Raw genomic sequence first — 46,142 nt, forward strand, 5'->3', positions numbered from 1 at the left:
GCGGCACCAGCCAGCCCCGTCCGTCCGTCGTGGTGGCCTGGCACCGGCAGGGCAAGAAGATCGGCTCCTGATCTCCCCGGTGCCGCCCGCGCCGGGCGCGGGCGGCACCCTCCGGCCTGTCTCACGCCACCGGTACGGCGGGGCGCTCGACGGCGGTCTCCGGGCTCTCCTGGATCTCCTGGCTCTTGGGGGTCCGGGGGGCCCGCAGGGAGAACAGGCTGACCGGCACGCCCACCAGCACGATGGCCGCCGCGATGACCAGGGTGGACTGGTAGGCGGAGAGGAAGGCCGCCAGCGGCCTGGCTCCGTCCTGGAGGAAGGAAGTCTGCCGGCCGCTGAGGATCGCCCCGAGAACGGTGATCCCGAGCAGGCCGAAGATCTCCCGCGAGACGTTCAGGACGCCCGCGGCCACCCCGGCGCGGCCGGTGGGCAGCGTGCCCAGGACGGCCGTGGTGAGCGGCACCAGCAGCCCGCCGCCCAGCCCGTAGACCAGGAACCACGGCAGCAGGTCCCCGAACGTGCCGCCCTCACCGACGAAGGAGATCCCGAACACCGCCACGGCCATCAGCAGGAGCCCGGCGGCCACGGTCCGCGCGGTCCCGAGCGCGGCGCTGATCCGCGGGGCCAGGGCCGCGGTCACGGCCATCACCAGCGCCATGGGCACGAACGAGATCCCGGCCTCCATCGGTGAGAAGCCCAGCGCGTTCTGCAGGTACAGCGCGGTGAAGAAGTAGATCCCGAACACCCCGAACGACCACAGCCCCATCGACAGCGCGCCCCCGCTGAAGACCCGGGACCGGAACAGCGACAGGTCGATCATCGGCTCCCGGCTCCTGATCTCGATCACCGCGAACGTCGCCGCCGAGGCCACCGCGAGGCCGAAGGCGCCCAGGATCTCCGGCGAGGTCCAGCCCGCGCCGTCGCCCTCGATGAGCGCGTACGTCAGCGCGGACAGCGCCAGGCTGGACGTCACCAGGCCCGGGACGTCCAGGCCGTGCCGTACCCGGTCCTGCGGGGTCACCCTGATCGCCCACAGCCCGAGCGCGAAGGTCAGGGCCCCGAGCGGCACGTTGATCAGGTAGATCCAGCCCCAGTCCCACCGCTCGCTGATGAACCCGCCGGTCAGCGGGCCGAGGGCCAGGGCCAGCGCGCCGACCGCGCTCCACAGCCCGACCGCCGTCGCGCGCTCCCGGGGGTCGGGGAAGACCGAGGTGAGCAGGGCGAGCGCGGTGGGCGTCAGGAAGGCGGCGCCGACGCCCTGCGCCGCCCGGGCGGCGATCAGGGCGGTGCCGTCCGTGGCCAGCCCGGCGGCGAGCGACGCCACCGTGAACACCCCGAGGCCGATCATGAAGATCCGCCGCCGTCCGAAGACGTCCGCCAGGCGCCCGCCGACCAGCATCAGCCCGGCGAAGACCAGGATGTAGCCGCTCACGATCCATTCCAGCCCCGAGATGCTCAGCCCCAGGTCCCGCTGGATCGTGGGCAGCGCGACGTTGACCACGTTGTTGTCCAGATAGGTCATGAAAGTGGCCAGCGAGATCGCTCCCAGCGCCCACCACTTGCGGTTATCCGTCACTCCGACTCCCTCTACGGCGTACTTGTACGGCGTACATGTACGGTGGATAGTGGAACGTGTACGGCGTATAGTTGTCAAGCGTGATGGGAAAACTGACCCGTGAGGCCGTCGTCGAGCAGGCACTGGAGATCGGCTCGGCCGAAGGTCTCCAGGCCGTGACCATCAGGCGGCTCGCCCAGGAGCTCGGGGTGACCCCGATGGCGCTCTACTGGCACTTCAAGAACAAGGAACAGCTGATCATCGGGATGGCCGACCACCTGATCGAGGGGTTCGTGGTCACCGGGGACCCCGCCAGACCGTGGCAGGAGCAGCTCCGCGAGCTGGTCACCGGCCTGATCAAGGTGCTGCGGCGCTACCCGTGCGCGGCGCCCGTGCTGGAGGAGGTGGACCACATGGCCGTGCCGAGTTTCCTGCGGGTGTGGGACACCGCCCTCGGCCTGTGCGAGCGGGCGAGGTTCTCCCCCCAGGAGAGCTGCCTGATCTCCAAATACCTGCTCCAGGGCGCGATCGCCCTGGCCGCCGGCCCGATGAACCGCCGTCCCGGCATGTCGGAGCCGGAAGCGGCCGAGCGCCTGCGCCTCAAGCGCGTCACCCTCCAGTCGCTGCCACCGGACACCTACCCGCACATCGTGAAGATGGCCGCCCCCCTCGCCGAGGGCGGCCCGGCCGAGCTCTACGACACCTTCGGCGTCGACGTCCTGGCGGCCGGCGTCGAGGCCATGGCGGCCCGCCTCCTCGCCGCCCGGACCCCGAGGTGACCGGGCCGTACGGCGGGCGGGCCGTACGGTGACCGGACTCCTCGCCGCCCGGGCCGGACGCTGACCGGAGCGCACGGCGGGCCGGGCGGGTGACGCCCGGCCCCGGGCAACGGAGCAATCAGGCGGCTGGCAGACGGGGACCCGGCCCCGTAACTTGATCGGCATGACTGATCGTCCGTTTGAACTCGTCTGCGAGGTCGAGCCGCCGACCCGCCCCGACCTCAAGCATGTCCGGCACCAGATCGGCACGCTCAGCAAGATCGCGCACTCGTTCCTGATCCCGGACAACCACATCGGCCGGGCCACGGTCTCCAGCGTCGCCGTCGCGCACGAGGTCCAGGCGATGGGCGGGCGCAGCATCGCGTGCCTCAACTCCCGTGACCGCAACCTGCTGGGCTTCCGCCGCGATCTGCTCACCGCCGCCGCCTACGGGGTCGACCAGTTCCTGTTCATCTACGGGGACAAGCCCGGCTCGGGCAACCGGACCAGTGACCTCACCGTGCGCTCGATGATCGACGAGGTGCGCTCCCTCGGCGAGGATCCCGCCTTCGCCCGGACGCCCGCCTTCCGGGTCGGCACCGCCGCCGCGCTGCGCCCGCTGCCCGCCTGGAAGCGCGCGGCCGACTTCATGTTCGTCCAGGTCAGCTTCTCGGTCGAGGCGCTGCTCCGGTGGCGCGAGGCCAACCCCGTGGACGTGCCGGTCTATGCGGGGGTGATGGTCATCGCCAGCGAGAACCACGCCCGCCGCCTGGCCGCCGCGATCCCCGACATCGACATCCCCGCCGACCTGGTGGAGCGGGTCGCGGCCGACCGCCTCGCCGGCGTCGAGGCCGCCTGCGAGCAGGTGCTGCGCATCCGCGACTCGGGCGCCTTCGACGGCGTCCACCTGATCCCGGTGGCCCGCTACCGCGAGGTCGAGTCCCGGCTGAGCGGCGCCCTCTGAGCACGGCCCCGGTCAGTCGAAGAACTGGGCGATGTCGAACCTGCGGACCTGGAGGGGGACGGAGTAACGGCTGATCACCCGGATCCTCCTGATGCGGGTCTGCTCGTTGATGGTGACCTTCACGCACTTCATGCAGACCTCGTGACGTCCCGGGAGGGCGTAGTAGGAGATGGAGACGGCGCGGCGTCCGAGGCCCCTGTCGGACAGCCCCAGCCCCACCTCCCGGTAGATCCGCCTCGAACCCTTGAGGGTGAACGCGGTGGAGCCGATGATCGCGTGGTTCGCGGTAGGGGGGCAGTGCACGAATATCCGGACGTTGTTGTTCTGGCGGGGCCACTCCGGCAGGACCCGGAGCGACGTGCGGTTCTTCAGCTCGGCGGGGATGTGGTCGCCGGTGACCGCCCCGACGCCCGCCGGTGGCGGAGGGGAGGCCGTGGCCGGGAGGACCGGGCCCATCACGAGAGCGGCGGTCACTCCCAACCCGATGACGGAACGCACGTGCTCCTCCTGCCGGACGGACGCCCGGGCGCCGGCGGCAGCTGCCCGCCGGGCGACGGAGCGCGGGTGACGGGGGAGGAGATGGTCAGAGCCGTCCCGATGGGACCGCTCTGACCAGGTTGTCGATCTCATTATGCCGACCGCGTCGTGCCGGGCGGGACGCCACGCTGAGGCGGACGCCCGCCCCGCCGGGCCGGAGGACGGGGCGGCGCGCCGGTGCCGGGAGTCCACCCCGCCGGGCCCGCTACCGCGGAGCCGGGTCCTGCCCGGGCGGCGCGGCCCGCGCCCGGGCCAGCGCGGACATCAGGGCGCCCACGAGGGCGACGGCGAACAGGACGGCGTAGGTCTTCCGGAAGCCGTCCATGAGCTGGTCCACCGCGACGGGGGACATGCGCGACAGCGTGCCCTCGTAGACCTGGCCGCGCAGCCCGGCGCTGACCGAGCTGGTCAGGACGCTCAGGGTGAGGGCGACGCTGAGCACGATCCCGACATTCATGATCATCAGCCGGAAGCCGTTCACCAGGCCGAGGCTCCCGGCCGGCAGGGCGGTCATGACCTGGGTGGTGTTGCCGGTGAGGAAGGTGCCGCTGCCGCAGCCGCACAGGAACAGGCCCACCCCGATGATCCAGTACGGCGTGGCGGGGTCGGTGTTCAGGGCCAGGACGCCGAGCCCCGCCGCGCTCAGCAGCGAGCCCCCGACCGACAGCGCGTAGGGGGCGACGCGGCGGCCGAGGGAGCCCGCGGACGGGGAGGCCAGGGCCATGCCGACCGGGACCGGGAGCACGCCCAGGGCGGCCGTGACGGCGTCGACGCCCCTGGCCGCCTGGAAGTAGAGGGCGGCGAGCAGGATCAGCGCCGCGCGGGCCAGCGCGTTGCAGAACGAGGCGAGGTTGGCGAAGGCCAACATGCGCTCACCGAAGAGCCGGACGTTGAGCACGGGGTGCGACGCCCGGCGCTCCACGATGATCAGGGCCGGGACGAGAGCCGCCGAGACGGCGGCGCCGACGATCACGGTCGGGCTGGACAGGCCCCGCGAGCCCGCCTCGGAGAGGGCGATGAGCGCGGCCGACAGCATGGCGAAGACGATCAGGTTGCCGGCGGCGTCCACCGGCTCGCGCGGCCCCCGGGCGACCCGGCGGAGGGTGAAGGAGCCCCAGACGAAAGCGGTCAGGCCGGCGGGCACGTTCACCCAGAAGATCCACTGCCAGCCGGCGGTCTCGGCGATCAGACCGCCCAGGGTCGGGCCGGCGAGCTGGGCGACCGAGAGGGTGCCGATGTAGACGCCCATGCCCTGGCTGAGGCGGTCGGGCGGGAAGGCGTCGGTGATCATCACGGTCCCGTTGGCCAGGATCATGGCGGCTCCGACGGCCTGCACCGCCCGCATCGCGATCAGGAACCAGACGCCGGGCGACAGCCCCGCCAGCAGCGATCCCACCGTGAAAAGGGCGAACCCCGCGAGGTAGACCTCCCTGCGGCCGAGCAGGTCGGCCACCCGGCCGAAGAACACCAGGGTCGCGGTGTTGACGAGCAGGAACGCCAGCAGGATCCATCCCGCGGCGAACGCGTCGGCGTGGAAGTGCCTGACCACGGCGGGGAGCGCGACGTTCAGGGTGCTCCCGGAGATGCCGATCAGCACCAGGCCGAGGCTGGTGACCGAGCAGACCCGCCACGCGTAACGGAGCCTGGAGACGTATTCGGGGGAGCCGGGCAGGTCCTGGGGGATGGAGACCATGCGCCCCAGTCTGACGCACGCGGCGCCCCGGCCCCGAGGGAGATCGGCGCCCGGCCCTGGGGGAGATCGGCCGCCGCCGGGCACACGCCCCGGTGGCCGGACGGTCTCAGCGGGCCCTTCTGCGGAGGCCCTCCATGTCATGGATGATCACTCGGCGGCGGCCGGTCTCGATCAGGCCGCGGTCCCGCAGCGAGCGCAGCGCCTTGCTGACCGCCTCGCGGGAGGCCCCGGTCCAGCCGGCCAGCTCGTCCTGGGAGAGCGGCAGCGTCACCCGCACCCCGCCGTTGACCGGCTCGCCGTACCGCTCGGCCAGCTCGACCAGCCGGGTCGCCACCCGGCCCGTGGTGTCGAACGCGCCGTACTCGATCCGCTTGCGGTCGGAGTCGCGCATCTTGCCGATCAGCGTCCGCATGAGCAGTACGGCCACCCGGCCGTGCTCCTGCAGGTAACCGGAGAAGTCGTGGACCGCGATCCCCTCGACCGGCTCCAGCGCGGTGACCGTGGCCGACCTCGGCAGGCCGTCCAGGGCGGCGAACTCGCCGAGCAGCGCGCCCGGCCCGCGTACGGCCAGGATCACCTCGGTCCCGCCGGCGGTGTGCGAGGAGACCTTGACCCGGCCGGATGTCAGCAGGAGCACCCAGTCGGCGACGTCGCCCTCGGTGCACACCACCGCACCCCGGTCCCAGCGCCGGGGACGGCCGGCCGCGTGCAGCGCGGTGACCTCGTCGGCTGTGAGCAGGGTGGCGAACTCGCCCGGCTCGGGGGTAGGACTCACGGGCACCTCCTGGCGATGTCGGTTGCGGCTGTGCGGGGTGTGCGGGTTGTGCGGAGCGGGGTGTGCGGGGCGGGCCGTACGGCTGTCGCGGACGACGGACCGCTACGGCAGGCCGGACAGCACGTACGCGTGGACGGGCTGTCGCTTGCCCTTGAGGGAGAGCTCGCCCAGGGAGCGGACCCTGGGACGGGGGTCGATCTGGTCGAGGGTGCTCTGGCCGATCACGACGGTACCGGGTTCGGCGATGCTCTCCAGCCGGGCGGCCACGTTCACGCAGTCGCCCATCGCGTTGAACCCGCGCAGTTCGGGGCTGCCGATGTTGCCGACCAGCGCGAGGCCGGTGTTGATCCCGATCCTGAACCGGGGGTAGCCCGCCGTCCCGGCGGCGATCTCCTCGGCCGCCTCCTGCATGGCCAGGGCCGCCCTGGCCGCGGCGGTGGCGTGCCCCGGCTGCGGGGCGGGCGCGTTGAACAGCGCCAGCAGCGCGTCTCCCACGAACTGCACGATCGTGCCCCCGTGGCTGAGGATGATGGGCACGGCCGCCGTGTGATAGCGGTTCAGCATCTCGACGATCTCCCCCGGCGCGGACCGCTCGGAGAAGCTCGTGAAGCCCTTCAGGTCGGCGAAGAGCGCGGTCAGCTCGACCAGCTCGCCGCCGAGCGCCGCCGTCCGGGGGTCGGCCAGCAGGGAGTTGGCCACGTCCGGGGACATGTACTGCCGGAACAGGGTGGACAGCTCCTGGTAGAGCCGGGCGTTCTCCAGGGAGATGGACAGCTGGCCCGCCAGCGTGGCGGCGAGCGCCTCGTCCTGCGGGGTCCTGCCCACCGGCACCTCCAGCGCGCCGGCGAGCTGTCCCTTCACGGTCAGCGGATGGACGACCGCGCCGTCGAGCCGGACGGGCTCGCCGCCGGGGAAGTCCGCCGGGCCGTACTCCCTGGACCCCATGGCGACCCGCCCGTCCGCCACCAGCGTCATGCGCACGTCGCCGTAGGCCTGCCGTACCCGGTCCAGGGCCTGGGTCAGCAGCTCCCGCTCGGGCAGTCCCACGCGGGCCTGCCTGCCCGTGTCGACCAGGGCGGCCAGCCGTTCGGACAGCTCACGCTCGTTGGCCAGCGCCTCGCCGGCCCGGTCGAGCACCGCCGCCTGCCCCTCGGTGAGCCCGAACTTGCCCGCCAACCTCGTCGCGACCGGGACCCTGGTCTCGGCCCGGCGCCGGAGGTGGCCGACGAGCTCCTCCAGGGCGTCTTCGTACTCGGCCCTGATCCTCAGAACGGTCGCCGACAGGGCCACCGAGTCGAACAGTCCCGCGCTGGTGCCCTCCCGCCGGAACTGCAGGTGGGCGCTGTAGGCGACGAACACGAAGGCCAGGGTCAGCAGCAGGTGCCACAGCCACCACGACATGTGCCAGTTGTGGCGGAACATCCCGGCGACCATCGCCTCGGCGAGTAGCGTGTAGGCGGTGATGAGGCTGACCAGCATGGCGGCCGGGCGCCTGCGGTGGAGCCGGAACATCATCACGGTCGCCACCGAGTAGAGGGCGACCCCGGCCAGCTCGGCCCCCCCGAGACCGGCGCCGGCCCCGGGAGCCGGGGCGCTCAGCGCGGTGAGGCCCGGCACCAGCGAGGCGGCACCCCACAGAGCGAGCAGCACGCCGAGCCCGCCGCGCAGCCAGGCCTGCGCTCCCAGTACGGCCCGGGCCGCCCGCTCGCTGAGCGGCAGGGCCGAGGCGGCCGCGAAGACCGAGGCGACGAGGAGGCCGACCGGCTGGGAGAGGTCGAAGCCGTAGGTCCCCTTCCCAAGGATGATCTTCGGCGTGGCCAGGCCGTGCATCAGGAAGAAGCCCGCGCTGCTCAGGAAGACCAGCGAGACCAGCAGCAGCCGGGCGTCGGCCCGCCGGGCCGACGCCTGACCGATCATGACGCCCAGGACCACGTTGATCCCCGCCACGGCGATGATCAGCCAGAAATGGCTGAGGTTGTCGTGCCATTCGCCGTTCAGGTCGTCGTGGTTGGCCAGCAGCAGCCAGAGCCCGAGCATGGGCAGTGCCAGGTGGATCACCCAGACCACCGCGCGGACCGGCTGGGTCGCCGGGGGGAGATACGGCTCGGACCTGGGGCGCTCCTCGGTCGAGGTGCTCATGAGATCGTTCGTCGGCACGGGTGGCCTCCGTGTCTGGGGATCCCGGCGGGTTCCCTGTCGCGTCCGTCCACACCCATCGGGCGGGATTCCCCCGAACGGTCCGATTATCGCGCACCCGGCTGCCGCGATCAGGAAATCGTTCGTTCCCGAACCGTTATGTTTGCCGCGACAACCGTTGGAACGGTCTAACCGTGCAACTGGTGAATCACTGAACACACCAGGATCTGGTGTTGCAGAAAGGAAGCCCAGTGGCTTTCAAGTTGCCGGGCGGGCGCACGATCGGCGTCGTGACCGTCGGAGTGCTGGCCGGGACCCTCTTCGCGACGGGCGGCAGCGCCGTCGCGTCGGCCGGCACCGAGGTGCACGCATGTGTCAACAAGAAGACGCGCTACGCGCGGATCGTCAACGCGACGGCCGCGTGCAGGGCCACCGAGATCCGCGTGACCTGGGGTGACGGCGGTTCCCAGTCCCAGGGCGTGAACACCCAGGGCCCGCAGGGTCCCGCGGGCCGCAACGGCGCCCAGGGCCCCGCCGGCCCCCAGGGGATCCCGGGTAGGCAGGGCCTGCCCGGCAAGGACGGCGCCCCCGGCAAGGACGGCCAGGACGGCAAGGACGGCGCCCCCGGCAAGCAGGGCGAGCAGGGCCTGCCCGGCAAGAACGGCCAGGACGGCGCCCCGGGCAAGCAGGGCGAGCCCGGCCGCAACGGCGCCCCCGGCGCCAAGGGCGACACCGGCCCGCAGGGCCCCCGGGGCGAGAGCGGCTCCAACGGCCGGCCCGGCCGGGACGGCGAGGACGGCCGGGACGGGGAGGACGGCCGGGACGGCAAGAGCGCCTACGAGGTCTGGCTCGAACTGCCAGGCAACAGGGGCAAGTCCAAGGCGGACTTCATCGCGTCGCTGAAGGGCCCCAAGGGCGACAAGGGTGACCCCGGTACGCCGGGTTCGGGCGGCGGCTCGGGCGGCGCTCCCAGCGTCACCACCCTCACCCAGCCGTTCACTTTCGGCGGTCATGGCGGGACCCAGAGCGTGAGCTGCGGCGCGGGCAAGGTCGCCACGGGCGGTGGCTACAGCAGCGGCGACGGCAGCGCCTCCGGCCAGATCTACACGAGCGCCCCCAACGCCACCGCCGGCGCGCCGACCGCCTGGACCGTGAGCGGCAAGAACTCCAGCGGTCTCGTCTACGTGATCTGCATGTCCTCCTGATCCCGGGCGGAGCGCGACATCGGCGGGAGGCCTCCCGGACGGCTGCCGGGAGGCCTTCCCACGTCGGAGGACGGCCCTGAGATACGGGGGCGTCCGCCAACGTCGAAGGGGTACGGCCCGCCCATGGACCCTCCTCGAGGTTCTCACCTCAAGAAGGGTTCTGGCGCGGGCCGTACCCCTTCGACGTTCGGTGGATCAGCCGAAGATGCCCGGCAGGGTGGCCGTGTGTGTCTCCCGGAGCTCGGCGACCGGGATGTCCAGGACGCCCTCGACGGTCAGCGAGGCGCCGCCGGTGGTGCCCAGGGCCTGGCAGGGGACCTCGTGGGCGGCACAGAGCTCGGCGAAGGCCGCGAAGGACTCCGGTGCCACGGTCACCAGCGCGCGGGCCGACGACTCGCTGAACAGGTCGACGAACGCGTCCTCGCCCGGCAGGGAGACCGTGCAGCCGACCCCCTGGGCGAGGCAGGCCTCGGCCAGGGCGATCGCCAGGCCACCGTCGGACAGGTCGTGGGAGCCGGTCAGCAGGCCGCGGGAGGCGGCCTCGGCCAGGACGAGCGCCATGGCGCCTTCGGCCTCCAGGTCCGCCTGGGGCGGCAGGCCGCCGAGGTGGCCGTGGACCACGTGGGCCCACTCGGAGCCGCCGAACTCCTCGGCCGTCTCGCCGAGCAGGATGACCTTCTCGTCCGGGCCGGTGAAGCCGCTGCGCACCCGCCCGGCCACGTCGTCGATCACGCCCAGCACGCCCACGACCGGGGTCGGGTGGATCGGGGTGGACCCCGTCTGGTTGTAGAAGGAGACGTTTCCGCCGGTCACCGGCACGCCGAGGATCTTGCAGGCGTCGGCCAGGCCACGGGTGGCCTCGGCGAACTGCCACATGACCTCGGGGTCCTCGGGGGAGCCGAAGTTGAGGCAGTTGGTCACCGCGAGCGGCCTGGCGCCGGTCACCGCCACGTTCCGGTAGGCCTCGGCCAGCGCGAGCTGCGCGCCCGCGTACGGGTCGAGCCGGGCGTAGCGGCCGTTGCCGTCCGTCGACAGCGCGATGCCCCGGGTCGTCTCCTCGGCGCCCGGCATGACCTCGCTGATCCGCAGCACGCCGGCGTCGGCGGGCTGGGCCAGCACGGTGTTGCCGCGGACGTAGCGGTCGTACTGGGAGGTCACCCACTCCTTGGACGCCAGGTTCGGCGAGCCGAGGAGCTCCAGCAGCGTCGCCCGCAGGTCGTCGGGGCGGGCCAGCCGTGCCGGGGTGTCGGCGTTGAGCGCCGTCTGGCCGGCCGGCTCGTGGAACGGCCGCTCGTAGACCGGGCCGTCGTCGGCCGCGGTGCCCGGCGGGATGTCCACGATGGTCTCGCCGTACCAGGTCATCACCAGACGGCCGGAGTCGGTGACCTCACCGATCACGGTCGCCGGGATGTCCCACTTGGTGCAGATCGCCATGAAGGCATCGATGTCGTCGGGGGTGACGACGGCCATCATGCGTTCCTGCGACTCGCTCATCAGGATCTCTTCGGGCCGCAGCGACGGATCGCGCAGCGGGACCAGCTCCAGCTTGACGTCCATGCCGCCGGTGCCCTTGGCCGCGAGCTCGGTGGTCGCGCAGGAGACGCCGGCCGCGCCGAGGTCCTGGATGCCGACGACCACGTCCGCCTGGTAGAGCTCCAGGCAGCACTCGATCAGCAGCTTCTCCATGAACGGGTCGCCCACCTGGACGCTGGGGCGCTTGGCGTGCGACTCGTCCTCGAACGTGGCCGAGGCCAGGACGGACGCGCCGCCGATGCCGTCGGGGCCGGTCAGCGCGCCGAACAGCACGACCTTGTTGCCCGGCCCGGGGGCGGTCGCCAGCTTGATCTGGTCCTTGCGGAGCAGGCCCACGCAGAGCGCGTTGACCAGCGGGTTGCCGATGTAGCAGGGGTCGAAGACGACCTCGCCGCCGATGTTGGGCAGGCCCAGGCAGTTGCCGTAGTGGCTGATGCCCTCGACCACGCCGGGCAGCACCCGCCGGGTGTCGTGGGCGTCGGCCGCGCCCAACCGCAGCGCGTCCATCACCGCGATCGGCCGCGCGCCCATCGACATGATGTCGCGGACGATGCCGCCGACGCCCGTCGCCGCGCCCTGGTGCGGCTCGACGTAGGACGGGTGGTTGTGCGACTCGATCTTGAAAGTGGCCGCCCAGCCGTCGCCGATGTCGACGACGCCGGCGTTCTCGCCCATGCCGACGAGCAGCGCCTCGGACTCGGGGGCCTTGGTGCCGAACTGCCGCAGGTGCACCTTGGAGGACTTGTAGGAGCAGTGCTCGCTCCACATGACGCTGTAGATGGCCAGCTCGGAGCTCGTGGGCCGGCGGCCGAGGATGTCGCGGACCCGCTCGTACTCGTCGAGCTTCATGCCCAGCTCGGCGTACGGCTGGCGCTCGTCGGGGGTGCCCTCGGCCCGCTCGACGGTGTCCAGGTTCGTGTCGGGCGCCTGGCCGCCGCGCTTGTCGGCTCGCTCGCTCACAGGTTCACCAGCTTCTTCAGGATGGAGGAGAAGAACCCCCGGCCGTCCGTGCTCGGAGCGCCGGTGAGGTCCTCGACCGCGTGCTCGGGGTGCGGCATGAGGCCGACGATGTTCCCGGCCTCGTTGCGGATGCCCGCGATGTCGTTCAGGGAGCCGTTGGGGTTGCCTCCGACGTAGCGGAAGACGATCTGGCCGTTGCTCTCCAACGCGCTCAGGGTCGCCTCGTCGGCGACGTAGCGGCCCTCGCCGTGCTTGACCGGCAGCACGATCTCCTGGCCCTCGGTGAAGTCGGACGTCCACGGGGTGGCGGTGTTCTCCACCCGGATGCCCTGGTCGCGGCAGACGTAGTGCAGTCCGGCGTTGCGCATCAGCGCGCCGGGCAGCAGGTGGGCCTCACAGAGGATCTGGAAGCCGTTGCAGGTGCCCAGGACGGGGAGCCCGGCCCTGGCGGCGGGGATCAGCTCCTCCATCAGTGGCGCGAACCTGGAGATCGCCCCGCAGCGCAGGTAGTCTCCGTAGGAGAACCCCCCTGGCAGGAAGACCGCGTCCACCTTCTTGAGATCGGGATCGGCGTGCCACAGCGGGACGGCTTCGCCGCCCGCGTGACGCACGGCGCGGGCCGCGTCCTGATCGTCAAGAGTTCCGGGAAAAGTGACGACGCCCACGCGGGCAGCACTCATGACAGCGTTCCCCTCCACAAACGAGCGCCGCGCCGACATCTCACACATCGGATGACGGTCTGCGGCGGTGCGCCCAGGCTATCCGCTCCTGGCCGAGAGGTCACACGCGGAGCGGTCCGATCACACAGCTCACCGCCCGGGGACCGGCCCGCGGCTTGGAGGATCGCACAACGGCGGGTCACGCCGTACCGGCCGGAGGAGGCGTCCGGAGGGCCGGGACGGGGCCGCGTCGGCGGCCGGGCGACGGCCGTACGGTGGCCGCCCGGCGGCGCTCAAACGGCGGTGAGCATCTGACGGCGGAGGAAGGCGGCGTCCTCGTCCCAGTCGAGGTGCTTGCGCAGATGCACGGTGGTGCCCCGGCCGGGCGCGATGTCGAAGGAGATCTCGTCCACCACGGCCTGCATGATGAGGATGCCCCGGCCGTTCTCGGTGTCGGCCGGGGGGTAGTGCTCGGGCACCCGCATGAGGCCGTGGCCCCTGTCGATGATGCGGACGTCGCAGCGGCCGTAGCCGATGGCGGCCTCGACCTCGTAGCGGTTGGCGGGCCCGCCGTGGCGCACCGCGTTGGCGCACGCCTCGGTGACCGCGAGGAGGATGTCGGACACGCAGTCCTCGGTGACGCCGAGTGAGCGCAGCGAGTCGCCCAGCGCTCTGCGGACCATGGGAATGCCGATGGCTTCCCTCGGCAGAGCCAACGAGAACTCGATATCCACCGGATCCCTCCCGGGGCCAGACGTCACCCTGTCAAGGTTTCCCCTCAGAATCCGGGCTAACCGCAAAATAACCTTAATGTTATTTACTGTTGGTCAAGCCGTGGGATTATGACACATCCAGAGTGTGATTTACCCGGACGTAAGGAAACGCTCTGTGTGACGTATGACGGTTTACTGCTCCACGGAGACCGCGTAGTCCTCGATCACGGTGTTGGCCAGCAGGGTCTCGGCCATTTTGCGGACCTCCGCGAGCGCGGCCTCGTCGGCGGGGCCTTCGATCTCCACCTCGAACCGCTTGCCCTGCCGCACCGCCGAGACACCGGAGAAACCGAGCCGCGGCAGTGCCCGGGCGATCGCCTGGCCCTGCGCGTCGAGAATCTCGGGCTTGAGCATGACGTCGACGATGACGCGCGCCACGGTGTTCCTCCTGGTTGCAGCGGGGACGGTCCGGCGTCTCAAGGGTAACGGGCTTCTCCGGCAGTTCGTCGCCGGGTCCGGGCTCCCTCCGTGCGAGGGTAAAGCGGGGTCCAGCGGGAACGGGGAGCGTATGGATGCCGGGGTAGGGCTTGCGCACAGGTATGTGACCTCTGCCACGATGTCCACAAACGCAAGCGAACCACCACCAAACGGGTCGTATGCGTGGCTAACCGGCCGGACGGTGGTGGCGAACCCATCTCGACGGCCCCGAGCACACAGGAGCGGCACGTGACAGCCGAGGCCCCTCGTGGTGCGGAAGCACCCCCGGAGCTCGTCCAGTTGCTGACCCCCGAAGGGGAACGGGTCGAGCATCCCGACTACGACATCGATCTGACGCCCGAGGAGATCCGCGGGCTCTACCGGGACCTGGTCCTGGTCCGCCGCGTCGATCTGGAGGCGGTGGCCCTGCAGCGCCAGGGCGAGCTGGGCATCTGGGCCTCCCTGCTCGGTCAGGAGGCCGCGCAGATCGGCTCGGGCCGGGCGCTGGCCGAGACGGACATGGCCTTCCCGACCTATCGCGAGCACGGCGTGGCCTGGTGCCGGGGCGTGGACCCGGTGAACCTGCTCGGCCTGTTCCGCGGTGTCAACCACGGCGGCTGGGACCCGGCCGAGCACAACTTCCACCTGTACACGATCGTGATCGGCAGCCAGACCCTGCACGCGGTCGGCTACGCCATGGGCGTCCAGCGCGACAGCGCCGAGGTCGCCACCATCGTCTACTTCGGCGACGGCGCCACCTCGCAGGGAGACGTGAACGAGTCGTTCATCTGGGCGTCGGTGTTCAACGCCCCGGTCGTGTTCTTCTGCCAGAACAACCAGTGGGCCATCTCCGAGCCGCTGGAGAAGCAGTCCCGCATCCCGCTGTACCGCAGGGCGAGCGGGTTCGGCTTCCCGGGCGTCCGGGTCGACGGCAACGACGTCTTCGCCTGTCTCGCGGTCACCCGCAAGGCGCTGGCCGACGCCAGGTCCGGGCAGGGCCCGGTGATGATCGAGGCGTTCACCTACCGGATGGGCGCGCACACCACCTCCGACGACCCGACCCGTTACCGGGTGGCCAGCGAGTTGGAGGCGTGGAAGCTCAAGGACCCGATCGAGCGGGTCCGCGCCTACATGTTCAAAAACCAGCTCGCCGACCAGGAGTTCTTCGACGCGGTCGACGCCGAGGCCGACGAGCTCGGCAGGGACGTGCGCAAACGCTGTCTCGAACTGCCCGACCCCGGGCCACTGGCGATCTTCGACCACGTCTACGCGGAGCCGCACCGGCTGATGGACGAGGAGCGCGCCCAGTTCGCCGCCTACCTGGAGGGGTTCGAGGGATGACGACTCTCACGCTGGGCAAGGCGCTCAACGAGGGCATGCGCAAGGCCATGGAGGACGACTCCAAGGTCCTCATCATGGGTGAGGACGTGGGCAAGCTCGGCGGCGTGTTCCGCGTCACCGACGGGCTGCAGAAGGACTTCGGCGAGCAGCGGGTCATCGACACCCCGCTGGCCGAGTCGGGCATCATCGGCACGGCGATCGGCCTCGCGCTGCGGGGATACCGCCCGGTCTGCGAGATCCAGTTCGACGGGTTCGTCTTCCCCGCCGCCGACCAGATCATCACCCAGCTCGCCAAGATGCCGCTGCGGTCGCTGGGGAAGGTGAAGCTGCCGGTCGTGGTGCGGATCCCGTGCGGCGGCGGCATCGGCGCCGTGGAGCACCACAGCGAGTCGCCCGAGGCGTACTTCACCCACACCGGCGGCCTGCGGGTGGTGGCCTGCTCCAACCCCGTCGACGCCTACACGATGATCCAGCAGGCGATCCGGTGCGACGACCCCGTGGTCTTCTTCGAGCCCAAGCGGCGCTACTGGGAGAAGGCCGAGGTGGACACCTCCGCCGACGCCGCGGGCTGGACGCCCTTCGACCAGGCCCAGGTGGTACGGCCGGGCACCGACCTCACCCTCCTGGCCTACGGGCCGATGGTCAAGACCTCCCTGGAGGCCGCGGCGGCGGCCGAGGAGGACGGCCGGTCCGTGGAGGTCCTCGACCTGCGCTCTCTCAACCCGCTGGACATCGAGCGGGTCGAGGAGTCGGTCCGCAGGACCGGGCGCTGCGTCGTGGTGCACGAGGCGCCGGTCTACAACGGCTTCGGCGCCGAGGTGGCGGCCCGGGTCACCGAGAGGTGCTTCTACCACCTGGAGGCCCCGGTGCTGCGTGTCGGCGGGCCGTCCACGCCCTACCCGCCCTCCAGGCTGGAGGATCACTACCTGCCCGATCTGGACCGGGTCCTCGACGCCGTAGACCGCGCGTTCGCGTTCTGAGAAGGGGAGACGATGAAGGAGTTCAAGCTCCCCGACGTGGGCGAGGGGCTGACCGAGGCCGAGATCGTCCGCTGGCACGTCAAGGCCGGTGACCAGGTCAAGGTCAACCAGATCATCGTGGAGATCGAGACCGCCAAGGCCGTCGTCGAGCTGCCCTGCCCGTTCGACGGCGTGGTGGCGGCTCTGATGGCCGCGGAGGGCGAGACCGTCGACGTCGGCAAGCCGATCATCTCCGTCGACGACGGGACCGGCGGCGGAGCCGCCCCGGCACCGGCCTCGGCCCCCGAACGCGGGCAGGCGCTGGCCGAGGACATGGTGCCGGCGCTCCCCAAGGAAGAGCGTCAGCCCGTCCTGGTGGGCTACGGCGTCAAGATGGGCGCCGCCAAGCGTCGCCCCCGCAAGGCGCCGCCGTCCGCTCCGTCCGCCCCTTCCGCGGGCCCGCCTGCCGCGCGGGAGAACGGGCCGGTCACCGGTACCGCCGCCGCGCCCGCCGAGACCGCCGCGCCCGCCGAGACCGCCGCGTCCGTGAGGCCCGGCGTGGCACTGGCCAAGCCTCCGGTGCGGAAGCTGGCCAAGGACCTCGGGGTCGACCTGACCACGCTCACCGGGACCGGCCCGCAGGGCTCGATCACCCGGGACGACGTCCAGTCGGCGGTGGAGGCGGCCGCCGTCCCGGCGGTGGCGCACGCCGTACGGACGGGTGAGGAGCGGATCCCGGTCAAGGGGGTGCGCAAGGCGACCGCGCAGGCCATGGTGGCCTCGGCGTTCACCGCGCCGCACGTCACCGAGTTCCTTCAGGTGGACGTGACCGAGACCATGGAGGCGGTCGGGCGGCTGCGACGGCTGGCTGACTTCGCCGAGGTCAAGGTGTCGCCGCTGCTCCTGGTGGCGAAGGCGGTGCTCGTCGCCGCCCGCCGGTATCCGATGATCAACTCGGCGTGGGACGAGGCGGCGCAGGAGATCGTGGTCAAGCACCACGTGAACCTGGGCATCGCCGCCGCCACCCCCCGCGGCCTGCTCGTCCCCAACGTCAAGGACGCCCACGCCATGTCCCTCCCGGACCTCGCCAGGGCCCTCGGCGCCCTCGCCGAGACCGCCCGGGCGGGCCGGACCCAGCCCGCCGACATGGCCGGCGGCACGATCACGATCACGAATGTGGGCGTGTTCGGGGTGGACGCGGGCACTCCGATCCTCAATCCCGGCGAGTCGGCGATCTTGGCATTCGGCCAGGTCAGGGACATGCCGTGGGTGGTGGACGGGCAGATCGTGGCCCGCAAAGTGTGCACGCTGGCACTCTCCTTCGACCACCGGGTCGTGGACGGGGAGCTCGGCTCGCTGTTCCTGCGTGACGTCGGCGCCATGCTGGAAGACCCCCTCCGGATGCTCGCCTGGAACTGAAGTCCCGCTGAGGAGCTCCCCTGGTCGGAGCCTCCTTCAGCCGCGGCCCCGCCGGCCGGAGTCCCGGTGACCGGAGCTCTCGTCCGTGACCGGGGCCGCGGTCGCAACCGCCACGAGCCCGCTCCCCCTCCCGGGGAGCGGGCTCGCGTGTTCATGCGTTGATTTAATGTTCATTTACTGCTCCATGGTTCCGATGTCTTCTTATGAAGAATTTATGGGATATGCGGGGCACTCGGGCCGGCCTGTCCGCCGCGCGTACCGATGACCTTCCCGTGAATCGTGGAGACCTGCGCTTGGCATTTGTCAGGGCCGGGCTTTAAGGAGAATCCCCCGGAATGGGGGAGAGATGGGCGGCGGCGGAAAGTCGGTGGAGGTGCGTCCGTCCGGTCGCGGAGGGGCTGCCGTGCAGCCGGTAAAACATGTCCAATAGGTCCCGGATTCGACTGTTAGTGCACATATGGGTGCTACTGTCGTAATTGCAAGTCCCGCGAAAGAACGGTCAGAAGGGAAAATCAATGAGACTGAACAAGCTCTTCCCGGCTAACCGCGCCCCGCTCGGCTGGGGCGGATGTCGTCGGCGTCGCTGCGGTTGCGGCGGCTGGGGCGGCGGCTGGGGCGGCGGCTGGTGGTGGTAACCAGTTCGAATGAGAGCCGGCGGGTCACCCGCCGGCTCTCGCTTACTGCTCCCGCCGCTCTCCCCTCGCCGGACGGGCCCGGCCCGGCGGACGCCTCTCCGCCCCCGGTCGCCCCGGCGGTCTCCGTCCGGGACACCTTCCGGCGGTTCTGGCCCTACACCCGTGGCGTCCGCAGGCTCTTCGCGGCCGGGGTCCTGCTGGCGATCGTGGCGGCGCTCTGCGAGGTCGGCGCGATCTGGCTGTTCGGGTTCATCACCGACGAGGTCCTCAGCCGCCAGAACCTGGGGGCGTTCTGGACCCCCGCACTCATCTGGCTCGGCCTCGTGGTCGTCGCGGGCGCGGCCTCCTTCACCGGCGCCTACGCCACGGCCCTGGGCGGCGAGCGCTTCCTGCTGCGGTTGCGGGGCGAGGTGTTCTCACACCTGCAGACGCTCACCCCGGACTTCTTCGACAACCGACGGCTGGGCGACCTGATGGCCCGGCTCACCGACGACATCGAGGCCATCGAGGAGTTGGTCGGCTCCGGTGTGGTCCGGCTCCTCACGACGCTCGCCAGCGTGGTCTTCTTCGCCGGGGCCGCCTTCTACATCCGGTGGGATCTCGCGCTGGTGACGTTCGCGATGGTCCCGGCGTTCCTGATCGTCTCCAAGGTCTTCGCGTCGAGGTTCAGGCGCGTCGCCGCGCGCGAGCGGCTCAGCAACGGAGCCATGAACAGCGTCATCGAGGAAGGGCTGGCCAACCAATCCCTCGTCCAGGCGTACAACCGCCAGGAGACCGAGGCGCGCCGGCTGCACGCCGAGGGGCACACCTGGCTGCTGGCCAACGTGGCCCAGGCCCGGCTGTCGGCGCTCTACGGGCCGGTCGTCCAGGTCATCGAGACCGTCTGCCTGCTCGTCATCATGGGATTCGGCGCATGGGAGATCGCATCCGGCCGCCTCACCATCGGCGGGCTGCTCGCCTTCGCCGCCTACCTCGCCTATCTCTATCCGGCGGTGCAGAACCTGGGGCAGATCGCGCTCACCGTCTCCGAGGCGGCGGCGGGCTCCGACCGCGTCATCGAGATCCTGCGCACCAGGCCCGCCGTCACCGACCGCGACGGGGCGGTCCCCACGGCGGCGCCGAGCCGCGGCCGGATCGACTTCGAGGAGGTCGGCTTCACCTACCCGGGCAGGACCGGCCCCACGCTGCGGAACCTGTCCTTCAGTGCCGAGCCGGGCGAGCTCGTCGTGTGCACCGGGCCCAGCGGCGCCGGCAAGTCCACCCTCACCAAGCTCCTGCTGCGGTTCTACGATCCCACCGTCGGGCGCATCCTCCTCGACGGAGTGGACATCCGCGACCTGCCGCGCCGGTCGCTGCGTGACAACATCACCATCCTCCAGCAGGAGAATCTGCTCTTCTCCGGGACTGTGCGCGACAACATCGCCTACGGCCGCCCCGGCTCCGGCATGGACGACATCGTCCGGGCCGCCGTCCTGGCGGACGTGCACGACTTCATCGGCACGCTGCCGCAGGGGTACGACACGCCCATCGGGCAGCGCGGCCGGCTCATATCGGGCGGGCAGCGCCAGCGCATCGCCATCGCCCGGGCGATCCTGCGCGACGCCCCCGTGCTCGTCCTCGACGAGCCGATGACCGGGCTCGACGCGCGCACCGCGGCGCGGATCATGGAGCCTCTCCGGCGTCTCATGTCCGGCCGCACGACCATCCTCATCACCCATGACCTCCGCCTCATCCCCGAGGCGGCTCACACGATCGTCCTGGGAACGGCCCGGGACGCCGGCCGCCCGAGGATCAGCCTGTTCAGGCGCCGTGGCACGGCGGCCCGTCCGCTCTGAGGGAGGGCCTCCGTCCGCTCTGAGGGAGCTCTCTCCGAGGAAGCTCTGAGGGCGTTCCGCCTCTCGCCGCCGGAGCGGACCGCCTCCAGGCGGCGCGGAAAGCACGGTGAGCCCGCTCCCGGGAACAGTAAGTCCGCTCCGGGGAACGGTGAGACCGCTCCCGGGAACGAAACGCGGTGAGCCCGCTCCCGGAAAGGAGCGGGCTCGACGGCGGAGGCGGATGGTCCATCGGGTTTCACCCTCGGGTGAGGGTCCGGCGGATGAACGCCTCCGTTTTTCCGGCCCGGGTTTCCCCGGGCCGGCCGGGGAGGGGACGTGCTCTCGCCCCGGTCATGTGTGATCCTGCGCCGGCGGCCCTATGTCGGGAGCCGGCCGGTCCGTCCCCGGTCTACCACCACCCGCCCCATCCACTGCCCCAGCCGCCCCAGCCGCCCCCGCCCCCGCCCCAGCCACCGCAGCCCCCGCCCCAGCCGCGACAGCGGCAGCAGCGGCGTCTCCAACAGCCGCAGCCGGTGATGAAGCTCGTGGCCGTGGTGGCGGTCTGGGCGGCCGGGGTCGACGCCGTGGGCGTGACCGAGGCTCCTGCGGGAGCTGCCACGAGTGCTCCAGCGAGGAGTCCCGCGCCCATCATGCTCGCGACGAACGAGGCGGCAGTCTTGGTTTTCATGCGATCCTCCGTTTTTCACGCGAAGACGGATCCGTCCTCATGGATTGCCGGACAATCCACAGCGTGCCGGAGGAGGAGCGATCAAGACACCGCAAAGCACTTATGCTTTGGCAAAGCACCGCAGAGGTGCATAAATAAGAAATAAATTGTACATATCACCTCATTTCGGGCAAATAGTTCTACCCACGCTAAATGGGATTTAGTCCCCGCTGTCCGGCCGCTGTGGGCATGGCCGTACGCTGGCTGGGAACTCGAATGAAGGGAAGATCATGTTCCGGCATGTCGTGCTTTTCACCTGGGCCGAAGGGGCCACCGACGAGCAGAGGGCCGCGGTCGCGGCCGAGCTGGGCAAGCTGCCGGAGGTCATCACGGAGATCCGCGCCTACGGCATCGGCGCCGACGCGGGCGTGAACCCGGGCAACCACGAGTTCGCGGTCGTCGCCGACTTCGACAGCCTCGACGACTATCTCGTCTACCGTGACCACCCGGCGCACCAGGCCGTGATCGCCGAGCGCATCAAGCCGATCCTGGCCTCACGGGCGGCCGTGCAGTACGTCCTCTAGGCGCCGCGCCCTAGGCGTCCGGCGGGGTGTTCTCGCGGTGCATCAGGCGGTCGTCCGACGTCTGCCCGCGCTTGGGGGCCAGCACGACGCTCAACACGATCCCGACAGCGCCGACGATCATGAAGATCAGGCCGATGACGTCGATGTGCACGTCCTCACCCAGGACGTCGGGCTCGATGGCGAAGCGGAGAATGGCGCCGAGCGTGAGAAAGAAGATGCTGACCCCGACACCCATCAGGTCCTCCGGACACGAGTAATGGCCAGGTAAAGGGAGCGTACGTGGTTGGTCATACCCTTTCGGGGGCGATCACACTACTCAGGCGGACCTTGTCCGCGGCGGTGGGTCCGGCCGACCCCAGGCAGACCGGGACGCCCAGGGCGTCGGCGACGGCCGCGGGCCAGTCGCCGGCGCCGATGCCGCCGGCGTAGCGGGGACGCGCCCTCAGCACCCGCCCGGTCAGCCGGGCCTGCCGGTCCAGGTCGCCCGGGGGCCCCGCCGGCAGCTCGCCGATGTCGTAGGAGACGCACATCCGCGACACCGGGGCGTCCAGGTGGGTGAGCGCGAGCGCGTCGGCGCCGCCCGCGACCGCCAGCGCGTAACGGTGGGCCACCGCGTCGAAGTGACCCACCCGGAAGGGCCCCTGCCACGGGCCGTCCGCGTTGTGGGCCTCGGCCGTCTCCAGCTCCGGATCCTCGGTGACCAGCGGACCGGGCCCGTGCCGGGTGGTGTAGGTGCGCAGCACGCCCAGCCGTACGGCGGGCACCCCGTCGAGCAGGGCCAGCGCGTTGGCGAAGGTCGTCGTGCTCCACGTCGTGTGGGGGTGGAAGCCGTGCCACTCGTCGAGCAGCACGCCCTGCGCCCCCTCGAAGACCACCGGGCGCCCGCGCAGCAGGGCGGCCGTGTAGGAGGAGTCCACCAGGGTCACCCGCTCGGCGAACGCCCGGTAGGCGGCGACGCAGTCCTCCACGGCGGGCCCGGTCACCCCCAGTGCCTCGCGGAGCGCGCGCAGCTTGCGCGTGAGCAGCGCCGGGTCCTCGCAGTCGCCGGCGGTCGGCCCGAGGCCCGGATGGCCCAGGGCGTAGGCCATGGCCTCGCCGACGCCCATCCCGCACGACCCGTGCCGGTCCGCCCCGCGCGCCAGCTCCCGGGCCCGCCCCGCCGCCACGTGGTACGGCGTGGCGAGCAGGGCGTCCCGGTCCACCGTGAGCAGCCCGAACGGGTCCGGGACGCCCAGCCCGGCCAGGTGCGCGGCCTCCGAGGCCAGGGCGAGCGGGTCCACGACCATGAACCTGGACAGGTGGGTCGGGACGCCCCGGAGCGTCCCGGACCCGAACTGGGCGAAGGTGTGGTGCCGCCCGCCGGGCAGGACGACGTTGTGCCCGGCCTGCCCGCCGCCGTTGAACCTGACGACCGCCTGGACCGGCCCCTGGGCGCAGAGCCAGTCGACGACCGTGCCCTTCCCGGCGTCGCCGTAGCCCAGGTCGACCACGATCACGTGCTCGCTCACAGCCGGACCACGCCGCTGCCGCCGCGGAGGTCGAGCTCCCCGCCCACCACCGGCGCGCCCCGCTCCAGCCTGGCCAGGGCCCGGCCCACCGCGGCCCCCGCGGCCGAGCCGAGGTCGCCGAGGTCGCCGAGCCCCTGGTCCAGGTCGATGGCGTCCTCGCCGAGGCCGACCGTGAGCGCGATCGTCTCGCAGACCGCGTCCAGGTCGTCCAGCTCCAGCACGTTCTGGCCGAGCAGCTCGCGCCAGGCGGCCAGCGTGCGGCTGTCGCCGGCGTAGCCGGACCCGGCGGGCAGGATGTAGTAGACGTCGTAGATCCTGGTCAGCTCGGCGACGATCTCCTCGGTCGTGATGTCCCGCCCGAGGCTGTCGCCGATCACCTTGCCGACCTCGCGGCGCTTGATCTTCGGGTAGGGGAGTTCGTCGCCGATGATGAACAGGTAGCCCCGGCGCCCCCGCTTCTCGAAGCAGTCGAGCGAGGTGTGCCTGGCCATGAAATACATCGCCAGCTCGTACGACTCGGTCCGCTGGCCGCCGCCCCCGCCCTCCAGCAGGATCTTGCCCAGATCCTCGTCCATCCGGTTGTCGGACTCGAACTGGCCGATCTGCAGCGGGGCCCGGTCGCAGGTGGCGTCGCCGATCGCGCCGAAGAGGATCTGCGGGTCGGCGGCGTAGCCCTTGCGGAGCAGCAGGCCGAGCAGGTCGGGCAGCTTGGTCTGGAGGGTGCGGGGCACCCCGCCCATCGAGCCGGTCACGTCGAACAGGACGGCGACGGCCACGGTGGCCGGGTGCTCGTCGGAGTCACGGCTCTCCCGGGCCGCCACGCCGTACGGGTTGAGGTCGTCGTGCACGGTGCGCGCGCCGCTGTCGCTGTAGGCGAAGGCGCTGGCACCGCTGGCCGCGCGGTAGCTCGCGGCGGCGGCGTAGACGTCGGTGGACCAGATTCCGCTTCCCATGGGGGCCTCCCAAGGCCGGGCAGAGGTTATTCTCAACTAGAGACAATCTCAGTATGAGAATAACTTGGGGCCGCGTCAACCCGCTCCGGCGCGGTCCGCTCTTCTCCGCCGTCTCCCGGCCGTCCGCGGAACCCTGGCAGGCCCCGGCGGGTCAGGCCCTGAGGCCGTCGAGTATCACGGTGGTCAGGTGGTCGTCGGCGCGTGCCCCCGGGCGGCAGACGGCCACGTTGAGCAGGCCGACGATCTCGCGGGGCGGGATGTCGCGGCGGAGCGTCCCCTCCTGCTGGGCCTGTGCGAGGAGCCGTTCGAGCAGGGCGTTGACGTCGAGCTCCAGCTCCTGCAGCTCGGGGTCGGCCGGCGTGGTGTCGAGCAGAGACTTGATCAGCGCCAGGGGGAGATCGGCGCAGTGCTCCACGATCCGGTGGAGGGCCCGCAGGCGCGGCACGTCCTCCGCGACGGCGGCCCGGCCGAACGTCCGGAGCCGCTCCAGGGCGTCGAGCGCGATGGCCTTCAGCAGTGCCTGCCGGTCGGGGAAGTGGCGGTAGAGCGTGCCGACGCCGAGCCCGGCCGCACGGGCGATCTCCTCCATCGACACGGCCGCCCCGCGCTCGGTGAACAGCTCCAGCGCAGTCGTGACGATGAGCTCACGGTTGCGTCGCGCGTCGGCCCGCACGGGTCTCCCTTCGCCGGATCCCGGACAAGCGGAATCGAATATTCAGGTTAGTGTAGCGTGGGCTAACCGGAAGATGAGGATCCGCTTCACTTTGGAGGGCCCATGAGAGCAGGTCTGTACATCAGCGGCGCCGGGCTGAGCCTGGAGGAGATGATCGGCCAGGTGCGCGCCGCGGCGGAGGCCGGGCTCGACAGCGCGTTCTTCAGCCAGCTCACCTCCTGGGACGTGCTGGCCGTGCTGGCGCTCGCCGGGCAGCGGGTGCCCGGCATCGACCTGGGGACCGCGGTGGTGCAGACCTACCCCAGGCACCCGCTCGCGCTGGCCGGACAGGCGCTCACGGCGCAGGCGGCCGGCGGCAACCGGCTCACCCTCGGCATCGGGCCGAGCCACCGGCAGATCGTCGAGGGGCAGTTCGGCCACTCCTACGACCGGCCGGCCCGGCACGTCCGCGAATACCTGTCGGCGCTGCGGCCGCTGCTCCGCGGCGAGCACGTCGAATATCGGGGGCGGACCCTCACGGCGGTGGGCCGGGTCGACGTGCCCGGCGCCGAAGCGCCCTCCGTGCTGGTCTCCGCACTCGGGCCGGTCATGCTGCGCGTCGCCGGTGAGCTCGCCGACGGCACGGTGACCGTCTGGACGGGCCCGGAGGCCATCGCCGGCCACATCCGGCCGTCGATCACCCGGGCCGCCGCGGAGGCGGGACGGCCCGCCCCCCGGATCGTGGCGGCGGTCATGGCGAGCGTCACCTCCGACCCGGACGGCGTCCGGCGGCAGGTGGCCGACCAGGTGGGATCCGCCGCCCAGCTCCCCAGCTACCGGGCGATGCTCGACCGGCAGGGCATGTCCGGGGTGCACGAGACGGTCGTCGCGGGAGACGAGACCGCCGTGGCGAGGGAGCTCCGGCGGTACGCCGCGGCCGGGGCGACGGAGCTGCTGGTGAGCCCGCTCGGCGGCGGGCGGGAACAGGCGCGGACCATCGAGCTCCTGGCCTCCCTCCGCGACGGGACATGAAACCGCCGCTGCGTCGCCTCTGTGCCCAGGCGTGACGCCCGCCCGCCGTACGGCCCCCCCGGAGGGCCCCCGTACGGCCGGCCCCGGAGGGCCCCCGTACGGCCCCGGGAGGTCCTGTGCGGCGGCCCCGGGAGGTCCCGCGGAGGTCACAGGTGGAGGGGCCGGTACCTCCTGGGGCCGTACAGGTCGTCGAGCAGGTCGTCGAGCTCCCGCAGGAGCCGCCAGGCGTCGCGCGGCGGGCCCGCCAGGCTCCCCCGGACGAAGGCGCGGATCGGGGCGGGGACGTGGTCACCCATGAGCGCGGCGACGCAGCGGGTGGCGAGGTGGATGTCGGTGGCCTGGGTCGCCGGTCTCCTGGCGAGGACCTCGGGCGGGTAGTCGTCGCGGTGCCGGGCCACCAGGGCGGTCAGCGGCCTGCCCAGCGGGACCGACTGGCCCCAGTCGACGAGGATCAACCCGTGGTCGATCGGGTGGACCAGCACGTGGTGCCCGAACACCGCGCCGTGCACCACCCCCGCGCGATGGGCCGTCCCGACCGCCACCAGCAGCCGCCGCCAGATCCACGCGACGTCCCTCGGGTCGAGCGCCGGACGCCGCCGGGCGATCTCCGTCAGGCTCACGAACCCCTCCGGCGCCCGGCTGATCACGTTGGCCTGCCGCTCGACCCCGCCCGAGCGGTGCCGGAAGGACTCCACCAGGCGGGGCACGTACGGCAGCAGCAGCGGATCGCCGTCCCGCGCGATCGTCGTGAGCGCCTCCGCCTCGCGCCGCATCAGGTCGTTGTCCGCGTGGCTGTGCGGGATCTTGAGCAGCGTGTCGCCGTCGGTGCCGTACAGCACGGCCGAGGCTCCGCGCCGGAACACGCCGGTGAGCCGGTAGGCGCCGCGCCTGGTGGTGATCACCGTCTCGGCGGCCCGGCCGGCCCGGTCCCGCGCCGCCCACAGCCCCGCGAGCTTGACGAAGGCCGTCGCGGCGTCCGGCCCGGAGGCGAGGTCGGGATGGAGCAGCCGCGCCAGCCGACGGTACGCCCGGTGCGGGGCCTCCCGGCCGAACAGGTCGTCCGGTGTGCGGGCGGCGGCCACCAGGGCGACCGCCTCGGCCGTGGTGGTCATCTGACCTCCTCCTCGCGGGCGGGCCGCAGCAGCGCGGGGTGCAGGAGCCGGGCGTCGCCGGCCCGGTAGAGCCTCGCCCGGGGGCCGCCCCGGGCTCCGCCGCTCTCGGTGGTCTCCCCGGTGCTCTCCACGAATCCGGGGACCGACAGGATCTTGCGGTGGAAGTTGCCCGCGTGCAGCGGCAGGCCCCAGACGGCCTCGTAGACGCCGCGCAGCTCGGAGATCGTGAACGTCTCGCCCACGAACGTGGTGGCCAGCGGGGTGTACTCCAGCTTGTCCCGCGCCCGCTCCAGCCCGTGCCCGAGGATGCGGTCGTGGTCGAAGGCCAGCTCCGGCAGCCGGTCGGCGCGGTGCCAGGCGGCGTCCGCCGCGTCCGTACCAGGGCGGGGGTCGGGCAGGTCGGGCGCGAAGGCCAGGTAGGAGACCGACACGATCCGCATCCGGGGGTCCCGTTCCGGAGCCCCGTAGCTGGCGAGTTGCTCGATGTGCGCCCGCGGGGTGAGTCCGGTCTCCTCGGCCAGCTCCCGCGCCGCGGCCTCCGGCAGATCCTCGCCCGGCCGGATGAACCCCCCGGGCAGCGCCCACCGTCCCGCGTAGGGCTGCTCGCCCCGCTCGACCAGCAGCACCTGCAGCGCGCCCTGGCGGATGGTCAACGCCACCACGTCGACCGTCACCGCGACCGCCGGGAAGGCCCGCGGATCGTAGCCGGCCGGGAACTGGGATCCGTCCATCACATGTCCTCCCCATCCAAGATAATCTCAGTATGAGAATAACTTGTCTCGTGTGTCAACGCGCCTCCCCGCGTCCGTGCGGAGGGACGGGGGACTCTGCGCGGGGAGGGGCGGGGCGGGGGAAACGGGCGAGGGGCGCCCCTGCGGAACAGGGACGCCCCTCGTCTGGCCTGCCGCGGGAGCAGGTGGCCGGGGTGGGAGAGGTCAGAAGGCCTCTTCCGGGAGCTCCATCAGGTCCTGGCCGGTGGCGGCCAGCACGCGGCGCTCGGCGGCGAGCCTGGGCAGGACGGTCTGGGCGAAGAACGAGGCCGCGGCGACCTTGCCGGTGTAGAAGGGCTTGTCGCGGTCGGAGGAGCCCAGCGCGGCCAGTGCCACCTCGGCCTGGCGCAGCAGCAGCCAGCCGATCACCAGGTCGCCCAGGGCGAGGAGGAACCGGGTGGTGTTGAGGCCGACCTTGTAGACCTCCTGCGGCGCCTCCAGCGAGCCGATGGCCCAGCCCGCCATGGTGTCGGCCATGGCCTTGACCTCGTCGGCGGCCTCGTCGAGGAGCTTGCGCTCCTCCTTGAGGCGGCCGTTGCCGGCCTCGGAGGCGGCGAAGGACTTGATGTCGCCGTACAGCGTGCCGAGGGCGACGCCCTGGTTGCGCAGGACCTTGCGGAAGAACAGGTCCAGGCCCTGGATCGCCGTCGTGCCCTCGTAGAGGGAGTCGATCTTGGCGTCCCGGATGTACTGCTCGATCGGGTAGTCCTGCAGGTAGCCCGAGCCGCCCAGGGTCTGCAGCGACCGGGCCAGCAGCTCGTAGGAGCGCTCGGAGCCGACGCCCTTGACCAGCGGGAGCAGCAGGTCGTTCATCGCCTCGGCGTGCTCGTCGCGGCGGCCCTCGAAGCCGGCGATCTGCACCGCGTCCTGGTAGGTGGCGGTGAGCAGGACCAGCGCCCGCATGCCCTCGACGTACGACTTCTGGAGCATGAGCTCGCGGCGCACGTCCGGGTGGTGGGTGATGGTCACGCGCGGCGCCGACTTGTCGGCCATCTGGGTGAGGTCGGCGCCCTGCACGCGGGCCTTGGCGTACTCCAGGGCGTTCAGGTAGCCGGTGGAGAGCGTGGCGATCGCCTTGGTGCCGACCATCATCCGGGCGTGCTCGATGATCATGAACATCTGCTTGATGCCCTCGTGCACCTCGCCGATCAGCGTGCCCACGGCCGGGTGCTTCTCGCCGAAGGTGAGCTCGCAGGTCGTGGAGACCTTCAGGCCCATCTTCTTCTCGACGTTGGTGACGTAGACGCCGTTGCGCTCGCCGAGCTCGCCGGTCTCCAGGTCCACGTGATACTTCGAGACCAGGAACATCGACAGCCCCTTGGTGCCCACGCCGTGCCCCTCGGGGCGGGCCAGGACCAGGTGGAAGATGTTGTCGGCCATGTCGTGCTCGGCGCTGGTGATGAAGCGCTTGACGCCCTCGATGTGCCAGGTGCCGTCGGGCTGCCGGACGGCCTTGGCGCGGCCGGCGCCCACGTCGGAACCGGCGTCGGGCTCGGTGAGCACCATGGTGGCGCCCCACTGGTTGTCGATGGCCAGCTGCGCGTAGCGCTTCTGGTCCTCGGTGCCGATCGCGTGCATCACGTGGGCGAAGGCCGGGCCGCTGGCGTACATCCAGATCGCCGGGTTCGCGCCGAGGACCATCTCGGCCAGCGCCCAGTTCACGCTGTTGGGCAGGCCGGGGCCGCCCATCTCGGCGGGCAGGCCGATGTTGGTCCAGCCGGCGTCACGGTAGGCGGCGAAGGACTTCTTGAAGCCCTCCGGCATCGTCACCGTGCCGGTGGCGGGGTCGAAGACCGGGGGCTTGCGGTCGCCCTCCTCGAAGGAGTCGGCGAGCACGCCGGTCGCCAGGCGGTTGACCTCGTCGAGGATGGTCCGCACGACGTCCTCGTCAAGGTCGGCGTAGGGGCCGGTGCCCAGGATGTCCCGGCGCCCGAACACCTCGAAGAGATTGAACTCCAGGTCACGGATGTTGCTCTTGTAGTGGCCCATGGGGTCTGCTCCTTGAAACCGGGGGAACCGGGACTCTTACATACTGGCCAGTAACCTTACCGACAATGCTACCCGTCAGTAACCCCTAGAAAACCGTACTGATAGGACGTTTGTCACACTCCTCCGGGGAAGGTCAGGTGACCTGGGCGACTCCCGGCCCTGACGTTGATCGACCGGCCCGGCGAATTTTCCTAAGCTCGGCCGCATGGACGAACAGTGGCGATCGGACCTCGCCCAGTGGGCCATCCCCGACGAGATCGTGGCGCGGGCGCCGGAGAACCCCTGGGGGCATTCGCCGGCCCGGTTCGCCGGACGGACCGACCTCGCGCTCGCGGAACCGGAGGGGCCGACCCTCGCCCGGACCGCCGAGGCGCTCCCGGCCGGGGGGACCCTGCTGGACGTCGGCGCCGGCGCCGGGGCCGCCTCGCTGCCGCTGGCCGGAAGCCTGGGGGAGCTGATCGCGGTCGATCCCTCCGCCGACATGCTGGCCGAGCTGACGTCCCGGGCGGACGCGCTGGGCGTCCCCGTCCGGACCGTCCGGGGCCGGTGGCCCGACGTCGCGGCCGAGACCCCGACGGCGGACGTGGCGGTCGCCGCCCACGTCGTCTACAACGTGCCCGACCTGGCGGCCTTCCTCGCCGAGCTGTCCGGCCACGCCCGCCGCCGGGTCGTCCTGGAGCTCACCGAGCGTCATCCGATGAGCTGGCTCACCCCCCTGTGGGAGCACTTCCACGGCCTGCGCCGCCCGGAGCGGCCCACGGCCCACGACGTGATCGCCGTCGCGGAGGCGCTCGGCCACGAGGTCCGCCACGAGTGGCGGCCGGCCCCGCTGAGCCGCTTCGGCACGCTGGAGGAGCTGGCCGAGAGCGCCTGCCGGCGGCTCTGTCTCGGTCGGGACCGGGCCGGGGAGGTCATCGCGGCGGTGGTCGAGCTGGACATGTGGCCGCTGCCGCGCGAGCGGTGGTTCACACTCTGGTGGGAATCAGAAGGAGACCCGCGGCGTTCCAGCAGATGAGCCCCCGACGGGAGGCTCCCGGACGAGACGCGCCGTACCCGGCCTGAAAAGACGACGCTCCTGTGGAGGGAGCCGTCATGGCTTGGGTCATCATCATCGTCGCGGGTCTGTTCGAGGTCGCGATGGCCTACTCGCTCAAGATGAGCCACGGGTTCTCCGTGCCGCTGCCGAGCGTCGGGTTCGTCGTCTTCGCCGTGCTCAGCTTCGGCCTGCTCGCGATCGGTCTCAAGAGCCTCGAAGTCGGTACGGCCTACGCCGTCTGGACCGGTATCGGCGCCGTCGGCACCGCGTCGCTGGGCATGCTGTTCCTGGGCGACGACGTGTCGCTCCTCAAGATCGCTTCGATCGCCCTCATCCTCGCCGGAGTCGTCGGCCTCAACCTCGCCGGCGGCGGGCACTGATCCCACGCGGGCGCCACGGCTAACCGGTTTGACGACTTAGGTGGTGTCGCGATTGGGTGTGCGCATGATTGACGTTCACTTCGTGACTTTCGACTGCGCCCAGCCGTACGAGCTGGCGACCTTCTGGAGCGAGGCCACCGGCTGGGTGATCCACCCTGACGGCGGCAAGGAGGACGACGAGATCCTTCTCCAGGGCAAGCTGAACATGCTGTTCATCCGGGTCCCGGAGGGTAAGACGGTCAAGAACCGTGTCCACCTGGACGTCACCGGCTCCGAGGGCACCACCCGCGACCAGGAGGTCGAGCGGCTGCTCGGGCTCGGCGCCACGGTCCACGACGACCGGCGCAACCCCGACGGCACCGGCTGGGTGACCATGCTCGACCCGGAGGGCAACGAGTTCTGCGTCTGCCGCGCGGGGTACGAGAAGGCGTAGCAGCCCTTGCCGGAGTGATGTTCTGTCGGACATGCTGCGGTCATGAGCCCCCCGAGCGCGTCCGTGAGCATCCAGATCGCGGCGCCGCCCGCGGTGGTCTACGACCTGGTCACCGGCATCACCGACATGGGTGACTGGAACGTCGAGTGCGAGCGGGCCCGATGGGTCGGACCGGTCCGGGAGGCGCGGCCCGGGGCCAGGTTCCGCGGGCACAACAGGCACGGGCGGCGGCGCTGGTCCACCCTCTGCACGGTGATCACCGCCGAGCCCGGCCGGGCCTTCGCCTATCACGTCCAGGCCGCCGGCCTGATCCACGTGGCCGTCTGGCGCTTCGGCATCACGCCCACCGAGACGGGCTGCCACGTGGAGCAGAGCACCTGGACCACCCGCAACCCCCTCATGCGGGTCATCGGAGGGCTCGTCACCGGTGTCCGGGACCGGGTCGCCCACAACGAGGCCAACATGCGGCGGACCCTGGAGGGCATCAAGCGGGTGGCCGAGCGGGCGTGAGAGCCGCCGGCGGGACCGACCCGCTCAGCCACCGTGCGGCAGGGACGACTGCCCCCGTCCCCTGAGGGTCAGGGCCAGGACGGCGGTGATCAGATACACCGCGACACCGCCCTGGAGCGCGTCCAGCGCCGCGCCGAAGACGCCTTCGTCGTCGACGATCAGCTGCACGGGATACATGAGCGCGGCGGCGCCCAGCGCCGGGTAGAGAGAGAACCGCCAGGGGTGGCGCAGGGCCCAGAGACGGGCCTGCCGGGTCACCCGGTCACCGGCCTTGGGCCTGCTGACCGAGCCGACCGCCGCGATCAGCGTGAACAGGCCGATGCCGAGCGACAGAGCCCAGGTGAGGCTGGCGTCCCCCAGGATCAGGCCCATGCCGAAGCTGGCGGCCGCGGCCACGCCGCCGGTCACCGCGGCGGCCTTCCACGGCGCCCCGCGCAGGGCCGCTCCGGCGAGGGACATCTCGTCACGTCGAGTCAGTTCGTCGTTCATGGCATCAGACTGCCCTTCCGCGCCCCTTGTCCACATCGGGGAGCAACCCTGATCCTTCCCCTAGCCGTTGTATCGGGGGTGCCGTTCGCGCTGGTGGCGTGACCCGGGCACCGGGGGCAGCCAGGGCGCAGGGAGCCTCGCTCGGCACGGTGTCCCCCCGAGGGGGTGGGGCCAGCGCCACCACGATGGACCAGCCTGCTGGATCGAAACGTCCGGCGCCGATCCCTAGTTTTATGAGCGTCCGGTCACACCGATGTAAGGATCAACCATGAAGAAGACCCCCCTGCGTCGCGGCCTGTTGGTGGCCGTCGCTCTGGGCGCCCTGGCCGCTCCCGCCCTGGCCGCTCCCGCGCTGGCGTCGGAGACGCCGGAGGAGCGGGTCGTCGCGGGCCTTGAGCGTCACGCCCACCCGCTGCGCAGCACACAGCCGGACACGCCGGGATATGACCTGAAGGCGCTGTCGGCGCTGGTCCGTGACGCGGAGATCGTGGGAATCGGTGAGGCCACCCACAGCTCCAAGGAGTTGTTCACCCTGCGGCACCGGCTGTTCCAGCACCTGGCGACCACACAGGGCTTCACCACCCTCGCGCTGGAGGCGCCCTGGTCGGCCGGCGTCCGCCTGGACGAGTACGTGCGCACCGGCAAGGGCGACCTGCGCACGATCCTGAAGGAGGAGGGCCAGACCACCGGCGGCGTGTGGAGTACCGAGGAGTGGCTGGACCTGTACTCCTGGATGCGCGACTACAACCGCACCGCCCGCACCAAGCTGCGGGTGATGGGCTTCGACATCAGCGACGTCAACCCGCAGCAGTACCGGCGGGTCCTCGGCTGGGCCGAGGAGCACGAGCCTTCGATCCTGCCCGAACTGCGCCGCCGCTACGCGAAGCTGCTCGCCCTTCCCGATGACGCGAAGGAACGGACCAACGCGCTGGCGACTCTTCCCCCGGAGCAGCTCAAGGCCCTGGCCAAGGACGCCGAAGCCGCCTACCACCTGGTCGAGAAGGCCGGCGAGGTCAGCCCGTACGTGATCCAGGAGGCCCGCGTCATCTCCCAGATGACCACGATGTACGCCTCGGAGGGGTCCGAACTGCACCGTAACCGCGACCGGTTCATGGCGGAGAACACCATGTGGTGGAAGCGGCACACCGGTCTGAAGATCGTGGCCGCCGCGCACAACGGGCACTTGACCTACGTCTCCGCCTACCCGCAGCACTACCCCGTCACCCAGGGGGCCCAGCTGCGTGCCATGGCCGGGCGTTCCTACGTCGCCATCGGCACCTCCATCCACAGCGGCGGATTCCGGGCCATCAATCCCGACAACGGCAAGACGGAGAACTTCGACACGGGTGTTGCGGGGCCGGACAGCAACGAGCACGTCCTCGACAAGGTGCGCCATCGCGACTACTACGTGAGCCTGCGCCAGGCGGAGCGTGACCCGGCCACGCGGAAGTGGCTCGACACCGCCCGTCCGACGTTCAACGTGCCGGCCACCTACCTCCCCGATATGTTCAAGGCGCCGCAGGCCCTGGGCCAGGCGTACGACATCGTGGTTCACCTCCACCGTGTCAAGGCGGCCAACCCACTGTAAGGATGCTTGACGCTCTCGCCCCTGAGCTGGCCGCGTAGCGGGGAATCGGCCTGAATCCGGTCGCCCCCTGTGGACAGACTCACGGCTGCCCGGCCCGCGAAGCGGAGGCATCAAGGTTCTGCAGTGTCGGGGGCGGCGGGGACCGCCACAGGCGGCCCCAGGTGTTCATGCCCGAACCCGCGCGCCGACGACATGGAGGCCAGGGGCTGGGCTGAGGTGGTCGCCCTGCTGGGCGATCCTGACCGGCTGGGGGCGATGGCCCGCCGACCTCGTCGACCTGGTGACTTCCCGCCTGGCGGAGATGGCCTTGGACCGGCAGGAGGAGGTGTTGGGCCTGCTGGACGTCAGGGTGCCGGTTCTGGAGGGGGCGAAGACGCCCCGCATCCGCATCGAGGGTGCCCTGCCGTCGGCCCCGGATACAGCAGCAGGGAGGAATACCCTGACCCGCCCCTGGGCTCCGTACCCCCGATAAGTTGGCCGCCATGGCAGTGAACTTCCGTACCGCCCGGATAGAGGACGTCCCGCTGATCGTGGGCATGATCGCCGACGACACCATCTCCGCCGCCCGCACCGGCGACTTCGGCGCCGAGCACCGCGCCGCCTTCGAGGCCATCGACGCCGACCCCAACAACGAGCTGATCGTGGCGGAGCTGGACGGTGAGGTCGTGGGCACCATGCAGCTCACCTACATCCCGGGCATCTCCCGCCGGGGGGCGCTCCGGATGCAGATCGAGGCGGTCCGGATCGTCTCCGCCCTGCGCGGCAGGGGCCTGGGCCGCCAGATGATGGAGTGGGCGGTCGAGCGCGGCCGGGCCCGCGGCTGCGCGCTGGTCCAGCTCACCACCGACAAGGCGCGCAAGGACGCCCACCGGTTCTACGACTCCCTCGGCTTCGTCGCCTCCCACGAGGGGTACAAGCTCACGCTGAGCTGACGGCTCCGCCCACGTCGACGGGCTCCGCCCCGCACCGGCAGGAGGCGTCCACGCCGGCGGGCTCCGCCCCACGTCGACAGGCTCCGCCCGCGCCGGCGGAATCCGTCCACGTCGACAAGATCCGCTCGCGCCGACAGAATCCGTCCACGTTGACAGAATCCGTCCGCGCCGACAGGGAGAGCGAATTGACGAGGACAGCGATGGGACGACACGCGTTGGGCCTGGGGGCACTGGCCGTGCTGCTGGCGGCATGCGGGAGCACGGCCGGCGGCCAGGCCGAGGGCCCGGCGACCGCGCAGCCCGGGCCGGCCCTCACCCGGAGCACCGCCCCCACCCCCGCCGCGAGCCCTGTCCCCAGCTCCACCGAGAGCTCCGCCGAGGCGGGCATCGACGGCTGCGTCACCGAGAAGACAGGCGAGCTCTTCGAGTACAAGCGCGGCGGCACCACCACCAAGGGCGTGATCATGGGCAAGGGGCCCGTGGGAGTGGTCGTCTCCTACGAGCGTCAGGGCACCGTGTGCACCTGGCTCCCGCTGGCCGACCGGCTGGTCACCGCCGGACACCGGGTCCTGCTGTTCGACCGGAACAACACGGCGGCCCCCGAGGAGGACACCGTCGCGATGGCCGAGCGGTTGCGCAAGGCGGGCGCGGAGAAGGTGTTCCTGGTCGGCGGATCGATGGGCGGACGGCTCTCCCTGCTCGCGGCCGGAGAGCTGAAGCCCCCGCCGGCCGGGGTCATCAGCATCTCCGGGACGATCCAGCCGGGGGAGGTCGGCGAGCTCAGGGCCCCCTTCCTCCAGGTGACCGGGGACGACGACCCCGACGCCCCGCTCGACATGCTGAAGGTCGTCTACGAGGAGGCCGTGAAGTCAGCCGACCGCCAGATGCTCGTCCTCTCCGGCGGGGCCCACGCCAGCGAGCTGTTCACCGGCGACCAGGGGCCGAAGGCGCTCCAGGCCGTCGTGACCTTCATCGAGAAGCACAAGGGCTGAGCTCGACCAGGTTGTCGTGGTAGACGGCGCCCCGGCCCATGTCGGCGTCGCGCTCGTCCACCACGGCGTTCACCGTCGCGCCGCCGGGGCTCAGCTTTCGCCAGTGTCCCTTGGCGGAGGCCACCACGCCGGGCCGTACCCGGTCGCTGATCTCCACCACGGCCTCGAACTCGCCGTTGTCGTTGAACACCCGCGCCGGCTGCCCGTCGCTCAGCCCCCGCTGCGCGGCGTCAGCCGGGCTGACCAGGATCCGGGGCCCCTTCGATCGCCGCAGCAGCTCGGGGTTGTTGCCGAAGGTGGTGTTGAGGAACGTGTGGGAGGCCGGGGTGATCAACGCCAGCGGGTACGGACCGTGTCCGGCGGAGGCCGTGTGCGGGGGGACGTAGGCGGGCCCGGAGCCGAACTCCAGCCTCCCCGAGGGCGTCGGGAAGCCGTCGGCGAACGGCGTGAACGGCTGCGGCACGTTGAGCCGGACCCAGCCCTCCTTGCGCAGCCGGTCGACCGTTATGCCTTCCAGCGACGGGTGCCCCGAGGCGAGCAGCTGCTCGGCCAGCTCCAGGTCGGAGTCGTACAGCGACGGCTCGGTCAGGCCCATGTGCCTGGCCAGGCGCCGGAACGTCTCCATGGTGGACAGGCACTCGCCCGGCGGCTCGACGGCCGGCTCGTTCCACATCAGATACATGTGCCCGTAGCCCGCGTGCAGGTCGATGTGCTCGGTCTGCATGGTCGCGGGCAGCACGATGTCGGCGTAGTCGACGGTGTCGGTCGGGAACTGCTCCATCACGACGGTGAACAGGTCCTCGCGCAGCAGCTTCTCGCGGATGCGGTTCTGGTCGGAGGTGGAGCCCATCGGGTTGGCCGCGTAGACCCACAGGCACTTCACCGACTCGTCCAGGCCCTCGGCCAGCCGGGTCATCGTGAGCTGCCGGACGGGCCGGGCGAGCAGGTCCTCGCGCGTGTCGATGTTCAGGTGGATGTAGGCGCTGGTGGAGTAGGCGATCCCGCCGCCGGGACGGCGCCAGTCGCCGGTCACGCCGGGGATGGCGGCGATCGCGCGCATCGCGGTGCCGCCGCCCGCGTGCCGCTGGAGGCCCATCGTGGCGCGGATGCCGGTGGGCCGGGTGTGCGCCAGCCGTACGCCCAGGGCGCGGATGTCGGACTCGGGCAGCCCGGTGATCTCCGCCACGCGCTCCGGGGGATGGCGCAGGATCTCCTCGCGGAACCCCTCCCAGCCGCTGGTGCGCTCCTCCAGGTAGTCGCGGTCCTCCATCCCCTCGGACAGGACCACGTTCAGCAGGCCGAGCGCCAGGGCCGCGTCGGTGCCGGGCCGGATCGGCAGGTGCTCGTCGGCCTGCTCGGCGGTGCGGGTGCGGACCGGGTCGATCGCCACCACGTGCGCCCCGGCCGCGCGGGCGTCCTGGATGAACTTCCACAGATGGTGTCCGCTGGTCAGCGTGTTGGTGCCCCACAGCAGGATCAGCTTCGACAGGGCGAACGTCTCGGGGTCCATCCCGCCGGGCGTGCCGTTGGTCCGGGCCAGCCCGACGTTGCCCGCCATCGAGCAGATGTTCAGGAAGTGCTTGGAGGCTCCGAGCACGTTCCAGAACCGCCGGCCCGCCGCGCCCTCGGACCCCTGGATGTAGCCCAGCGTGCCGGTGCCCAGATACGGCCAGATCGCCTCGCCGCCGTGCTCGTCGATGATCCCGCGCAGCCGTACGGAGATCTCCTCCAGGGCCTCGTCCCAACTGATCCGCTCGAACCGGCCGGACCCCTTGGGGCCCACCCGCCGCATCGGGTGGAGGATGCGGTCGGGCGCCCGGGTGTGCTCAAGGTAGCGGTTGACCTTCACACAGAGCGCGCCGCGCGTGTAGGGGTGGTCGGGGTTGCCGCGCATCTTGACGGCCTTGCCGTCCTGGACGGTCACCACCCATGAGCACGTGTCCGGACAGTCCAGCGGACAGGCGCCCAGGACCCGAAGTTCATCCTGAGACATGCCCTCGACTTTAGCCGCGTGCGTGAAAGGGGACGCGGCCGGTCCGGCCGCGTCCCCCCGCCCGATCGGCCGGTGTCACATGGGGACGCCCTCGTGGTCGTGGTCGTGCCCGAGACCGCCGCCGCCGGTCCCCGGCCGGCTGCCACCGGGGGCGCCGCCGCCGGGCAGGTCGAGGCTGTGGGCGTAGACGAACGCCGCCGTCGCGATCGCGCCGGTGTTCACCGCCAGCGCCTTGTCGTTGACGTTGACGATGGTGTCGCACGCCTGGTGGTAGCACTTGTCGTAGGCGACCCCGGCCTCACCGCCGAACCTGGTGGCCTCCTCGGCCGTCTTGATGCCCTCGGCGCCGGTGAACAGGCCACCGGCGGGGATGCCCACTCCGATGAAGGGGCCGTAGTCGGAGCGGCCGGTGAAGTCGGTGCCGGTGTACGGCTGGCCGAGCGCGGTGAAGTACGACTCGAACAGCTTCTCGATCTTGTCCGAGCCCGCGGGACCCGCCGGGGCGCCGGTCGCGTCGGAGTCGTCGCCGTCGTAGATCCCGAAGATGTGGTTCGGCGAGGCGATCATGTCGAAGTTCAGATACAGCTTGATCTTCGCCTTCTCCTCGGCGGACAGGCCGGCCACGTAGTGCTTGGAGCCGAGCAGGCCCAGCTCCTCGGCGCCCCAGAAGGCGAAGCGGAGCTTGTTCTTGGTGGGCAGGCGGCTCGCCTTCAGCGCCGTCTCCAAAATGCCCGCGCTGCCGGAGCCGTTGTCGTTGATGCCCGGCCCCTCCGCGACGCTGTCGAGGTGGGAGCCGAGCATGACGACCTTGTCCGGGTCGCCCCAGCGGCTCTCCGCGAGGATGTTGCGTGTCTTGCGGTGCGGGTCGCCCTCGGTGTCGGCCGTGAGCGTCACGGTCGTCCCGGCGGCGGCCAGCTCGTTGCCGACGGCGAAGGTGGTGCCGACGACCGGGATGTGGGTGGTGGGCGCGTTGAGCGTGCCGCTCAGCAGGATCCGGCGGTCGTCGGGGCCCTCACCCGGCTGCCCCTCGTTGAAGATGATCACACCGGAGGCGCCGGCCGCCTCGGCGAGCTCGGCCTTGACCTGGAAGTTGCAGGTGCCGCGCTGGAGCAGGGCGATGTTGCCCGGGGTGAACCCGGCGAAGTCGCTCGCCTCGCAGCCGGAGCTCGAACTGGGGGTCGGGCTCGGCGGCAGGACCAGGTCCACCCCCTGCACGGTCCCCGTGGCGTTGCCCGAACCGGAGTACGTCATGGTCCGGAAGTCCGTGTTGCGCACGTAGGTCTTCGCCTCGGGCGAGACCCGGTTGAGCACGGTCCTGGTGACCTCACGGAAGAACGGGAACTCGAACTCCTGCAGGGTGACCTGGTATCCGGCGGCACGCAGCTTGCCCGCCACGTAGTCGACCGAGGCCTCGTGGCCCGGGGTGCCCGACGCCCGGGTGCCGCCGTTGGCGTCGGCGATCTGCTGGAGCTTCACCACGTGCCGCTTGACGGCCGGGGCCTTGACCGACCGGCTGAACGCCTGGGGGTCCGGCTCGGCGGCGACGGCCGGAGTGACGGAGGTCACGGGCAGGGCCATGGCCGAAGCCGCGGCGATCGAGGCCAGCAGGCCCTTGTGGACACGTGCGCGCATGCAAACTCCTCTAGCACTGGCGAGAGTGGAGCAGGAAATCCCCCCGCGATCGCGATAAGACGGACGGTAGTAGGGGTAATCGCGATCTTTAACGACTGGCTCCACATTTGTTATCGAGCGGAGTCGAATCAGCCTTCGGGACGTTCTCCGGCCCCACTTGACGGTCGTGGTGTCGTGGGCGTGAGCGCGTGCGGCCGGGGGCGCCGGGTGCGGGAGGACCGCGGCGGCGGTCCGGCTGCAGCGCATGATGATCAGCTTTTCAGGCCGTCGCCCCGACGGGCCACCATCGCCGCAGGTCCGAGAGTCAATTCTCAATCTCGGATAGGTAGGCGATGTTCGCCAGGTCGGTCTCGTCGGCGCTGGCACCGCCCGAGAACCAGGCGTCCAGGATCTCCTCCAGCAGCGGCGCCGAGGTCAGCCGGAGGCTGACGGCCAACACGTTGGCGTCGTTCCAGCGCCGGGCCCCGGCCGCCGTCGCCGCGTCCACGCACAGGGCCGCCCGGATCCCCGGCACCTTGTTCGCCGCGATCGACGCGCCGGTCCCCGTCCAGCAGCACACGATCGCCTGGTCCGCCACGCCCGAGGTGACGTCCTGGGCGGCACGGGAACAGCACCACGCCCAGTCGGCGCGCTCGCCCGCCAGGGCGCCGTGTGTGATCACCGTGTGGCCTCTCCTCCGGATCTCAGGTATCAGGATGGGAGCTATACCGTCGAGACTGTCGGAGGCCAGTGAGATACGCATACCTCCGATTGTGGACACTGGAAGAGAAGATCGGTGACGCACCTGTAATGCGGAACGTGCAGAATCGCTGGCGGTGACGAAAATCAGAGAACGCGGCAGAGTTTCGCCCGCCAACGACAAGGGGTCGTCGACGGGCGACGATTCCGTCGTGCTCGTCGTCGAGCCGTTGCTCCCACAGCGGATCCGCAGGCCGTCCGATCTCCTGCGCTTCCTGGCCACCCTGCTCGTGCTGGTGGCCGTGGTGCTGCTGGCGCTCGTCGCCAAGAAGACGCTCAACGGCCTCGAAAGTGACGTCATCGACGGCACGAACCGGGCGCCGTTCCTGCTCAGCGGCCTGGCCGGGGTGCTGAGCGGGGCGGCGATGCTGGGCGTCCCCATCGCCTACGCGATCGAGCGGGTCTTCCACCGCGACGGCCTCCGGGTGGCGGAGGGCCTGTTCGCGGCCATCGCCGGGATGGTGCTGTCCTTCGCACTCGGCGAGTGGCTGCTCAGCGCCGGCCCCGAAGACCTGCGGCTGCTGCTGACCGGTGGCCGCAAGGGGGTCGAGCCGCTCAACACGCTGCTCACCTCGATCATCGCCTACGTCACCGCGGTGCGGATCTCCCGCCGGCCCACCTGGCGCGCCGCCCTGTGGAGCGCGGTCGCGCTCAACGCGATCGCGCTGTTCGCCGCCACCGCCGCCACCATCCTCGGCGTCGTCGTCTCCATCCTGGTCGGCCTGGCCGTCGGCTACGCCACCCTGTACGGCGTGGGCAGCCCCAACACCCGCCCGCCGGGCAGTGCGATCGTCGCGGCGGTCGCCAAGCTGGGATACGTCCCGGTCCGGGCCCGCAGGCTCGACGACGACCACCAGAGCAGTCGGCGATACGCCATCGGCCTCAAGGACGGCACCCGCCTCGACGTCACCGTCCTCGACCGCGACCGCCAGGTCGCCGGCCTGCTCTACCGCCTCTGGCGCCGGATCCGGCTCAACACCGAGACCCGCCGCCGGGCCATCCGCTCCCTCCGCGCCGAGCTGGAGCGCGAAGCCCTGATGGCGTACGCCGCGCAGGCCGCCGGGGCCAGCACCCCCCGACTCGTCGGCACCAGTGAGATCGGCACCGAGGCGGCGCTGCTCGCCTACGAGCACACCGCCACCCGCGCGCTGTCCGACATCCCCGACAACGAGATCGACGACAACCTGCTCGCCCAGATCTGGGAGCAGGTCCTGCTCCTGCAGGTCCAGCGGCTCGCGCACCGGCGCCTGACCGGCGACAGCATCCACGTCGACGACGAGGGCCGCGTCGTCCTCATGGACGCCCGCAGCGGTGAGATCGCCGCCGGCGACCTCCTGCTCCGCCTCGACATCGCCCAGCTGCTCACCTACCTCAGCCTGCGCGTCGGCGCCGAGCGCGCGGTCCGCGCGGCCGCCTCCGTCGCCGGGCCGAACACGCTGGCCGGCGCCCTCCCGCTGCTCCAGCGGATCGCGCTCACCCGCGAGACCAGGGCCGCGCTCAGCAAGGACAAGGAGCTGCTGACCGAGATCCGTGAGCGGATCGTCGAGCTCAAACCCAAGGTCGAGGTCGAGGAGGTCCGCCTGGAGCGTTTCCGCCCGCGGACTCTCATCACCATCATCGCCAGCGCCTTCGCCGCCTACTTCCTGGTCTACTACATCACCCAGATCAACCTGAACATGATCAGCTCGGCCAAGTGGAGCTGGACCGGTGTCGCCCTGGTCGCCTCGATGTTGAGCTACGTCGCGGCCGCGCTGATGCTCAGAGGCTTCGTGCCGGAGAAGCTCCCGCTGGGCCGCACCGTGCTCGTCCAGTTCGCCGGGTCGTTCGTGAAGCTGGTCGCCCCGGCCGCGGTGAGCGGCGTCGCCATCAACACCCGCTACCTGCAAAAACGCGGCATCCCTCCGGGTCAGGCGGTGGCCAGTGTGGGCGCCTCCCAGCTCATCGGCCTGGGCTTCCACATCACGCTGCTGCTGCTGTTCGCCTACATCACCGGCTCCAGCGCGGCCACGTCCTTCACCCCGTCGCGCACGCTGGTGTTCATCATGCTGGCCGTGGCCGTGCTGGTGCTGGTCGCCGTGTCCGTCCCCCGCCTGCGCCGGCTGGTCACCGCGCGCATCCGGTCGCTGTTCTCCGGGGTCATCCCGCGCCTGCTGGACGTGCTCCAGTCGCCCCGCAAGATCATCGAGGGATTCAGCGGCACCCTGCTGCTGACCATCTTCTTCGTGCTCTGCCTCGACGCCAGCGTCCGCGCCTTCGGCGGCTCCCTCAGCTTCGCCGCCGTGGCCATCGTCTTCCTCGCCGGCAACGCCATCGGCTCCGCCGCCCCCACCCCCGGCGGCCTGGGGGCCGTCGAGGTCTCCCTCACGGCCGGCCTGTCCCTCTCGGGACTCTCCCCCGAGATCGCCACCTCGGCCGTGCTGCTGTTCCGGCTGCTCACCTTCTGGCTGCCGGTGCTGCCCGGCTGGGCCTCGTTCACCTACCTGCAGCGACACGAGGCCCTGTAGCGGCCCGGGGAGATCCCTGTGACCTTCCCGGGACGTGACCCCTCCCGGGGGCCTCCCGGGAGGCCCCCGGGAGATCAGGCTTCGCTGGAGCGGGACCAGATGTTGATGCCCGCCTCGACCGCGTCCTTGTCGATCGTCTCCAGCTCCTCATCGGTGAAGGACAGGTTCTCCACCGCCCCGAGGCTGTCGTCCAGCTGCCGGACGCTGCTCGCGCCGATCAGCACCGAGGTGACCCGCCGGTCGCGCAGCGCCCACGCCAGCGCCATCTGCGCGAGGGACTGGCCGCGCCGCTCGGCGATCCCGTTGAGCGTGCGGATGTGGCGCATGCTCTCGTCGGTGAGCATCTCCGGGGTGAGGAAGCGCCCCAGCGAGGCCCTCGACCCCTCGGGGACGCCGTTGAGGTAGCGGTCGGTCAGCATGCCCTGCGCCAGCGGCGAGAACGCGATGCAGCCCACGCCCTCCTCCTCCAGGACGTCGAGCAGCCCGCCCTCGATCCACCGGTTCATCATCGAGTAGGACGGCTGGTGGATCAGCAGCGGCGTGCCCATCTCGCGCAGGATCCGGGCGGCCTCGGCGGTGTGCTCCGGGGAGTAGGACGAGATGCCCGCGTAGAGCGCCCGGCCCGACCGGACCGCGTGGTCCAGCGCGCCCATCGTCTCCTCCAGCGGCGTGTCCGGGTCGAACCGGTGGCTGTAGAAGATGTCGACGTAGTCCAGCCCCATCCGCTTCAGCGACTGGTCGAGGCTGGACAGCAGGTATTTCCGCGATCCCCACTCGCCGTAGGGGCCGGGCCACATGTCGTATCCGGCCTTGGTGGAGATGACCAGCTCGTCGCGGTAGCGCGCGAAGTCCTCCCGGAAGTGCCGGCCGAAGTTGCTCTCCGCCGAGCCGTACGGCGGGCCGTAGTTGTTGGCCAGGTCGAAGTGGGTCACCCCCCGGTCGAAGGCCCTCCTGAGGATGGCCCGCTGGGTCTCGAAGGGCTTGTCGTCGCCGAAGTTGTGCCAGAGCCCCAGAGAGACCGCCGGCAGCTTGAGCCCGCTCTTGCCGACCCGGTTGTACGGCTGGAGCCCGTCGTATCTGTCGTCCGCTGCGATGTAGGTCACCGGTCCGCCTTGGCTGTGTCGAGGATCCAGGAGAGGGTCAGCGCCTCCTCGCGCCAGGAGTCGTATCTGCCGCTGCGGCCGCCGTGCCCGGCGCCCATCTCCGTCTTGAGCAGGAACGGTCCGCCCTCCGCGGTGTCGCGCAGCTTCGCGATCCACTTGGCCGGCTCGTGGTAGAAGACGCGGGTGTCGTTGAGGCTGGTGATGGCGAGGATCGGCGGGTAGACCCGCTCGTCCACGTTCTCGTAGGGCGAGTAGGACTTCATGTATCCGTAGACGTCGGCGTTGTGCAGCGGGTCGCCCCACTCGTCCCACTCGATGACGGTCAGCGGCAGCGACGGGTCGAGGATCGTGTTCAGCGCGTCCACGAACGGCACCTCGGCGACCACACCCGCGAACGCCTCCGGCGCGAGGTTGGCGACCGCGCCCATCAGCAGCCCGCCGGCCGACCCGCCCCGGGCGACGATCGCGCTCGACCAGCCCTCCGCCTTGAGGTGCTCGGCGGCGGCGACGAAGTCGGTGAAGGTGTTCTTCTTCTTCTGGAACTTGCCGTCCTCGTACCAGCGGCGGCCCATCTCGCCGCCGCCCCTGACGTGCGCGATGGCGAAGACGAAGCCCCTGTCGAGCAGGCTGAGCCGGGCCACCGAGAACGACGGGTCGATCGAGATCTCGTAGCTGCCGTAGCCGTACAGCACGGTGGGCGCGGGCCGCTCGGTGCCCTTCCTGACCACGATCGAGATGGGGACACGGGTGCCGTCGGAGGCGGTGGCCCACTCGCGGAACTGCTCGTAGCCGGCCGGGTCGTAGCCGCCGAGCACGGCTTTCTGCTTCAGCAGGATCAGCTCGCGCGTCCGCAGGTCGTAGTCGTAGACCGAGGGTGGGGTGATCATGCTGGTGTAGCCGAGGCGGAGCCGTTCGGCGGTGAACTCCGGGTTGCCCGCGGGCGACACGTCGTAGATCGGCTCCGGGAAGGAGATCTCGTACGGCTCGGCGTCTCCGGGCAGGACGCGGATGCCGGTGAGGCCCTCACGGCGGAAGTGCACGACGGTGTGGCTCTGGAAGGCGTCGACGTCGAGCAGCCGGGTGTCGGCGCGGTGCTCGATCAGCGGGGTCCAGTCACCCGGGGCGTCGAGCGGCGCGGTGGCCAGCTCGAAGTTCTCCGCGTTCTTGTTGTGCAGGATCAGGAAGTGGTCGCCGGCGTGGTCGACGCCGTATTCGACACCGGTCTCCCGGGGCCGGACGAGGCGGAACTCGCCCGTCGGGTCGTCCGCCTCAAGGATGCGGATCTCACTGGTGATCTTGCTCCCGGCCGAGAGCACGAGGTAGCGCTCGCTGCGGCTGAGCCCGATGCCGATCCAGAACCGCTCGTCGCCCTCCTCGTGGACGAGGACGTCGTCCTTGGCCTCGGTGCCGATGGTGTGCCGGTGGACCTGGTTGGGCCGCCAGGCGTCGTCGACGGTCGTGTAGAAGAACGCGGTGCCGTCGGCCGACCAGGCGCCGCCGTAGAAGATGCCGGAGATCTCGTCGGGGAGGGTCTCCCCGGTGGTGAGGTCCTTCACCCTCAGGGTGAAGCGCTCGTCGCCGGTGAAGTTGACGGAGTAGGCCAGCATGGTGCCGTCGGGGCTGACCGCGCTGGTGCCGATGGAGAAGAAATCACTGTCTCCGGCCAGCTCGTTGCCGTCCAGCAGGATCTGCTCGCCGGGGAGCGCCTCACCCGCCTCCAGCTCCGGGGGCGCCTCACCGTCGGCCGCCACCCGGCACTGGATGCCGTACTGCTTTCCCTCCTCGGTCCGGGAGTAGTACCACCAGCCGTTCTTGCGGGTGGGGACCGTGAGGTCCGTCTCCAGGGTCCGGTCCTTGATCTCCTGGAAGATCGTTTCCTGCAAAGGCTTGAGGTGGGCGGTCGCCTGCTGCGTGTAGGCGTTCTCCGCCTCCAGATAGGCGATCGTCTCGGGGTCGTCCTTGACTGTCAGCCACGCGTAGTCATCGACCACGGTGTCCCCGTGGTGCACGCGCTCGCTGGGAACCTTCTTCGCCGTAGGCGGCGTCTGGCTGCTCACCCAGCCGAGTCTATGTTTCCCGCCGGGCCCGGCCCTGATCTCGGCGGGCTTCGCCGTTCGGTCTCAAGCGGTCTTGAGGGACTGCTAATCTTTCGATGTCGGCGAGGTCCGGCGCAAACCACTCCAATCACTCCGGTGACTTCAGCGTGGTCTGCACCGTGTTTGTCGACAATCCCCTGAAACTCGACGGTTTCAAAGATCGGTTCGCAGAGCCGCTCAGAGGCTGGTAAGTTTGAGGGGTTGCTCCGGAAACGGGGCGACCGGAATTCCGGTAGGGCCAGCTAGATCAAGTCAAGTCGTTCCAAACGGGCGGGTTTGACACGGAAAAGCGGGCCTGAAAGAATAAAGGCACAAC

General features: G+C 71.0%; 40 protein-coding genes and 1 riboswitch. Of the genes, 17 read left to right on the top strand and 23 right to left on the bottom strand.

What is annotated here, in order from left to right; all coding sequences use genetic code 11:
- Window positions 1–121: 121 nt before the first annotated feature.
- Window positions 122–1,576 carry an MFS transporter gene (locus ACZ6R6_RS44695; protein ID WP_470103121.1) on the bottom strand — a complete coding sequence of 485 codons (1,455 nt, stop codon included), beginning with the start codon at window positions 1,574–1,576 and terminating at the stop codon, window positions 122–124.
- 83 nt (window positions 1,577–1,659) lie between these two features.
- On the opposite strand from ACZ6R6_RS44695, the gene ACZ6R6_RS44700 reads away from it, so the two are divergent.
- Entirely contained in the window at window positions 1,660–2,334 is a 675-nt protein-coding gene (locus tag ACZ6R6_RS44700) for a TetR/AcrR family transcriptional regulator (RefSeq protein ID WP_470103183.1), read from the top strand.
- A 163-nt stretch (window positions 2,335–2,497) separates the two neighbouring features.
- On the top strand, window positions 2,498–3,277 hold the full coding sequence (locus tag ACZ6R6_RS44705) for a methylenetetrahydrofolate reductase (RefSeq protein ID WP_470103123.1): 780 nt from the start codon (window positions 2,498–2,500) through the stop codon (window positions 3,275–3,277).
- Window positions 3,278–3,289: 12 nt separating this feature from the next.
- On the opposite strand, the gene ACZ6R6_RS44710 is transcribed toward ACZ6R6_RS44705, so the two are convergent.
- From ACZ6R6_RS44710 to ACZ6R6_RS44725, 4 genes are all read right to left on the bottom strand, one after another.
- Window positions 3,290–3,775 carry a hypothetical protein gene (locus tag ACZ6R6_RS44710; RefSeq protein WP_470103124.1) on the bottom strand — a complete coding sequence of 162 codons (486 nt, stop codon included), beginning with the start codon at window positions 3,773–3,775 and terminating at the stop codon, window positions 3,290–3,292.
- Window positions 3,776–4,019: 244 nt separating this feature from the next.
- Window positions 4,020–5,507, bottom strand: coding sequence for an MFS transporter (locus ACZ6R6_RS44715; protein WP_470103125.1), 1,488 nt, complete (start codon window positions 5,505–5,507; stop codon window positions 4,020–4,022).
- A gap of 106 nt (window positions 5,508–5,613) precedes the next feature.
- Window positions 5,614–6,282 (bottom strand): Crp/Fnr family transcriptional regulator, encoded by a 669-nt coding sequence (locus ACZ6R6_RS44720; RefSeq protein ID WP_470103127.1) that lies wholly within the window; start codon window positions 6,280–6,282, stop codon window positions 5,614–5,616.
- A 102-nt stretch (window positions 6,283–6,384) separates the two neighbouring features.
- A complete protein-coding gene (locus ACZ6R6_RS44725) occupies window positions 6,385–8,439 on the bottom strand; it encodes an adenylate/guanylate cyclase domain-containing protein (RefSeq protein ID WP_470103129.1) in 2,055 nt (684 codons plus the stop codon).
- A 230-nt stretch (window positions 8,440–8,669) separates the two neighbouring features.
- Here ACZ6R6_RS44725 and ACZ6R6_RS44730 point away from each other — a divergent pair, with 230 nt between their 5' ends.
- A complete protein-coding gene (locus ACZ6R6_RS44730; RefSeq protein ID WP_470103131.1) occupies window positions 8,670–9,623 on the top strand; it encodes a hypothetical protein in 954 nt (317 codons plus the stop codon).
- A 195-nt stretch (window positions 9,624–9,818) separates the two neighbouring features.
- Here the strand turns inward: ACZ6R6_RS44730 and purL are convergent, their stop codons facing one another.
- The 4 genes from purL to purS all read right to left on the bottom strand — a co-directional run bounded on the left by purL (window position 9,819) and on the right by purS (window position 13,926).
- Entirely contained in the window at window positions 9,819–12,116 is a 2,298-nt protein-coding gene (gene purL, locus ACZ6R6_RS44735) for a phosphoribosylformylglycinamidine synthase subunit PurL (RefSeq protein WP_470103132.1), read from the bottom strand.
- On the bottom strand, window positions 12,113–12,796 hold the full coding sequence (gene purQ, locus ACZ6R6_RS44740) for a phosphoribosylformylglycinamidine synthase subunit PurQ (RefSeq protein ID WP_470103134.1): 684 nt from the start codon (window positions 12,794–12,796) through the stop codon (window positions 12,113–12,115). The genes purL and purQ overlap by 4 nt, the downstream gene beginning before the upstream one ends.
- 272 nt (window positions 12,797–13,068) lie before the next feature.
- Window positions 13,069–13,509 (bottom strand): ATP-binding protein, encoded by a 441-nt coding sequence (locus ACZ6R6_RS44745; protein ID WP_470103135.1) that lies wholly within the window; start codon window positions 13,507–13,509, stop codon window positions 13,069–13,071.
- A 171-nt stretch (window positions 13,510–13,680) separates the two neighbouring features.
- Window positions 13,681–13,926 carry a phosphoribosylformylglycinamidine synthase subunit PurS gene (purS, locus tag ACZ6R6_RS44750; protein WP_470103136.1) on the bottom strand — a complete coding sequence of 82 codons (246 nt, stop codon included), beginning with the start codon at window positions 13,924–13,926 and terminating at the stop codon, window positions 13,681–13,683.
- 288 nt (window positions 13,927–14,214) lie between these two features.
- Here purS and pdhA point away from each other — a divergent pair, with 288 nt between their 5' ends.
- From pdhA to ACZ6R6_RS44770, 4 genes are all read left to right on the top strand, one after another.
- Window positions 14,215–15,306: a pyruvate dehydrogenase (acetyl-transferring) E1 component subunit alpha gene (gene pdhA / locus ACZ6R6_RS44755; protein WP_470103138.1), complete on the top strand. Its 1,092-nt coding sequence runs from the start codon at window positions 14,215–14,217 to the stop codon at window positions 15,304–15,306.
- Window positions 15,303–16,286 (top strand): alpha-ketoacid dehydrogenase subunit beta, encoded by a 984-nt coding sequence (locus ACZ6R6_RS44760; RefSeq protein ID WP_470103140.1) that lies wholly within the window; start codon window positions 15,303–15,305, stop codon window positions 16,284–16,286. Before pdhA ends, ACZ6R6_RS44760 begins: the two co-directional genes overlap by 4 nt.
- Window positions 16,287–16,298: 12 nt before the next feature.
- Window positions 16,299–17,684 (top strand): dihydrolipoamide acetyltransferase family protein, encoded by a 1,386-nt coding sequence (locus tag ACZ6R6_RS44765; protein WP_470103142.1) that lies wholly within the window; start codon window positions 16,299–16,301, stop codon window positions 17,682–17,684.
- Between the two features lie 568 nt (window positions 17,685–18,252).
- A complete protein-coding gene (locus ACZ6R6_RS44770) occupies window positions 18,253–20,154 on the top strand; it encodes an ABC transporter ATP-binding protein (protein WP_470103144.1) in 1,902 nt (633 codons plus the stop codon).
- Window positions 20,155–20,542: 388 nt separating this feature from the next.
- Here the strand turns inward: ACZ6R6_RS44770 and ACZ6R6_RS44775 are convergent, their stop codons facing one another.
- Complete coding sequence (locus ACZ6R6_RS44775) at window positions 20,543–20,821, bottom strand: hypothetical protein (protein ID WP_470103146.1); 279 nt, start codon at window positions 20,819–20,821, stop codon at window positions 20,543–20,545.
- Window positions 20,822–21,090: 269 nt separating this feature from the next.
- On the opposite strand from ACZ6R6_RS44775, the gene ACZ6R6_RS44780 reads away from it, so the two are divergent.
- Window positions 21,091–21,384 (top strand): Dabb family protein, encoded by a 294-nt coding sequence (locus tag ACZ6R6_RS44780; RefSeq protein WP_470103147.1) that lies wholly within the window; start codon window positions 21,091–21,093, stop codon window positions 21,382–21,384.
- Between the two features lie 10 nt (window positions 21,385–21,394).
- On the opposite strand, the gene ACZ6R6_RS44785 is transcribed toward ACZ6R6_RS44780, so the two are convergent.
- From ACZ6R6_RS44785 to ACZ6R6_RS44800, 4 genes are all read right to left on the bottom strand, one after another.
- Window positions 21,395–21,619: a DUF6458 family protein gene (locus ACZ6R6_RS44785; protein WP_306862792.1), complete on the bottom strand. Its 225-nt coding sequence runs from the start codon at window positions 21,617–21,619 to the stop codon at window positions 21,395–21,397.
- A 52-nt stretch (window positions 21,620–21,671) separates the two neighbouring features.
- Window positions 21,672–22,892 carry an adenylosuccinate synthetase gene (locus tag ACZ6R6_RS44790; protein ID WP_470103149.1) on the bottom strand — a complete coding sequence of 407 codons (1,221 nt, stop codon included), beginning with the start codon at window positions 22,890–22,892 and terminating at the stop codon, window positions 21,672–21,674.
- The gene (locus ACZ6R6_RS44795) at window positions 22,889–23,845 is read right to left on the bottom strand and encodes a hypothetical protein (RefSeq protein WP_470103150.1); all 957 of its coding nucleotides are present in this window, start codon (window positions 23,843–23,845) and stop codon (window positions 22,889–22,891) included. Before ACZ6R6_RS44795 ends, ACZ6R6_RS44790 begins: the two co-directional genes overlap by 4 nt.
- 151 nt (window positions 23,846–23,996) lie before the next feature.
- Window positions 23,997–24,518 (bottom strand): TetR/AcrR family transcriptional regulator, encoded by a 522-nt coding sequence (locus ACZ6R6_RS44800; RefSeq protein WP_470103151.1) that lies wholly within the window; start codon window positions 24,516–24,518, stop codon window positions 23,997–23,999.
- 102 nt (window positions 24,519–24,620) lie between these two features.
- Between ACZ6R6_RS44800 and ACZ6R6_RS44805 the strand changes: the two genes are divergently transcribed.
- On the top strand, window positions 24,621–25,529 hold the full coding sequence (locus tag ACZ6R6_RS44805; RefSeq protein ID WP_470103152.1) for an LLM class F420-dependent oxidoreductase: 909 nt from the start codon (window positions 24,621–24,623) through the stop codon (window positions 25,527–25,529).
- A 146-nt stretch (window positions 25,530–25,675) separates the two neighbouring features.
- On the opposite strand, the gene ACZ6R6_RS44810 is transcribed toward ACZ6R6_RS44805, so the two are convergent.
- From ACZ6R6_RS44810 to ACZ6R6_RS44820, 3 genes are all read right to left on the bottom strand, one after another.
- Window positions 25,676–26,641 (bottom strand): lipopolysaccharide kinase InaA family protein, encoded by a 966-nt coding sequence (locus tag ACZ6R6_RS44810; RefSeq protein ID WP_470103154.1) that lies wholly within the window; start codon window positions 26,639–26,641, stop codon window positions 25,676–25,678.
- Entirely contained in the window at window positions 26,638–27,372 is a 735-nt protein-coding gene (locus tag ACZ6R6_RS44815) for an NUDIX hydrolase (protein WP_470103155.1), read from the bottom strand. The genes ACZ6R6_RS44810 and ACZ6R6_RS44815 overlap by 4 nt, the downstream gene beginning before the upstream one ends.
- Before the next feature lie 204 nt (window positions 27,373–27,576).
- On the bottom strand, window positions 27,577–29,400 hold the full coding sequence (locus ACZ6R6_RS44820; protein WP_470103156.1) for an acyl-CoA dehydrogenase: 1,824 nt from the start codon (window positions 29,398–29,400) through the stop codon (window positions 27,577–27,579).
- Window positions 29,401–29,605: 205 nt separating this feature from the next.
- Between ACZ6R6_RS44820 and ACZ6R6_RS44825 the strand changes: the two genes are divergently transcribed.
- The 4 genes from ACZ6R6_RS44825 (at window position 29,606) to ACZ6R6_RS44840 (ending at window position 31,759) form a co-directional block, all read left to right on the top strand.
- Window positions 29,606–30,415 (top strand): class I SAM-dependent methyltransferase, encoded by an 810-nt coding sequence (locus tag ACZ6R6_RS44825; protein WP_470103158.1) that lies wholly within the window; start codon window positions 29,606–29,608, stop codon window positions 30,413–30,415.
- A riboswitch (guanidine-III (ykkC-III) riboswitch) is annotated at window positions 30,411–30,476 on the top strand. It overlaps the preceding gene by 5 nt.
- 16 nt (window positions 30,477–30,492) lie before the next feature.
- On the top strand, window positions 30,493–30,816 hold the full coding sequence (locus ACZ6R6_RS44830) for a DMT family transporter (RefSeq protein WP_470103160.1): 324 nt from the start codon (window positions 30,493–30,495) through the stop codon (window positions 30,814–30,816).
- 64 nt (window positions 30,817–30,880) lie between these two features.
- Entirely contained in the window at window positions 30,881–31,249 is a 369-nt protein-coding gene (locus tag ACZ6R6_RS44835; RefSeq protein WP_470103162.1) for a VOC family protein, read from the top strand.
- Window positions 31,250–31,291: 42 nt separating this feature from the next.
- Window positions 31,292–31,759 (top strand): SRPBCC family protein, encoded by a 468-nt coding sequence (locus tag ACZ6R6_RS44840; protein WP_470103163.1) that lies wholly within the window; start codon window positions 31,292–31,294, stop codon window positions 31,757–31,759.
- A 24-nt stretch (window positions 31,760–31,783) separates the two neighbouring features.
- On the opposite strand, the gene ACZ6R6_RS44845 is transcribed toward ACZ6R6_RS44840, so the two are convergent.
- A complete protein-coding gene (locus tag ACZ6R6_RS44845; RefSeq protein ID WP_470103165.1) occupies window positions 31,784–32,248 on the bottom strand; it encodes a hypothetical protein in 465 nt (154 codons plus the stop codon).
- 268 nt (window positions 32,249–32,516) lie between these two features.
- Here ACZ6R6_RS44845 and ACZ6R6_RS44850 point away from each other — a divergent pair, with 268 nt between their 5' ends.
- From ACZ6R6_RS44850 to ACZ6R6_RS44860, 3 genes are all read left to right on the top strand, one after another.
- Window positions 32,517–33,836, top strand: coding sequence for an erythromycin esterase family protein (locus ACZ6R6_RS44850; protein ID WP_470103167.1), 1,320 nt, complete (start codon window positions 32,517–32,519; stop codon window positions 33,834–33,836).
- Window positions 33,837–34,318: 482 nt separating this feature from the next.
- The gene (locus ACZ6R6_RS44855; RefSeq protein ID WP_470103169.1) at window positions 34,319–34,768 is read left to right on the top strand and encodes a GNAT family N-acetyltransferase; all 450 of its coding nucleotides are present in this window, start codon (window positions 34,319–34,321) and stop codon (window positions 34,766–34,768) included.
- Between the two features lie 200 nt (window positions 34,769–34,968).
- Window positions 34,969–35,760 carry an alpha/beta hydrolase gene (locus tag ACZ6R6_RS44860; RefSeq protein ID WP_470103171.1) on the top strand — a complete coding sequence of 264 codons (792 nt, stop codon included), beginning with the start codon at window positions 34,969–34,971 and terminating at the stop codon, window positions 35,758–35,760.
- On the opposite strand, the gene ACZ6R6_RS44865 is transcribed toward ACZ6R6_RS44860, so the two are convergent.
- The 3 genes from ACZ6R6_RS44865 to ACZ6R6_RS44875 form a co-directional block, all read right to left on the bottom strand.
- A complete protein-coding gene (locus ACZ6R6_RS44865) occupies window positions 35,738–37,753 on the bottom strand; it encodes a molybdopterin-containing oxidoreductase family protein (RefSeq protein ID WP_470103173.1) in 2,016 nt (671 codons plus the stop codon). The genes ACZ6R6_RS44860 and ACZ6R6_RS44865 overlap by 23 nt on opposite strands.
- A gap of 75 nt (window positions 37,754–37,828) precedes the next feature.
- Window positions 37,829–39,385, bottom strand: a complete 1,557-nt coding sequence (locus ACZ6R6_RS44870) for a M28 family metallopeptidase (RefSeq protein WP_470103175.1) — start codon at window positions 39,383–39,385, stop codon at window positions 37,829–37,831.
- A gap of 304 nt (window positions 39,386–39,689) precedes the next feature.
- Complete coding sequence (locus ACZ6R6_RS44875) at window positions 39,690–40,127, bottom strand: RpiB/LacA/LacB family sugar-phosphate isomerase (RefSeq protein WP_470103177.1); 438 nt, start codon at window positions 40,125–40,127, stop codon at window positions 39,690–39,692.
- A 73-nt stretch (window positions 40,128–40,200) separates the two neighbouring features.
- Here ACZ6R6_RS44875 and ACZ6R6_RS44880 point away from each other — a divergent pair, with 73 nt between their 5' ends.
- Window positions 40,201–42,627: a lysylphosphatidylglycerol synthase transmembrane domain-containing protein gene (locus tag ACZ6R6_RS44880; protein WP_470103179.1), complete on the top strand. Its 2,427-nt coding sequence runs from the start codon at window positions 40,201–40,203 to the stop codon at window positions 42,625–42,627.
- 74 nt (window positions 42,628–42,701) lie between these two features.
- Here the strand turns inward: ACZ6R6_RS44880 and mgrA are convergent, their stop codons facing one another.
- Window positions 42,702–43,730: an L-glyceraldehyde 3-phosphate reductase gene (mgrA, locus tag ACZ6R6_RS44885; protein WP_470103181.1), complete on the bottom strand. Its 1,029-nt coding sequence runs from the start codon at window positions 43,728–43,730 to the stop codon at window positions 42,702–42,704.
- Window positions 43,727–45,787, bottom strand: coding sequence for a S9 family peptidase (locus tag ACZ6R6_RS44890; protein ID WP_470103182.1), 2,061 nt, complete (start codon window positions 45,785–45,787; stop codon window positions 43,727–43,729). The genes mgrA and ACZ6R6_RS44890 overlap by 4 nt, the downstream gene beginning before the upstream one ends.
- Window positions 45,788–46,142: the final 355 nt, after the last annotated feature.

Source organism: Streptosporangium sp. NPDC048886, assembly GCF_055586905.1.

Excerpts from the sequence above, each read along its gene's own strand:
- ACZ6R6_RS44830 (WP_470103160.1), top strand. The coding sequence starts at position 30,493 with ATGGCTTGGGTCATCATCATCGTCGCGGGTCTGTTCGAGGTCGCGATG.
- ACZ6R6_RS44780 (WP_470103147.1), top strand. The coding sequence starts at position 21,091 with ATGTTCCGGCATGTCGTGCTTTTCACCTGGGCCGAAGGGGCCACCGAC.
- ACZ6R6_RS44835 (WP_470103162.1), top strand. The coding sequence starts at position 30,881 with ATGATTGACGTTCACTTCGTGACTTTCGACTGCGCCCAGCCGTACGAG.
- ACZ6R6_RS44860 (WP_470103171.1), top strand. The coding sequence starts at position 34,969 with ATGGGACGACACGCGTTGGGCCTGGGGGCACTGGCCGTGCTGCTGGCG.
- ACZ6R6_RS44765 (WP_470103142.1), top strand. The coding sequence starts at position 16,299 with ATGAAGGAGTTCAAGCTCCCCGACGTGGGCGAGGGGCTGACCGAGGCC.
- ACZ6R6_RS44775 (WP_470103146.1), bottom strand. The coding sequence starts at position 20,821 with ATGAAAACCAAGACTGCCGCCTCGTTCGTCGCGAGCATGATGGGCGCG.
- ACZ6R6_RS44870 (WP_470103175.1), bottom strand. The coding sequence starts at position 39,385 with ATGCGCGCACGTGTCCACAAGGGCCTGCTGGCCTCGATCGCCGCGGCT.
- ACZ6R6_RS44825 (WP_470103158.1), top strand. The coding sequence starts at position 29,606 with ATGGACGAACAGTGGCGATCGGACCTCGCCCAGTGGGCCATCCCCGAC.
- ACZ6R6_RS44865 (WP_470103173.1), bottom strand. The coding sequence starts at position 37,753 with ATGTCTCAGGATGAACTTCGGGTCCTGGGCGCCTGTCCGCTGGACTGT.
- ACZ6R6_RS44700 (WP_470103183.1), top strand. The coding sequence starts at position 1,660 with ATGGGAAAACTGACCCGTGAGGCCGTCGTCGAGCAGGCACTGGAGATC.
- ACZ6R6_RS44850 (WP_470103167.1), top strand. The coding sequence starts at position 32,517 with ATGAAGAAGACCCCCCTGCGTCGCGGCCTGTTGGTGGCCGTCGCTCTG.
- ACZ6R6_RS44770 (WP_470103144.1), top strand. The coding sequence starts at position 18,253 with ATGTCGTCGGCGTCGCTGCGGTTGCGGCGGCTGGGGCGGCGGCTGGGG.
- ACZ6R6_RS44795 (WP_470103150.1), bottom strand. The coding sequence starts at position 23,845 with ATGGGAAGCGGAATCTGGTCCACCGACGTCTACGCCGCCGCCGCGAGC.
- ACZ6R6_RS44840 (WP_470103163.1), top strand. The coding sequence starts at position 31,292 with ATGAGCCCCCCGAGCGCGTCCGTGAGCATCCAGATCGCGGCGCCGCCC.
- ACZ6R6_RS44810 (WP_470103154.1), bottom strand. The coding sequence starts at position 26,641 with ATGACCACCACGGCCGAGGCGGTCGCCCTGGTGGCCGCCGCCCGCACA.
- ACZ6R6_RS44805 (WP_470103152.1), top strand. The coding sequence starts at position 24,621 with ATGAGAGCAGGTCTGTACATCAGCGGCGCCGGGCTGAGCCTGGAGGAG.
- ACZ6R6_RS44760 (WP_470103140.1), top strand. The coding sequence starts at position 15,303 with ATGACGACTCTCACGCTGGGCAAGGCGCTCAACGAGGGCATGCGCAAG.
- ACZ6R6_RS44785 (WP_306862792.1), bottom strand. The coding sequence starts at position 21,619 with ATGGGTGTCGGGGTCAGCATCTTCTTTCTCACGCTCGGCGCCATTCTC.
- ACZ6R6_RS44815 (WP_470103155.1), bottom strand. The coding sequence starts at position 27,372 with ATGGACGGATCCCAGTTCCCGGCCGGCTACGATCCGCGGGCCTTCCCG.
- ACZ6R6_RS44855 (WP_470103169.1), top strand. The coding sequence starts at position 34,319 with ATGGCAGTGAACTTCCGTACCGCCCGGATAGAGGACGTCCCGCTGATC.
- ACZ6R6_RS44705 (WP_470103123.1), top strand. The coding sequence starts at position 2,498 with ATGACTGATCGTCCGTTTGAACTCGTCTGCGAGGTCGAGCCGCCGACC.
- ACZ6R6_RS44845 (WP_470103165.1), bottom strand. The coding sequence starts at position 32,248 with ATGAACGACGAACTGACTCGACGTGACGAGATGTCCCTCGCCGGAGCG.
- ACZ6R6_RS44820 (WP_470103156.1), bottom strand. The coding sequence starts at position 29,400 with ATGGGCCACTACAAGAGCAACATCCGTGACCTGGAGTTCAATCTCTTC.
- ACZ6R6_RS44875 (WP_470103177.1), bottom strand. The coding sequence starts at position 40,127 with ATGCGTATCTCACTGGCCTCCGACAGTCTCGACGGTATAGCTCCCATC.
- purQ (WP_470103134.1), bottom strand. The coding sequence starts at position 12,796 with ATGAGTGCTGCCCGCGTGGGCGTCGTCACTTTTCCCGGAACTCTTGAC.
- ACZ6R6_RS44715 (WP_470103125.1), bottom strand. The coding sequence starts at position 5,507 with ATGGTCTCCATCCCCCAGGACCTGCCCGGCTCCCCCGAATACGTCTCC.